The following is a 57048-nucleotide window of genomic DNA, read 5'->3' on the forward strand; positions in this document are numbered from 1 at the left end:
AAGCGGGCGTCGGCGGCGGAGATCGCCAAGCGGCGTGCGAAGGTGCTCGACGCGGTCCGCTCGGTGACCGGCAAGCTGGAGATCGTCAACAGCGGCGGCACCGGATCCATCGAAGTCAGCGTCGCCGACCCGGACGTGACCGAGGTGACCGCCGGATCGGGCCTGTACGTGCCGACGCTGTTCGACCACTACCGATCGTTCACCCCTAGGCCCGCCCTATATTTCGCCACCTCCGTACTGCGGCGGCCCACGCGCAAGATCGCCACCGTCTTCGCGGGCGGCTACATCGCCTCCGGCCCGGCGGGGCCGTCCCGGGTGCCGAAACCCGTGTGGCCCAGCGGACTGAAGCTGCTCGGCACCGAAGGAGCGGGGGAGGTGCAGACACCGCTGGCGGGCGCGGCGGAACTGCGGATCGGCGATCGGGTGTGGTTCCGGCATGCGAAGGCCGGTGAACTGTGCGAGCGGTTCGACACGCTCCATCTCGTCGACGCCGACGGCTCCCGCGTCTCCGTGCCGACCTATCGCGGCGAGGGAGTCTGCTTCGGCTGACCGTCGTCAGCCCAGCCGCAGGAATGCGCCCAGATCGGCCAGCTCTTCCATGGTGGCGGGCAGGTACTCGGTCAGCAGCGGTGAGCGGATGATGATCGCCTTCCACATGGCCCGGCACAGCGCGGCGCGGATCAGCCCGCGCGACAACAGCGACCGCATGCCGTAGGGGGCGTCGGCTGGGCTGGAGGTGGTCATCGAAAGCAGCACCACCGCCGCTTCCCTGCCGCGGAATCGATCCGGCGTGCCCACCAGCACGTCCTCGATCTTGGCGCGGGCCAGCATGGTCCGGATCCGCCCCACCTGCGCGGCGTACGGCGCGACCACGAAGATGTCGTGCGGGTGTACCCTGCGCGTCGTCGCGCCGATCGTCCAGGACATGGCGAGCAGCGCGCGGACCCGGCGCACCACCTCGCGCGCCTCGGCCGGCGAGGTGGTGGCATTGCCGTAGTGGTCGACCAGGACGGTACGCACGCCGGGCTCCTCGCCGTCCAGATGCCTTGCCAGCGTGACGGTTTCATTGGAGCGCAGGCGCCCGTCGTAGTACAGCCGGGAGACGGGTTCGCATACCGCTGGATGCATCCGCCAGGTGCGGTCCAGGAAATAGCCGCGCTCGGCGGACAGGGTCTGGCGCCCCTCGGCCAGCCAGCCGAGTACCGATTCGCCGACCGGAGCCGGATGGGTGCCGCGCGCGGTGGACGGCACGGGATCCCCGAGCAGCAGCAGGTTGCGTGCGCTCGCGGCGACGGCCACGGTGTCGGCCAGCGCGAACCGGCCCGCGTCGGCGATCACGAGCAGATCGAGGCTTTCGCGCGGCACCAGATCCTCGTTCGCGAAATCGGCCGGAGTGCCGCCGAGTACGCAGCCGCTGATCGCGTTGTCCAGGAAACGCGGATAGCGGGCGGCGTCGATCACTGCCCACTCCGGGGCGACGGCCGCCGCGTCCTTCTTGGCGACCAGTTCCGGCAGCACGCCGACCCGCACGATCGCGTCGAGCAGGTTCTCCACGGTCGCGTGGTCGCGCGCGACGATGCCGACCCGCCAGTTGTGCTTGCCGACCAGGCGCTCGAGCACCCGGGCCGTGGTCGAGGTCTTCCCGGTCCCCGACGGTCCCTGCACCGCGACGTAGGAGCGGTCGAGCGCGCGCACGGCTGCGGTGATGGCCGCCGCGTGGTCGCCGTGCACCTCGGGCAACCTGGCGCCGCCATGGAGCCGGGGCGGGCGGCGCGCGAGGATATCGAAGACCGCCTCCCGTGGCGTGTCCGGGAGGGTCATGAGCAACTGCTGCGCCGCCAGTTCGACCGCGAGTTCGGCGTTTTCGTCCCATACCGGCAGATCGGGCGCGATGGCGGTCGGCAGCTCGTCGTAGGGTTCGCAGCCTTCGGGCAGCAGTTCCTCCAGCCGGACGGCGTCGTCGAACTCGGTGTTCACCGAGCAACCCAGCACCGTCGCCCTCGCGGTGGCCCGGTGGCCGACCGTGGTGACCATGCCCGCGGGTGGCGGCTGGTCGTAGAAGGTGTAGACCGTGGTGCCGGGAGTAAGCACACTAGGCCCCGCCGCGCCGGTCGAGCCGGTTCCGATCCGGCCGGTCAGCGTCAGATACCGGCGCATGGCCGGGCGGTCGGAGCGGCGATGCCATTTGGTGTCGACTGTGCCCCAGTCGGCGACGAGAACCCCTGGCGCGTCGGCCCATTCGTCCACCGGGTGGCTCAGCCGGTCGGCGTGTGCCCACCACAGCGGCTGCCGCTCGCGCCGGTGATAGCCGAGCGCGGCGGCCATCAAGGCCGAGGGGTGCAGGGAATCGCCCAGTCCCGCAGCGTATTCCGCCAAGGCAGCCTCCAGCGACGACGGCCGTGACGGCGCCGCGGACTCCGGCTCACCCCGGACGGCCACCCACGAACTGGTTCTTGCCCGCGGTTCGAGGCGCTGCTGCGCGGCCTGGTCGAAGGGAGGCTGTGCATCGTTCGGTTCCGCAGCGTATTCCGCCGCGGCGGCCCGCGGCGACGACTGCCCTGACGGCGGCGCGGGCTTCGCCTCGCCTAGGACCGGCGCCGTTGGCCACGAACTGGCTCCGGTCCGACCTTGGGTGCGGTGCTCGGCTGCGCGGTCCAGCAGCCAATCGCGCAGCCGCAGTACGGTGTGGGCGTCGCTCGCGGCGGGCGAATGCTCCGCATCGGGCCACAGTTGCCGCAGCGTGCTCAGGTCGTAGGACGGCTCCCCGATGATCATCGTGTTGCGGACGACCGGGTACAGGTCGACCAGGACGCCCGCGCGGAGCAATTCGTCCACGAACTCCTCGCCGACGGCGTGCTGCCCGGTGCAGTGCAGCAGTTCAGTGCGCACCGCCGAGGTGTAGTGATAGATGTGCAGGTCCGGATACATCCGCCGCCGCTCGGTCAGGTAGTCGAGCACCTGCTCGAGTGCGCGCCGTTCCGCGGTTGCGGCGCCGCCCGGCTCGTCCGGGTCGGAGGGCCGACGCAGGGCCAGGTGCACAATGTCCGGACCGCCGATCTCGACCGTGCAGGGCATCTGTCCGCCTCCACCGATGGTGAGCGCGAGGTCGCCGGGGGAGGGCGGCGGCAGCGCACCGAGCGCGGTGGGGTTGGTCAGCGCATACCTGGGTTCGCCCGAAACTTCGCGCTGAAGTTGGACTTCCGCCTGGCGACGCAGCGCCGTGACGGTGCGCGGCGGCGCACCCGGCACCGAGACGTCGGCGGCGGCCAGCCGATCGATGGTGCTCACGCCCGCTTCGCGCAGGCGAGCGCGGACCGCCGACGGCATTCCGGCCACGAGCAGCAGGTCGCGCGCGGCCGACAGGGCCGCGGTGCAGGTGCGGCAGCGGCCGCAGGCGAGATAGCGCGGGTCACCCCATTGGATCGGCAGGAGTTCGCCGAGTTTCTCGTCCGCGATTCGCTCCACCCGGTGCCTGCGCGCCCGGTACACCGGAAGCAGCTCGCTCAGCGCCTGGGCCACGCTCTCCTCGCCCACGTGCAGCCGGACGAAAGGCGCGGTCAGCGCGCCCGAACGGTCGAGGGCGGCGGCGCAGGCGGCGAGTTCGAGCGCGGCGCCCACTCGATCCGCCGTCGTGGGCGCGGAGCCGTGCACGGTGTAGCGGACTCGATGCTCCGCGCGTACCAGGAAGTCGCAGGAGCTATGGAATCGGCCGTCGAAGAAGGTCGCGCCGTGGACAACGTGAGCGCCCGCGCGCAGCGCCGCGACGGTGTCGCTGTGTGCGGCCGTCAGGGCCGCGATCCGTGCCGATGCGCGACCGTTCACTCCATCGCTGGGTTCGGCCGGGTCTCCCAGGTTGTCCGGTGGCCGGTCGATCTCCACGACCGCACCGCCGAAGCGGGCACGGTAGTCGGCGAGACGGCGTTGCCGAGCGTCAGCGATTGCGGGTGCGAGTTCGGGCGCCGGTGCGGCGATGCCGGACCCGGCCGGGAGGGTGCCCAGTTCGGTATCGAGGGCGCGCAGCACTGCGAACTCGCAGTGCGCGGCGCGCACGAGATCGACGGCGGTGCAGACGACACGATCACCGAACACGAACAAACGCGGCCCTCCTGTGTCTTCGCGGGACACCCGCTGCCGTGTGCGCTTCGTTACGCACGGACGGCAACACTGTAGCTAGGCGGCTGCCTCGCCTTCGCTCGGCCCGGCGCGGGCTGTGGACGGACTCCGTCCTGCTGCGTCTTCTATGCGTCTACCTCGGCCGACCCTCCCTGGTTCAGGAGCGTGGCTTACGGCGCTCCGGTCGCTTGGCGCCCTCACGCTCCCGGCGCTGGCCGCGGGTGAACGAGCGATGCTGCGGCGGCCCCGAGTCCAGCTGCAACTGGATCAGCACACCACTGATCCTGGTGCGCCGCAATGCCTCCAGCGTCTCCGCTGGCAGCTGCGCGGGCAGCTCCACCAGGCTGTGATCGGGACGGATACTGATATGCCCGAAATCGCTGCGGCGCAGGCCGCCTTCGTTGGCGATCGCGCCGACGATCGCGCCGGGCACCACACGATGCCGCTTGCCGACGCTGATCCGGTAGGTCGCCAGCTCGGTTCCGCTGACCCGATGGTGCGAGCCGCCCCGGTCCTCGTCGAACCGCCGGGTGGGCCGCTCGCGCAGGGGACGATCGCGCTGCGGGCGCTCGACCGGCTCCGGTTCGGGCTCCATGAAGAAGTTGTCCCCGTCGTACGAGCCGACCGCCAGCGCAGCCGCGATATCGGCCAGCGGGATGTTGTGCTCGCGCTCGTAGTCCTCGATCAGTTTGCGGAACAGCGCGAGATTCGACGAGCCGAGATTCTCGGTGATGGCGTCGCCGAACTTGGTGACGCGCTGGGCGTTGACGTCTTCCACACTGGGCAGCTGCATTTCGGTCAGCGGGTGCCGGGTGGCCCGCTCGATCGATTTGAGCAGGTGCCGCTCGCGCGGCGCCACGAACAGCAGCGCCTCGCCGCTGCGACCGGCCCGGCCGGTGCGGCCGATCCGGTGCACGTAGGACTCGGTGTCGTGCGGGATGTCGTAGTTGACCACGTGCGAGATGCGGTCCACGTCCAGCCCGCGGGCGGCGACGTCGGTGGCGACCAGGATGTCCAGCGCACCGGACTTGAGCTGGCCGATGGTGCGCTCGCGTTGGTTCTGCGCGATGTCGCCGTTGATCGCGGCGGCGGAAAAGCCCCTGGCGCGCAGTTTTTCCGCGAGCTCTTCGGTGGCCTGCTTGGTGCGGACGAAGATGATCATCGCCTCGAACGACTCGACCTCGAGCACCCGGGTGAGCGCGTCCAGCTTGCGCTGATGGGAGACCTGCACCCAGCGCTGGGTGATGTTGGTGGCCGTCGAGGTCTTCGCCTTGACCGTGATCTCGACCGGATCGTGCAGGTACTGCTTGGAGATCTTGCGGATCGCGGCGGGCATGGTCGCGGAGAACAGCGCCACCTGCTTGTCCGCGGGTGTGTCGGCGAGGATGCGCTCGACGTCCTCCTGGAAGCCCATCTTGAGCATCTCGTCGGCCTCGTCCAGCACCAGGTACTGCAGCTGCGACAGGTCGAGCGTGCCTTTCTCCAGGTGATCGATCACCCGGCCCGGCGTGCCGACCACGACGTGCGCGCCGCGGCGCAGGCCGGACAGCTGGACGCCGTAGCTCTGGCCGCCGTAGATGGGGAGCACGTTCAGGCCGGGGATGTGCGCGGCATAGCGGCCGAACGCCTCCGCGACCTGGATCGCGAGCTCGCGGGTCGGGGCCAGCACGAGGGCGCGCGGACTCCGGCCGGTGGCCTCCAGTCCCATCAGGATCGGGATGGCGAAGGCGGCGGTCTTGCCGGTGCCGGTCTGCGCGAGACCTACGACGTCGGCGCCGGAGAGCAGTGGGGGAATCGTCGCGGCCTGGATCGGCGAAGGCGATTCGTAACCGACGTCGGCGATGGCCGCGAGGATGCGGCTATCGATACCGAGATCGGCGAAGGACGGGCCGTCGATGTCCCTGTCGTCGTCGCCAGGAACGCTGTCGACCTGATTGGTACTCATTGACCAGCAGTTTACTGCGTCGTGCTGGCCGTCCCGGCCACCGCCCCAATACGGTGAGACCTATGCAACTGCACGACTCGCCCGCACATCAGGACCGGACCCCGGATCAGCTGGACGTGGCGGTCGTCCAGTTCGCCCCCTCGACCGACCCCTCGGCCAACCTCACCGCGCTGCGCGACCACGTGCGCGCGGCCCGCGAGCGTGGGGCACGCGTGGTGGTCGCGCCGGAATACTCGATGTTCGCCGTGACCCGTCTCGACGAGCGGGTCGTCGCCATCGCCGAGCCGCTGACCGGCCCTTTCGTGACCGGCCTCGGCGATATCGCCCGCGAGTCCGGGGTGTTTCTGGTCGCCGGGACGGTGGAGCAGGTCGCCCCCGGCGGCGACCGGATCCGCAACACCCTCGTCGTGCTCGGGCCCGATGGCGCCCTCGTCACGTGTTACCGGAAGGTGCACCTCTACGACGCCTTCGGGTACCTCGAATCCGACGTGGTCGAGCCGGGCGCGATCGAGGCGCCGGCCACCTTCACCGTCGCGGATGTGACCTTCGGCATGCAGACCTGCTTCGATCTGCGCTTCCCGGAAGGCGTGCGCCGGGTCGCCGCCGCGGGCGCGCAGGTGCTGCTGCTGCCCGCGCAGTGGATTCCCGGGCCTGGAAAGGTGGACCAGTGGAGCACGCTGGTGCGTGCGCGCGCCATCGAGAACACCGTGTACGTGGCCGCCGCGGATCAGGCAGCGCCGCGTGGTGCGGGTGCCTCGATGATCGTGGATCCGACCGGCACCGTGCTCGCGGAACTCGGCGACGAGCCGGGTGTGCTGACCGCGGGCATCGACCTCGCGTACCTGAGCAAGATGCGTACCACCAACCCGAGCCTCGCCTTGCGCCGATTCGCGATCACCGAGCGCGGACCGGAGTAGCGTTCGGATCGATGGTCTACACCGATCGGACCTCGGCCGGTCGCGCGCTGGGTGCGCATCTGGAACACCTGCGGGCGTCGAACCCGCTGGTGCTCGGTCTGCCGCGGGGCGGGGTCCCGGTGGCCGCCGCGGTGCGCGAAGTGATCGGCGGTGACCTCGACGTCCTCTTGGTCCGCAAGCTGGGTGTGCCGTGGCAGCCGGAGCTGGCCATGGGCGCCGTCGGTGAGGACGGCGTGCGGGTACTCAACTCGGACGTACTGGCGCACACCGGGGTATCGCCGCAGCAGGTGGCCTCGATCGAGGCTCGGGAGCGCGCCGAACTGGAACGGCGCAAGCGGGTGTTGCGCGGCGACGTCCAGCCGATTCCGCTGGAGGGGCGCACGGTGGTGATCGTCGACGACGGGATGGCGACCGGCGCCACCGTCGCGGCCGCCTGCCGGGTCGCACGCCTGCACCAGCCCGCTCGGGTCGTCGCCGCGGTCCCGGTCGCATCGACGGAGGCGATGCGCCGGGTGGCCGACGAAGCCGACGAGGTGGTCTGTCCATGGGTGCCGCGCTCGCTCGGCGGTGTCGGTGGCGCCTACCGTGACTTCCATCAGCTCGGGGACGCGGAGGTCACCGCGCTGCTGTGCTGAGCGCGCTCAGATCTCGGTGATGCCCTTGCGATGGCGCTGCGCCAGCTCGGCGTAGAAGCCCGGGTTCAACCGCACCCACATCTGGGCTTGGGTGCCCTCGATCGGGCGCTTCACCTCGGCGGGCGATCCCGCGGCGAGCACACCGTCGGGGATCTCGGCGCCGGGCGGCACCAGCGAGTGCGCGGCGATCATGCTGCCCGCCCCGATCTTCGCCAGGTCCAGCACCGTAGTGCCGTTGCCGACGATGGCCTCGGCGCCGACCGCGGCCCCGTGGAACACCACGCTGTGCGCGATGGTGGCGCCGGAACCGATCTCCATCGGCACCTCCGGCGGTACGTGCAGGACCGCGTTGTCCTGGATATTGGCGCGTTCCCGGATGACGATCGGCGCGAGGTCCGCCCGCAGCACCGCGCCGTACCAGATCGAGGCACCCGCCTCGACCCGCACATCGCCGATCAGCGTCGCGGTCGGCGCGATGAACGCCGACGGATCGACCTGGGGCCGTTTGCCTTCGAATTCATAGAGTGGCACTCGTACACCGTAAACGGTCCGAGCATCTCGTCGGGCCGACGACCCGATCGGCCGTGCCGACCCACCACGGGCGCGGTGTCGGCTCGGTCGCCCGTCGGTGCCGACAAGCCACTGCGCTCCGCTACGAACGTTCTATGGCTGCCATCGCATGTCACATCTGCGGCCGGTACATCGTCGGTTCGACAGATCCGTGAAAACGAACTGTGAAGGGAACGCGATTCCGATGACCACCGCTTATTACATCGTTGGTGTCCTGGCCGCCTTGTGGATCGGCTTCTCGGCCTACTCCCTGCTCACCAGGCAGAAGTTCGTCGTGGAGCCCTTGGTGGAGTACGGCGTACCGAAGTCCTGGTGGAACTGGCTCGGCCTGGCCAAAGCCGCCGGGGCGGTAGGCCTTGTGGTCGGCTTCTTCATCCCGGTCGTGGGCGTGGCCGCTGCCATCGGTCTCATTCTCTACTTCGCCGGTGCCGTTGTGACGACCCTGCGTGCTCGCTCCTACAAGACCACTCCGTTCCCGCTGCTGTACATGGCCCCGGCCATCGCCACCCTGGCTCTGCAGGTGGCCAGCTGAATTCGACACTGCGTCAGCAGAAGAGTTTCCGACGGAACTTTGGGCGTTCAGCGCCGGGCGTAGGCCGTTGACGTGCGCGCGGCGGCGCTGACCAGCGGGCGCAGCTGGGCGGCGAAACGGTCCGCGGTCACGGCGACGATGTCGACGTCGGTGCCGGTACGCACCGCGTATCGGCCGTCGGCGACGACGTCGATCCAGCACAGCACGCCGAACGGGCGCGGCTCGCCCGTGCCGCGGCGCGCGGAGACGACGATCTGGCCGATGCCATCGCGCGGTTGCTTCAACAGTTTGCGGATCCGGGCCGGCGTGGACGGACCGGCGACCGGGACGGTCACCAGGTTGCGGCTGTCCTCGCCGACCTGCGCCAAGGGAGCGGTCAGGCGCGGGAGGGTACCGGGGGAGTTCTCCGGCAGCATCGAAACCACCCGCGCGCACAGAGTCTTCGAGCTGCCGACGAACAACCGCACGTCGCCGCCGTGGTCGGGTGTCGCCCCCGGGCGCTGCGCCGCGACCACCGCGACGTTGCCGGTGACGGCGCCGAGAATCCGGACCGGCCGCGAAGCCGTACCGGGTGCCTGCTCGCCGTCCGTCGGTGGGGCCGGAGGCGGCGTCAACGGTCCGCCATCCCGGTGCGGAACGGAGGTCGCCGGTGCCGATTCACGCTGACCGAACACCTCGATCCGCAGGTCCGGCTGCGCGAGAACGCGCAGCGCCGCTTCCAGATCCGCGTCCAGCACCGCATCGCACCACCGCTCGAGCGCGGGTAGTTGCGCGGCACGCTCGCCAGTGTCGCGTGCGGACAGGCGCACGGCGAGGGGATAGGGAATTCGATCGCCGTCGGTGCGCGACCAAGCCAGTGCGAACTGGTCCGGGGTCAGCGTCCAGTTCACTCGTACTCGGCCCATTCGCCCAGCACGGGCGGCGTGGTCGGATCCATCGACCCGATGAGTTCACCTCCGTCGTCGGAGGGCTCCAGGAAGGTCGGGAGGTCGTCCAGATCGAACTCGTCGTCTTCGTCGTCGACGGGGACGGTTCGCGCGCTCGCCGCGTTCGAGGCCGGGCTCGCCCCGGATCGCGGGGCGTCGGCCGCGGCCAGCGCGCCGCCCATCAACCCGCCCACCGCGCCCGCGCCGAGGCCGGTGACCGCATCGCTGCTGTCGTTGTCCTTGCGCCGCTCATCACGCTTGCGTTGGTCCTCGGGCGGCAGCTGGTTACCCGCGCCGGGCACGATGACCGGTTCGCCGATCGCCGAAGCGGTGGCGGTCGTCGGTGCGGGTGCGCTCGCGGTGGGAACGGCGCGGATTCCGGATGCCGCCGGCACCGTCGAGAGCGGCGTCTCGGCGGCGGGTACGACCCGGGGCATGGTCGTCGGTGCGTCGCCCGCGACCGGGGGGCTGGTCGGCATGACTCCCGCGGTTGTCGTCGGGCTGTCGTCGGCGGGGACTCGCGTGGTTGGCGCCTCGCCCGAGGTCGGGCTCGGGTCCGTTGCCCGGCTCGGACCTTGCGGGGTGTGCTCGAGCGACATCGGCTGCGCATCCGGTGAAATCGAGGCGACTCCGGTGATTTTGGCCGCCGGTGCGGCAGCGGACGGGGCAGGTGCCTGGTCGTCCAGCTCGTCGGGGAACGCGGGCACGTCGGTGCCGGTCCGGATGAACACGCCCGCGTAGATGTCGTTCATCGCGCGCACGACATCCTGACGTGCGTGCTCGCTGGTTTTCTGGCCCTCGACATTGCTGGTCGCCCGGTCCGGATCCAGCAGCGCCGCACCTAGATCCGGCGTGCTGCCGGCGGGTTCGGATACCGCGGCCCGCAGCGCCTCCGCGGCGTCGCTCGCCTGCCCGAGGCGTTGCGCGACCACGGCGAAGACGTCGGCGAGGTCTTGGCCGCTCTGCTCGAACACGCGCACCACCGCGTCCGCGCTGTCGGCGGCGGTGCCGCGCCAGCCGTCGGCGATGGCTGCGCGAATCTCGGTGTGCGCCTGGAAGATCGCGTCGGCGAGGCCCGCCGCGGCGTCGCCCCACGCTTGCTGGCCGCCCGCGAGGACGCCGGGGTGCAGCAACTGGACCTTGGCGTGGATCTCCGCATGGGTGAGGTTGTCGAAGACCTCGACGTTGGGGGAGTAGGCGGGGTCGGTGCGCCGGTGCGTGGCCCGCTCCCCGGCGCGCGGCATTTTACGCATGAGCCGCTCCCGTCACGTCGATCCGCTCGACCGCCACGGCGAGCGCCTGGTCGGCGTTCTGGTACGCAGTGGCGGCGGCGCGGAAGGTCTGCGCGAGTTCCCTTGCCGCGGTGGCATATTCGGCGAGCCGGGCGATCGCGCCGTCGGCCTTGCGCTCGAATCCGCCGCGCAGCGCGTCACCCGAGGCGAATCCGCCGAAACCGGGCAGTGACGTGGCCGCGCTCAGGATACGAATCTGCGCCTCGACCCGGTCGGCGAGCTGCTCGTACTGCCGTGCGCACCGTTCGTGTGCGCCGTCGGCGACCAGCAGGCCGTCGATCCACAGCGAGCCGTCGTCGACCGCACGGTTCAGCGCGGCGACGTCGATACCGGGCGCGGCGACCTCGGCAGGTGGCTCTCCGCCGAACCCGTTCTCCTGCGATGGCATCTACACCGTCCCCCTTCCTCATCCGAAGAGCGTGTTCGGTTTACGGATGTCGTGCCAACCCCACGACGACACCCTGTATCCAGTTCGCGATGTCGGCAGTGACCCGCGCGTGCACCGGCTCGTGTAGCAGGTCGTGTCCTGCGTCGGTGTACTCACGCAAATCTACCGATTCATGGCGGCTAGTCCATACCCTGATCGCATCGATCGGCGCGCGCCGGTCATCCACGCCGTGCACCGCGAGCACCGGAAGTTCGTGGGGCAGCGGCGTTCCCGGTGCGTTCGGCGCTCCACCGCCCAGTGCGCGCTTCGGGACGCCGGACAGCACCAGTCCTGCCAATGCCTGCTCCGGCAGGGCGGGCCGCAGTGGATAGTCCCGTTCCAAGACCGCCGAATCCGGCGCTACCTCTCCGGAATCCGGTATTGCGGCGCCGAGCATGGCCAGCGCGGTGACCGCACCGAGCGAGTGACCCATCAGGATCAGTGGCCGGTCCGGCCGCGTCGCCCGGACCAGCTCGACGAACCGCGTCGCGTCGTCCACCAGTTCGACCAGGGTCCCGGGATGCTGTGGGTCGCCTTCGCTCAATCCGTGCCCGGAGGTGTCCAGCCCCCATACTTCGGCCTCAGCCGGCTTCAGGGTGTGGGCGAAGCGGTGATAGTGACCGCTGTGCTGGCCCATTCCGGGCAGCAGAACCACGATGTACCTCGGGTTTTCGATCGGCCACCGCCGATAGTGCATCCGGCCGCGGGTGCCGTCGAAGAATGGCATGCACCGATAGTGCCAAAGATCGTGTCGCGGATGGGACCGCACAATTTTCGGCGAAAGGCAGCTACACTGCGCGGCGACCAGCCCCTTTTTCGAGCAGAGGTGCCCGTTGCGAACTTTCTTCCGTCGAGGCGCCTTGCTCTTGCCCGCCGCCGCGGTAGCCCTCAGCGGTGCGCTCGCGCCGGTCGCCACCGCGGCGCCGTCGGTCGCTTCCTGTGCGCCCGCCGTGGCGGCTACCGCCCTGCCCGCCGGACTGCCGGTGCTCGACTGGTCGGAGAACCTGGGGTACGACGCGCACGGCAATCTGTGGGTTTCCCGGCTGTACCGCAACGAAGTCCAGCGCTACGACGCCGCGGGCAGGCTGACCGTGACCGTCCCGGTGGAATTTCCCGGCGCGGTCCGGCTCGGCCCGGATGGACTGCTCTACGTCGTCTACGGTGACGCGCCGAGCAGCGTCGTTCGCCCCGGCGGGGTGATCCGCTTCGACCCGAGCGCGGCCGCGCCGAAGCCGGAGACCTTCGTCTCCGGCTTCACGATGCCGAACGGCGCGGCGTTCGACCCGGCTGGAAACCTCTATGTCGCGACCCTTTCCGGCGTGGTCATGGTTCGTCCGGACGGAGTTGTCGACACTGCTTGGAGCGAGGCGGTAGCCGGGCTCGCCGCCAACGGCGCCGCCATGCACGACGGCGTGCTGTACGTGACCGCCAACGGTGGCCCGCTGGGCCGGGTCGTCCGCATCCCGCTCGCCGCGCCCGCGGACCGCGGCACTGTCGCCGACCTGTCCTCGCCGCTACCGGGACTGCCGGATTTCGCCGACGACCTCCTGGTCGACCAGGCGGGCGTCCTCTACGTGACGACCCTCGCAGGCCAATTGGTCCGCGTCGATCCCACCACCGGCGCCGCGTGCGCGGTCCTCAACGGCCAGCCGCTGACCGCCGTGGCCGCCATCCCCGGCCGCTCGGATGAACTGCTCGCGAGTACCGAGGGTGGCACGATCCTGCGCATCCGCCTGTCCCACTGACCGATCGGCCCGATCGCGCGAAGGGGGTGCCCGGCCTCGCCGCCACCATTGGCTTTGCAGAGCGGCATCGCCGCAGGCTGATCGACGTCCCTCGAGCGCACACCGCCGGCAGCCCTACCGGAGGTGGCGAGGTGACATCACTCGACGGCGGTTCCCTCGAGCTCGACCATCTGGCCGGGGATCGCCAGCCGTGTGACCCCGAGCATCGTGGTAGCCGGTGTCACCCGGGCAGCGCCCAACCGCGACGCCAGCACGCCGTAGTGCTGGAAGAGCAGATCGACGTCGGTGGTGTAGACGTTGAGCCGGACGAGGTTCGCCAACGACATGCCGGCCTCTGCGAGCACGGCCTCCACGTTGTCGAGGCTCAGCGCCAACTGCGCCGCCATGTCGTCGGCATGCTGGGGCTTGCCGTCGCCGCTCATCGCGGTCTGCCCGGAGCAGTACAGGGTCCGGGTGTGCCCGGAGACGAGCTCGCCCTGGTTGAATCCCAGCTCCACCGACCACGTCACCGGGTTGACTGCCGTTCGTTCCGCTACCACATCAGCTCCATTCGATTCGTTGAAGTACGCACGCCCATCGGCCCGGTAGCCGCCGTCTGTGACGCCGTGGTGGTAAGCCTCCCAGCGAATCACGACATCCTGTGTCGTGTATTCGATAGAGTTTTTCGTATGCGCGCAGACCGGTTGGTGGCGCTGGTGCTGCTGCTGCGCCAGCGCGGTCGGCTGACCGCGGCCGAGTTGGCCGACGAGCTGGAGGTGTCCACTCGCACCGTGTTGCGCGACATCGAGGCGCTGTCCGCGGCCGGTGTCCCGGTCTACGCCGAACGCGGCCGGCGCGGCGGTTTCGCGTTGTTGCCCGGGTTTCGAACCGAGCTCACCGGGCTGAACCACGACGAGGCGCTTGCCTTGCTGGTCGCCGGATCGCGGCGCGGCGCGCGGGCATTCGGCCTCGGCTCGGCGCTTGCTTCGGCGATGCTCAAGGTGGTCGACGCGCTGCCCGAAAGCTATCGGGACACCGCGGCGGACGTGGCCGAGCGATTGCTCATCGACCCGGAGACCGATCTGCTGTCGCGTCGGCTGGACGCCGAGGAGGTGCCCGGCACCATACTGGCCGAGGTCCGGCGCGCGGTATTCGCCGGAAACAAGCTGCGCATCCACTACGCGGCTGTCGACCAGAGCCCGAAGTGGCGCACGGTGGACCCGATCGGCCTGGTCATCGTTCGTGAGCGGGGCTACCTTCTGGCCACGAGATCTGGCGCGGACCGCACCTACCGGCTGTCGCGGGTATTGGCGGCAGAGGAACTTCCCGAACCGGCACAGCGGCCGGACCGGGTTGATCTGGACCTGGCCTGGCAGCAACGCAGCACACGGTTTCGGACCGGCGGCGACCAAATCGCCGTGCTGGTACGGGTGCACCCGGCGCGGCGGGAGGATCTGGTGAGCACCGCACTGGCCGTCCGCACCGAGGAACCCGACGCAAACGGCTGGTTGCGGCTGGAGGTGACCTTCCAAGATTCACGACACGCCGAATGGGCGCTGTGGCAGCTCACCACGGACGCGGAAGCCCTGGCCCCGCAGTCGTTGCGCACTTCCCTGCGCAACCGCGCCGCCGCGATTGCCACCCGCTACGGAGAGTCATCCTGAGAGTTGTCGCCTTCTGCGAGGCCGCCGACGCGATTCGAACCGCTCCATCCCGGTAGGCGCAAGCGCACCGAATGTCGCAACGCAACACGCAGCGCTGCCTGGTGTTCCGGAGTGTCACGAACATCCCGCCCGGCAACACCTAGTTCGCAGCGATGAGTTTCGGTGACTCGCGGGGTCTAACTCATTGAGGCCGTGGCGGTCTCGCGGAGACAGGAGGGACCGATGTCGATGGACCAGGAACCGACGAGGCGGCGGCTGGCGGACCACCCCACCGTCAAACAGATTACCGAGCGAGCGCGGACGACGCCTGATCCGGTACTGACCACCTCCCGCTTGCGCGAGATCTGCCTCGCCGCAGGCGCGGACGATGTGGGCTTCGTTCCCGTCGACGATCCGCGGGTGGCGGAAGAATTCGAGCATGCGCGTGCGATTCTGCCCACGGCCCGCACGTTCGTGGCCTTCTGCGTGCGGATGAATCGCGACAATCTGCGCAGTCCGCTGCGCAGCCTCGCCAATACCGAGTTCAACCACGCCGACGACGAAACCAACGAAGTGTCGCGCCGTATCACCAGGGCGCTGCAAGATGCCGGCTACCGCGCTGTCTACCCCGCACCGGGATATCCGATGGAGGTCGCTCAGTTCCCAGGGCGCATCTGGGTGATCGCCCACAAGGTGGTAGCGCAGGCCGCGGGCTTGGGCGTCATGGGTATACACCGCAACGTCATTCACCCGAAATTCGGCAACTTCATCCTGCTCGGCACAGTTGTCACTGATGCCGTTATAGACGAGCCGAGTACGGCTCTGGAGTTCAACCCGTGTCTCGAGTGCAAACTGTGCGTGTCCGCGTGCCCGGTCGGTGCGATAACGAACGACGGTGGGTTCGATTTTCAGGCGTGCTACACGCACAACTATCGAGAGTTCATGGGCGGCTTCACCGATTGGGCCGAAACCATCGCCGACAGCGCCGACCGCGGCGAGTATCGCGAACGCGTCACCACGGGCGAGTCGTTTTCGATGTGGCAGAGCCTGTCGTTCAAACCCAGCTACAAGGCCGGTTACTGCATGGCCGTGTGCCCGGCTGGCGAGGACGTGATCGGCGCCTTCCTCGATGACCGGAAGGGACACCTCGACGAGGTCGTGCGTCCGTTGCAGAACAAACCTGAACCCGTTTACGTGCTGCCGGGTTCGGCCGCCGAGGAACACGTCACGCGGCGGTTTCCGAACAAGACCCCGAAGCCGGTCACCAATGGCTTCCCGGACGAGGTCAACGCACTACTCGATCAGATCGGCCCCCGGCCGCGCCCGCCTAAGGCATCGGACTGATCGCCTGGTACTCGGTGTCGTCGGTTGCCCTACGGCGGCGCGGGCATGTCGGCCGCGCCTCGGCGAGCGATCAGGCCGAGATCACACGTATTCGGCTACGACCTCGTAGAGAGCCGGGTTGGCGGTGGCGACTTTTCTGGCAGTGTCCACCGATTCCACGACCGCCGGGTTCGCTCCCGCGGCCTCGCAGGCTTCGGCACTGTCCCAGTGCGCGACGTTGACCAGTTGGAATCGGGTGTCCGGCAGGCGCGCCCGGTGCAGGCGTACGTCACGGAAACCGGGGGCCTCGCGCATGATCCGCGCACGTTCGCGCCAGTTTGCGACGAATTCATCGATTTCGTCGGCGGGTATTTCGAAGACGTTGATGAAGGTGACTCCGCTGTCGGTCATCCGGGTCCTGTCTGCTTGCGGTTCGTATTCGTTCATGTGATGTCCAGAAGTCGCGGCCACCTGTCGCATTGCGATTCGAATGGACTGTGCCAGAACGACCCTCGCAACGACGTTGGGTCAGCAGAGCTGTACGGACGCCACAGACACCAGTGTCCGCACCGTGGTGTGATCCCGCGAGGACCTACTGCCCACAGATACGGACACACACTGTCGACTTGATCTCCGTCGTCCACCACCAGGAGACGAACGGTGCCGGACTCGTCGAGGGGTAGTCCAGTGCGCCGAAACCGCTGAGGCGGGTGGTCTCACCCTCCAGCGACCGGTGAACCCGAGGCTGGGCGCCAGTGGTCGGCACGATCCAGTCCCGCTGTCACCGGTCCTCGCTCGTGGTGACCGCGCGTTCGATGCGGTGTGCGATGGCGCGAAGTTGCGCGGCCAATTCCGGTGGCTCGTGTACCCGGAAATCCGCTCCTAGCCCGAGTAGCCGGTGTGCCAGCCATTCCGGCGAGTCGTCCCGGACGGCATCGATGCGGCAGGAGCGCTCATCGATCGCGACTACCTCGCCCGGCCCATCGCCCAGCCGTCCCGCGACGCGGTCGGCCGGGGCATCGATGGTCAGGCGAAGACGGAATGCCGGTGTGCCCCAGTCGGTTCGGCTCCCCACGACGTAAGCGGCGGCGTCGTCGGCAGGTAGGGCGCGCGGGGTGAAGCGCGCGGCGGTGGGCTGCGGACGGGAGATCCGGTCGACGCGATAGACCCGCCAGTCGGCGCGGTCGAGGTCGTAGCCGAGCAGGTACCACCGCCGCCGGGCGGGCACCAAGCCCATGGGCTCGGCATTGCGGCGGGTCTCGGTGCCCGCCTCGTCGCGATAGGCGAAACGCACACGCTCCCGGTTGGTCACGGTCACGGCGAGTGTGGCGAGTACTTCGGGGTCCACCGCGGGGGCGTGGTCGATGGACGGCATAAGGGCAGTGCCCAGCACTCGCACCCTGCGCCGCAATTTCGCGGGCAGCACCTGCTCCAGTTTGGCCAGGGCCCGGACCGAGGCTTCCTCGATACCGGCCACGGCGGACCCGGCCGCGGCGCGCAACCCGATTGCGATGGCGACCGCCTCGTCGTCCTCGACCAGCAGCGGCGGCATGGCCGCCCCCGCCACCAGTCGGTAGCCGCCCGCCGCGCCCAGTGTCGCGGTCACCGGATAGCCCAGTTCGCGCAGGCGGTCGATATCGCGGCGCACCGTGCGGTCGGTGACGCCGAGGCGTTCGGCCAGTTCGCTGCCCGGCCATTCGCGCGGAGTCTGCAGCAGCGACAGGAGGCGGAGCAATCGAGCAGGGGTGTCGTTCATAGGTTCAGGATGGCAAAAATCTAGGACCTGAATGGTCCTAGATACTCCCTACCGTCGTCGTAGTAGTAACGCAGGACCGACCGGCAAGGAGCCGTATCGATGACCACCGACATCCGCCCGTTCCGCATCGCGATCCCGCAGGCCGACCTGGATGACCTGCACGACCGGCTCGCCCGCACCCGCTGGTCGGCCCAGCTGCCGGGGACGGGGTGGGATCGCGGCGTGCCGGTCGACTACCTGCGCGAGCTGGCCGAGTACTGGCGGACCGGATTCGACTGGCGCGCGCGGGAGGCGGCGCTCAACGAGTTCCCGCAGTTCATCACGAATATCGACGGCCTCGACGTGCATTTCCTGCACGTTCGCTCGCCGGAGCCGGACGCCACGCCGCTGATCCTCACCCACGGCTGGCCGAACTCGTTCGTCGAATTCACCGAGACCATCGGCCTGCTGGCCGATCCGCGCGCGCATGGTCTCGACCCGGCGCAGGCCTTCCACGTCGTTGTGCCTTCGGTCCCGGGCTTCGCGTTCTCCGCGGGACCGCGCGAGCCGGGCATGACACCGGGAAAAGTAGCCGAGATGTGGCTGGTGTTGCTGGACCGGCTCGGCTACCGGCGCTTCGGCGCGCAGGGCGGCGATCTCGGCGCCTACGTCGCGCCCGAACTCGCCATCGCCGCACCGGACCGGGTGATCGGCGTGCACCTCGACGGCGGCATCGGGATGCCGAGCGAGGCCGACGTGCCCACCATGACACCTGACGAACGCGCCGAGTGGGACCTCATGCAGACGTGGATGACCGGCGTGAACCATCACCTGCTGCTGCACGACGCTCCGCAGACCTTCGCACATGCCTGGACCGACTCCCCGGTCGGTTTGCTCGCCTGGCTGATGCAGAAGTTCACCGAGTTCGCCCCGCTCGCCGACCGCGTCGAGGACGTGATCAGCCGTGACCACCTGCTGACCAACATCAGCCTGTACTGGTTCACCAACACCGCGGCCGCGTCGTCCTGGCCGATGTACAACGGGCTCGGCGACGGCGGTTTCGCCTGGCCGAAAGGCCAGAAGCTGGTGCCGACCGGTACCTACGGCGGCGGCTCCGCGCTCATGCGGCGGCTCGCCGAACGGGACAACTCCATCGTGCACTGGCCGGAGGGCAACACCGGCAACCACTTCGTGGCGATGGAATGCCCGGACCAGCACGCCGCGGACATCCGAACGTTCTTCGCCCTGCTGCGCTGAGCGCGGAGGAGACGTCGAAGGCTGCGGGCTTCGCCCCACCGCAACTGCGAAGTTCTGTTTCGCGGCTTCGGAGTTGCGGTGCGGGGCAGAGAGCCCCGGTTCCGGCATCTCGGTGACATTCCCCGGGTTATCCTGAATATTCATGCGTTCCGTAACTCATTGTCCGAAATATTTCCGGTACTTATTCGGGTCGGCGAGCCTGATTGATCGGATGCGGTCTGAGGTCTGAATCGGAGTGACCCGATGCTCGCTGGTGAATTGGGCAGGACAATCGCTGGAATGCTGCGTCGGCTGAACCGTGGAATCGACGATGCGAGTGGAATTCTGCGTCGTGATCTGGAGGAAGTAGCCGAAGGAGTTCGCGCGACCAGAGTGTTCGCGGAAACCGACGCGGTGAACTCACGCACACTCGAGGGGGTTGGAGTCGGCAATGAAAAACCCATGCTGGACAACGGAAAGTTCGACGTAACCGAATACCGGTGGCCGGACCCGCCGGAGCGGGTTTCCACGCCGGAGAATGCCCCGCTGCTGATCGCGGACGAATTCGAAAGGATTTTGCAAGAGGGCGGCCATGCGAGGTGGGCGAACTATGACCCCGGAGCATTTCGACATGATCTGCGAACGTTCGAAAGGTGGCTGAGAACAGAGGGTCCGCTTGCTCCGCTGAACCAGCATTACGGTCTGAACTGCTGGGAGATGACCTGCTATGCCGCCGCTAGAGCGGGGGTCCTGGATAAACCCGCCCTCCGTGAGTTGCTCGATCCGCCGAGAGATCCCAATGGAAGATTCGGGAAGGGTGTGCTGGACTCTTGGCTGAACCGAATGGGAGACCGGCTCATTCCGGGCGAGCGGAGTATTTACACAGGAGAGCTGGGTGGCCCGCGGCCGCAACGTGGTGATCTGGTCATGTGGGGCCGAGACGCCCTCCACGTCTCGATGGCCACGGGGCGTATGGGCTCGGATGGATCTCCCGAGGTGTATTCGTTTTGGCCTCCGCCAAAGCATGAAGTGGTGCATGACCCGGCCACCGACACGTATTCCAGAGTGACGGATACGGTTCAGTTGACGACCGTCGACGAGTTGTCGCGGGTCACCTATAACTCCGAACTCATCATTCCGCCCGGGACCGAGATCATATTCGGCCGGGGCCCCTGGTAACCGCGGCGATCGTGGCGCGGCCGGCCCTCTTGGCTACTGCCGCCGCGCCTCGGCTTCGCGTAGGCCATGGAGGTTTACATAGGTTGGCGGGGTGTGCGAGGCGTAAAGCGAGTGTCCGGAGTTCGAGACTTGGCAGGGCTATGGAGTTGCCGGGGCCGGTGCGGGTCCGGCGCCATTCGGACCGGGCGCGGCCGGAGCCGGGGGAGCCGGTGCGGGTGCGGGAGCCGGGAACGGCACCGTGAAGAGGCCGACCGTGGGTGTCATCACACAGTGCGCGAACGGGTAGTCGATGATGCCCCACATCGAGGCCAGCACCGTGCCCGGACCGCTGTCGACCGTCTTGGACAGCGACGGCAAGCGGTATTCGGTCACGTCGTCGAGCGGGGTGATGCCGCTCGCGCCGGTGTTCACGTTGACCCACGCGACGACGAGCCCGGAGGCCAGCGGCGCGCCGGGGTGCGAAGGGGTGGCGCTGAACCGCAGCGCACCGGGCGGGACGTTCAGGTCACGGGCATTGCCGGATCCATCGGTGGTCGCGGCGGCGATGATCGTGGTGATCGGCCCGTTGCTGCCGCAGCCGAAGGTGGGCGCGGCGTAGGCGAAGGGGGTGAAGACGCTGGAGACGTCACGCAGGTTGGCGGCGTCGACCAAGGTGGCGTACCGGGTGAGCGCGGCGACGCCTTCTTGCGCGGCCGGGTCGGATCCGGCGGTCTCGGTCAGGTGGGCCAAGCCCGTGTCCACGGGCGCTGGGGTCTGCTCGGCGGCGGCCGGGACGGCGAAAGTCAGAACCGTGCCGATGCCGAGGGATGCCGCGACCGCCGCGGCGCGTGCGATGGTCCTGCCGTTCACTCGTTCTCCTCGGTACAAATCCTGCCTGGTCCCCGATCTCCGAGCAGCAACGTACCAGGTCCCCGGTTCCTTCGTGCTGGATAGTCGGGGCCCGCCTTCACTGATATCGGCGTGCGGCCGGGCTACGTCCGCTGTGCCTTCCTGCGGCGCCTTCCCTCCGGTCCGGCGTGGGACTGTGGCGGACTCCGTCCGGCTGTGCCCATGGAAGCCACTCGCGGACAGACCCATGCGTCCTCTCGGTGTGATCCAGTCGACAGTGGACGTTTCCCGCAGGGTACGTTTGACTCGGGACGAACGAGACACACAGGGAGCTACGTATGAAACTATCCTTGTCCCCCGACGACGTCGCCTTCCGCGACGAACTGCGAAAGTTCTATCGGACCGAGATCCCGGAGGGCATTCGCGAGCGCGTGCGCACCGGCCGTGAGTTGTCCCGCGAGGACTTCGTCACCGCGCACAAGATCCTCAACGACCACGGCCTGGCGGTGCCGAACTGGCCCGTCGAGTGGGGCGGCAAGGACTGGACGCCGATGCAGCGCCACATCTGGCAGGACGAGATGCAGCTCGCCTCGGTGCCGGAGCCGCTGACCTTCAACGCGCAGATGGTCGGCCCGGTGATCGCCCACTTCGGCTCCCAGCAGCTGAAGGAGCGTTTCCTGCCGCCGACCGCCGCGCTGGACATCTGGTGGTGCCAGGGCTTCTCCGAGCCGGACGCCGGCTCCGACCTGGCCGCGCTGCGCACCACCGCGGTCCGCGACGGTGATTCCTACATCGTGAACGGCCAGAAGATCTGGACCACGCTGGCCCAGTACGCCGACTGGATCTTCTGCCTGGTCCGCACCGACCCCAATGCGCCGAAGAAGCAGTCGGGCATTTCGTTCCTGCTGTTCGACGTGAAATCGCCCGGCGTGACCATCCGTCCGATCAAGCTGATCGACGGCGGGTACGAGGTGAACGAGGTCTTCTTCGAGAACGTCCGGGTGCCCGCCGATCAGCTGGTCGGCCAGGAGAACATGGGCTGGACCTACGCGAAGTTCCTGCTCGGCAACGAACGCACCGGCATCACCGGCGTCGGCCGCACCAAGGTCAAGATCGGCGTCGCGAAGCAGTACGCGGCGCAGGTCAAGTCCGGCAACGGAACGCTGCTGCAGGACCCGGTGTTCGCGGCGCGGGTCGCCGAGCTGGAGAACGAACTGCTCGCGCTGGAGCTCACCCAGCTGCGCGTGGTCTCCAACTCCTCGGACGGCAAACCGAATCCGGCTTCGTCGGTGCTGAAGCTGCGCGGCTCGGAGCTCCAGCAGGCAGCCACCGAGCTGCTGCTGGACATCGCTGGACCCGACGCGATCCCGGTGGAGGCGGACGACATCGCCTCGCCCGGCTGGGCGCAGCGCAGCGGCCCCGGCTACCTGAACTACCGCAAGACAACCATCTACGGAGGCTCCAGCGAGGTGCAGCGCACCATCATCGCCTCCACGATCCTCGGATTGTGAGGCGCCACCATGGATTTCGATCTCACCGATGAACAGGTCATGCTCCGCGACACGGTTCGCGACCTGCTCGCACGCACCTACGACGCCGAATCCCGGCTCAAGATCACTGATTCGGACCTGGGCTGGAGCCGCGACGTGTGGCGTCAGCTCGCCGAACTGGGCGTGCTCGGGCTGAGCTTCGCCGAGGAGGACGGCGGCGTCGGCGCCGGTCCGGTGGAGACCATGGTCGTGCTGGAAGAGGTCGGCCGCAGGCTCGCGCCCGAACCGATCCTGGACGCGGTGCTGGTGCCAGGCGGGCTGATCGCCGAGGCGGGCAGCGCCGAGCAGCGGCAGCGGATTCTGCCGGAGGTCGCCTCGGGCGCGAAACTGCTCGCGTTCGCCCACGCCGAGCCCGGGGTGCGCTGGCCGTCCACCGAACTGGCGACCATAGCCTCGGCACACGGTGACTCGTATGCATTGACCGGTGTCAAGAATCCCGTTCCGCACGGTGACTGCGCCGACGAGCTGGTGGTCAGCGCGGTATTGCCGGACGGCGCGGTGGGGTTGTTCCTGGTCGCGCCGGACGCGGCGGGCGTGGTCCGCAAGTCCTACCGCACGGTGGACGGCCAGCGCGGCGCGCAGCTGGAACTGACCGACGCGCCCGCCGAACGGCTCGGCGAGGGGGACGCGGCCGCAGCGATCGCCTCGGTGCTCACGCATGCGCAGGCGAGCCTCTGCGCGGAGTCGGTCGGCGCGATGGAAGAGGCGCTGCGGCTCACCACCGAGTACCTGAAGCAGCGCAAGCAGTTCGGTGTCACGCTGTCGAAGTTCCAGACGCTCACCCAGCGCGCGGCGAACATGTACGTCTCGCTGGAGCTGGCGCGCAGCATGAGCCTGTACGCCACGGCGTCACTGGTCGACGGCGCCGACGACCCGGTGATCGCCTCGCGGGCGCGGTTGCAGGTCGGCCGCGCGGCGCGCCACATCGGGCAGGAAGCGATCCAGATGCACGGCGGCATCGGCGTCACCGCCGAGTACCCCGTCGGTCACTACGTGGCCCGGCTGACCGCGATCGAGCGCACCCTCGGCGGTGGGCTCGAGCATTTGCGAGTGCTCAGTTCCCGAGTCGGCGACTACGAGCTGCCCGAGCTGTAGAACCGTGCGGTGGTGCGCGTTTCGCGCGCACCACCGCGGGTCACTCGTCTTCGTCTCGCGCCGTGGTGGTTCTGCGCTGCGTGGCGGTCGGCTCGTCGGATGGTTCGGCCGCACGCGTGGTGGCCGGGGGTCGCGTGTCCTCGGGCGGCGCGGCGTGCGCGGGGTCGTCGGCTCGGCCGGAGGGGTCGGCGGAGGTGCTGGTGATGAAACCCGCGAATGGTGTTGCGCGCTGCTGGTTGTACGGCGCGACCTTCCAGGTCGGCGAGGGCGGGATGATCACCTTGGGGGTCGTCGGGCCGGTGGTGTCCTCCTGGACGACCGGCTCGGCATGCTGACCCGCCTTCAGCGGCGGCGGCGGGACATAGGTGTCGTGCTTGCCGACCCCGCACGCGCCGATCAGGACGAGTCCGATGGAAACCGCTCCCGCGGCGATCGCCGGACCGGCGATCTTGGCCCTGCTGCTCTCCATCGGTGACACTCCTCGTGTGTTTGACGTCTTCCCGGCCTGCAGGCCGGGATTCCTGGCTGTTCTACGCGATAGTCAGGGGTTCCTGTTTCACGGACCGGCCGGCGCCGAGGTCTCCGCAGGCTGTCACCGCACGTCCTGCGGCGAGAATGTTCTGGGCCGCGTTCACGTCCGCGTTCGCGCTGTGTCCGCAGCGGGTGCACCGGAATACCGCTTGGCTCTCGCGGCTTGCCGGGTCCACACTGCGGCAGCGCGAACATGTTTGCGAGGTGTATGCGGCTGAGACCTTCACAATCCCAGTACCGGTGTACCGGGCCGCGTAGGTGAGAGCGAGCTCGAACCGATGCCAACCCTTGCCGAGGATGGCGCGGTTCAACGCCGCTTTCCGAGCGACGTTGCGACCGGGTTCGGCGATGCTGCCCTTCGCGCTGGCAGTCATGCCTTTGATAGCGAGATTTTCGAGCACAACCAGGCCGTGGCGGGTGGCCAGCCGGTTGGCGACCTGCCTGGCGAAGTCGCCGCGCCGGTCCGTTTCCCGCCGCTTCAACGTCCGCAGGGCAGCAATGGTCTTGCGCCGGTTGGTGCTGTTTTTCTTCTGCCGTGCGAGCTGCTGCTGCAGCCTGCGGTAACGCTTGCGCTCACCGCGTGTGCTGAATTGCCGGTCATGAATGGTGCCGTCCGAGCAGGCGACGGCGACGGCGACTCCACGATCCACACCGACCGCGCTGGCGCTGGGATGCTGTCTGGGTGTCTGCTTGCCGTCCTCGACCAGGAACGACACGTACCAGTGCGCGCCGTCGCGGGACAGCGTGGCCGACCGGATCGCGCCGCCGAGCGGGCGGGACCAGTGCAACCGCACCCACCCCAGCTTCGGCAGCTTTGCCCTGCCCCATCGGCGGCCCAGCCGCTCGACGGAGATCTTGTTGCCTTCCGGGAACCGGAACGACGGCCGCCAACCCCTCGCAGATCGCCACCGCACCTTCCAGGTGCCCCGTTCTCGGCACGCACGGTCCAGATCCATCAAGGTTTGCTGCAGGCAATGCCCAGGAGCATCGGCCAACCACGGATGCTCGACCTTCGCCGCGGCCAGTTGCCCGGCCTGCTGGCGATAGTTGATCCAGACACCCCGGCGCCGGTACTCCCGGCGCTGCTCCAGCCCGGTATTCCACACCGCGCGACACGTACCGCCGATCAGCTCGGCATACTGCGCCTGAGTCTCGCTCAGAGCCAGGCGATAACGGCGACCGGTCAACACATCCCGAACCCTAACTTGTGGCATCGACAACCACAGACCTGACGCGCTACCCCACCCTGAAGAACAGGGGATGCGCGCTACCTCTCGCATGGAGTGGACTCACCTTACTCATGGCGTGTCGGTGGAGCGAGTCGAGTGATCGCTGTGAATGCGCGGACGACGCATTCAAAAAGCTGATAATTCAGATATCGAATTGGTCTCGTCGGCGTGTCGCGGACACGTGTCGCTATCTTCCGGCGTCCCGGAGTCGTAGCGTGTGTGAGCAAAGTTACGCGTGAGACGCCGGTATCGGGCTGAGAGACACGTTGTGTGAGAACGTGACAGTGGTTCTCTGACCGGCGTCATCGAGGAGTAGATGATGGGAGCTTACTCGACAGCGTCCCGGCGTGGTTCATCCCGCGCCGCGGAAGATGCGGTGTCGGCAACTGCGCAGCATCTGGCGTCGAATCGGCAGGCGCGCACGCTGTCCACGATTCTGTCGCGGACACTTGCCTGGCTGATCTTCATCGGCGGAATAGTCGGGGCGGTGCTCGGCATCGCGGGCCTGCACGTCGAAATCACCGTGGCCGGACTCATTCTCGCGTGCACCGCGGGGCTGGTCCTGCTCAAGCTCCGTGCGGGTGGTGGCGAAGCCGACTGACCCGCCCGGTTCCCGTGCTGGTGCGAAAAATCAGGGTGCGCAACACTTTAGGTGCCTACCGTGATCTGTATGAGGATCGAGATCACCACCGACGCCACCGAGTTCCGCTCGCGCGCCGAGTCGTTCCTGCTGCGTGATCCATGGCGCCACACCGTGATCACCACCAGCATCGCCAATCACGTCACCGGGATCGATGCCTCGGCGGAGCTGTCGCGATTCCTTTCCGTCCACGACGAGGACGCTTCGGTGATCGGCGCCGCCATGCGGGTGGCGGACCGCGACGTGTATCTCGGTGAGCTACCGCCCGACAGCATCGCCGCGGTGGCCAGGGCGCTGGCCGAAGTCGTTCCCGAGAGCGCGGGTGTCGAGGGGATCGTCGGTGACGCGACCGCCTTCGCCCAGCAGTGGTGTGCGCTGCTCGGCACGGGATTTCATCGGTCCTACGTCACCAGGCTGCACCGCCTCGGCGCCCTGCGGATCCCGGACGTCGCCGGAAACCCGCGCCAGGCGGCGGAATCCGACGTCGCGCTGTGCGCGCAATGGATGGCGGCGATGACCCTCGGCTTCCACCCGACCCACGACTTCGCGCACTACGTCTTCGATTAGAAACTCGGTCCCATCGGGGAGAAGTGCTCGCTCAGTTCAGCGGCGCCGAGTTCCACCAGTTCATGAACTCGGCGTCGGTGGCGATGAAGCCGGTGCTGTACATGAGCATGGCCGCTCGGCGCTGGTCGCCGGGGAACGCGGTGACCATGCGTGGGCGCAGGTTGCGGCTGTCGCGCAGGGTGTAGTTCGTGTAGGTGTGGCCGCTGTTGTTGGTGGCGGTGGCGCGATCGTTGGCGGGCAAGGCGTCCAGCACGGCCTGCGCGTCGGCGGGGGAGCCGTAGAGGTAGAAGTCGAAGGCCGCCTTGTTCGGTCCGCCGAAGCAGCTCCACATCAGCACCCAGGCGCCCAGATCGGGGTCCTCGTGATCGGGAGTCACTTCATCCGGCTCGTGGGCGAAGCAGCCCGCCTTGTTGTATCCGGTACCGGCGTGCACCAAGGTGTCAGCCGTGGTCTCGGGCAGCATGTCCGGAAACGCGGCGCTCAGTGCCGCGGCGCGGGCACCGGTCGTGGCGCGATCCGTGGTGGCCGCAGTGGTCGTCGCCGGAACGGTCGTGGTCGGACGGCCGCTGGTCGAGGGCACGGTGTTCTGGGCGCGCACCGTGGTCGTGGGACTGGTGGAACCGGAGGATCCGGTGTCGTCGAGCACCGCCTTGATGACGAGGGCGATCAGGCCGAGCACCAGCAGCATGCCGATCCACCCGCCTACCGAGGCATGCCAGCGGGAACGTCGCACCGGGCCGAGATAGGCGCGTGCCGCCCGCCGACCCGCCGACGAATCGCTCTGGAGGGCAGGGCGATTCGTCGGAGGAGGCGGCTGCCACGATTGCCCTGCCGGCGGGTCCCACTGGGGAGCAGGGTGATTCGTGGGAGGCGGCGGCTGCCGCGACGCGGGCGCCGTCAGTGCCTGCCATGCCGCGGCGGCGAATTCGGTACAGGAGTCGAATCGGTCGGCCGGGTACTTGGCCATGGCCTTGGCCAGCACCGCGTCCAGCGCCACCGGCAGTCCCGGACGTAGCCCGCTGACCGGTGGCGGCGGTGCGCTGAGATGTCCCTGGATCACCGCGACCGGATTGGTGGCGTCGAACGGCAGCGTGCCGGTCAGCAGCCGAAACAGCGTGCAAGCCAGAGAGTACTGATCGGCCCGATGATCCAGCACGGCCCCGGACAACTGCTCCGGCGCCGCGTAGGCCAGGGTGGCGGTGAAGGTGCCGGTCTGGGTGAGCCGTCCGGTGTCGTCCCGGAACCGAGCGATGCCGAAGTCGGTGAGGTAGACGCGCTCTGGCCCGCCATCGGCGCGTTCGAGCAGAATGTTCGCCGGTTTCACGTCGCGGTGCAGCACGCCGCGGCTGTGCGCGAAGTCCAGCGCCTTGGCGGTCTCGGCGATGATCTGCACCGCCCGGTGCGGCGGAAGCGTCCGCGCCTCCACCGCGGCGGCATCGGTGCCATCGATGTACCGCATGCAGATCCACAGCCGTTCGCCCTCGACGCCGCGGTCGAACACCGTGACGATGTTCGGGTGGTCCAGCCGCGCGACGAGATCCGCTTCCCGCTCGAAGCGGGCGCGGATCTCCTTGTCGTGGAACAGCTCCGGGTTCAAGAGCTTCATCGCCGTCAGCCGGGGCAGCCGCGGATGCCGCGCCAGGTACACCGATCCCATCCCGCCGCGGCCGAGCAGGCGTTCGATGGTGTACCCGGCGAAAACCTCACCGGTGTGCAGCATGGGTCAGTTCAGCGGAGCCGAGCGCCACCAGCGCAGCAGCTCGTCGATCGTGGTGAAGCTGAAGCCGTCGGTGTACATCAGGAACTGGGCGCGATCCGGGTCGCCGGTGAACGCGGTGACCATCTTGGCGCCGTTATCGTTGTATTTGTAATTGGTGTAGGACTTTCCGCCATTGGTGTCGGTGGACTTGGCGGCCTGCGAGGGCAGCCCCTTCAGCACCGTCTGCACGTCGGCGGGCGTCTTGTAGGCGTAGATCCGGTAGTACGGATCGTCGTTGTTGCCGCCCTTGAAGCAGCGCCATTGCACGGCCCAGTCGCCGAAGTCCGGCTCGCCCTTGGACGGCGACGGCGGCGAACTCGATGAGGCCAGCCAGCACTCGGCGCCGTTGTAGCCGATCTCCTCGGTCTGGGATGCGGGCACCATCCGCGGGAACTCCGCGCCGACCGCTTCCGGGGTCGGGTCGACGATGTTCGGCTTGACCACCGAAGTAGTCGTCGGGCCTGCGTTGTTCGAGCCCGAATCGGAGACCGCGCCGATGATGCCGAGCGTCACCACGATCAACACGACGACGCCCACCGCGATGCCGATGATCAGACCGGTGTTCTTCTTGCCCGGCGGTCCGGCCGGGGGATGCATGCGCGCGCCGTGCGGCGGAGCGGCGAAGCCGGAGAACCCGGATTGCTGGGTGTAGGGATTGGTGGCTGTGGGCTGCGGCGCCGGGCCGGTGTGCGGAGTGGGGTTCACCAGCGTCGCGGGTGGCGGAGTCATCGGCGACGCCGTCGCGGCAAGCGAATTCGGTCCGCTGGTGTGCGGGCCGTTCACCTGGTAGCCGGGGCCGCTCACCTGGGACCCGTGCGCCACCGGGTGCGGCGTGCCGGTCGTCGGGATCTGCGGCCCGGTGGCCGGGCGCGGACCCATGGTCGGCTGCGGTGGACCCGTGACCGGCCGTGGACCGCCGACCACCGGCATCGACGGCACGCTCGGACTGGTCAGCGCCTGCTTGGCGGCCGCGGCGAACTCCGCGCAGCTGCCGTACCGGTCGTCGGGACGCTTGGCCATCGCTCTGGCGAGCACGTTGTCGAGCGCGTAGGGCAGTCCGGGCCGGACGCTGCTCAACGCGGGTGGCGCACCTTGCAAGTGCCCCTGGATGACCGCGGCCGGGTTGGTCGCCGAGAACGGGCCGGTGCCGGTGAACAGCCAGAACAGCGAGCAGGCCAGCGAATACTGGTCGGAGCGGTGGTCGAGCGCGGCGCCGGTGAGCTGTTCGGGTGAGGCGTAGGCGAGGGTCGCGGTGAAGGTGCCGGTCTGAGTGAGGTGACCGGTGTCGTCGCGCAGTCGCGCGATACCGAAGTCGGTGAGGTACACCCGCTCACCGCGCCCGGCGCTGGAGCGGGCCAGCAGGATGTTGGCGGGTTTCACGTCGCGGTGCAGCACGCCGTTGCCGTGCGCGTAGTCCAGCGCGTCGGCGGTCTCCTTGATGATCTGGACCGCGCGTTCTGGTGGCAGCGACAGCGGTTGCACCGAGGCGGCGTCGATGCCGTCGATGTACTGCATCGAAATCCACAGTTGCTCGTCCTCGAGCCCGCGGTCGTAGACCGTGACGATGTTCGGGTGATCGAGCTGGGCGACCAGATCCGCCTCCCGTTCGAACCGCGCCCGCACCTCCTTGTCGAAGAACATCTCCCGATTCAGCAGCTTCAGCGCGGTCATCCGCGGCAGCCGCGGATGTTTCGCCAGGTATACCGATCCCATGCCACCGCGGCCGAGTTGCCGCTCGATGACATAGCCGGCGAAAACGTCACCGCTGGCCAGCATGACTGCTCCACTTCCCGCCGCTCGCCGGGACCCACCGGCGAACAGGCGTACAGCATCAGAACGCGGTCCGAGATGGGCCGGACCACGGAAAACATCGAAACCTTAGCAGTAGTCGCGCGGCCGCCCGTCGCTCGTCGAGCGTGGCGACACACCGGCGGCGAACGGCGGCCCGGCCCGCTCGGCGGCGGGCGCGGCTCCGGTGGTTGCTGGTGCGGCCGCACGGCTGACCCGGGGCGCATGGGGAGATTGGGCAGCTCGATCATTCCGGGGTGAACGGGTCGGCGCGGCGGCGGGAAACTCGGGCGCGGTGGCGCGGGCGGCCGAGGCGGTTGCTGCGGCGTCGATTGGTGTGGCGCGGAGTGCCGTGGTGCGGTGTGCTGTGTTGGCGCGTTTCCATCGGCGTGGATACCGAGGTGCGGCGCGATGGGCTGCCCGGCGAGGGCGTGCTCGGCCGCGGCCGCGAATTCGGCGCAACTGGCGAACCGATCCGCGGGCCGCTTGGCCATAGCGTGGGCCAGCACCGGATCCAGCGCGGGCGGCAGGCCGGGACGCACCCGGCTCAGCACCGCGATCGGTGCGTACAGGTGACTGTTCACCACCGCCGCCGGGTGCGCGCCCGAGTACGGCGGTGCGCCGATGAGCATCCAGAACAGCATGCAGGCCAGCGAGTATTGATCGGCCCGGTCGTCCAGCGGCCGGCCGATCAGCTGTTCCGGCGCGCCGAACGCGAGCGTCGCGGTGATCGTGCCGGACGAGCGGATCGTGGTGTCGGCGCCGCGGATGCCCGCGATGCCGAAATCGGTGAGCAGCACCCGCTCCGGCTGCCCGATCGGCGCCTTGGCCAGCAGGATGTCGGCCGGTTTCACGTCGCGGTGCAGCACCTGGTTGGCGTGCGCGAAATCGAGTGCGGCGGCGGTGTCGGCGACGATCCGCACCGCGCGGGCGGGCGCGAGCACGTCGACGTCCGCGCAGGAGGCGTCCGCGCCGGGCACGTACTGCATAGAGATCCACAGCTGCTGGTCCTCGGCTCCTCGATCGAACACCGTGACGATGTTCGGATGATCCAGCCGCGCGACCAGATCGGCCTCGCGTTCGAAGCGGCGGCGGATCTCGGCGTCGGCGTACAGTTCGCGCTTCAGCAGCTTCAGGGCGGTCAGCCGCGGCAGCCGGGGATGCTGGGCCAGGTACACGGTGCCCATGCTGCCGTGGCCGAGCACACGTTCGATGACGTAGCCCGCGAAGACATCGCCGGTCTGCAACACCGTTACACACCCCCTTGTCGAGTCGAGCGCGCGGATACTAACCATGTATCTCGCCGGGCCGTCGGGATGCAACAGTCGCGGCGCGACTTCCGCTGTCGGTGGCACTGGTTACGCTGACCGCATGCGCATTGGAGCACATGTCCGGCTCGACAGCGACCCCATCGGCTTCGGCGAGAAACTGGGCGCCGATGTCATCCAGATGTTCGTGGTCGACCCCCAGAGCTGGGACAAACCCGCCCCGCACCCGCGGACCGAGGAGATCCTCGCCAGCCCGATCGAGGTCGTGGTGCACTCCTCCTATCAGATCAACGTGGCGAGCCTGAACAACCGGCTGCGCATGCCCTCGCGCAATGCGGTGGCGCAGCAGGCGAAGGCGGCCGCCGATCTCGGTGCGTTCGGCCTGGTGGTGCACGGCGGACACGTGCGCTCCGACGCCGAGCTGGAGACCGGAATCGACAACTGGCGCAAGCTGTTCGAGCGCCAGCAGGACAAGGGTGGTTTCGCGGTGCCGATCCTGATCGAGAACACCGCGGGCGGCAACCACGCCATGGCCAGGCACTTCGATTCCATCGCCCGGCTGTGGGACGCGGTCGGCGACTACGGCGCGGGGTTCTGCCTGGACACCTGCCACGCCTGGGCCGGCGGCGAGGAACTGATCGGCGTCGTCGACCGGATCAAGGCGATCACCGGCCGGATCGACCTGGTGCACTTGAACTCCTCCCGCGACGAGTTCAATTCCGGCGCCGACCGCCACGCCAACTTCGCCGACGGCACCATCGATCCACAGTTGCTGGCCGAAGTGTGCAAAATGGCGGGCGCTCCGGTGGTCCTGGAAACCCCTGCCGAGGGCGTCGCGGAGGATCTGGCCTACTTGCGCGAACACTGTGCTTGATTCGCAGCGCCTGCGGCGCTGCGTTCTCGCGGCCCCGGGAACTTTCGCGTCCGAGCGGGCGAGACTCGCGCCTGCGGCCCATGCGCTTCGTCCACTCGGACGCGAGACGGGCCGCGAACGGTGCCCGTAAGACTCGTACCCGGTGGGGCAGTGTCGGCTTCGTCCGTTAGTGGTTGTCCGGCAGTGATCGGCTGAGCTGTGCTGGCGAGACTTGCCTCCGGCTGGGATGGATCGGCTTGGGGCGCTCGGTGTTCGTTTGTGATCAGCGCGACGAAAACCCTGGTCGGCGGGGTGGTTTCGGTGATGTGCTCGGGTGAGCAGTAACCGATCTCGACAGCGAAGGTGATCTCATGACGGTCGCACCCGCCACCCCATCCACCGCATTCGTGACCAGGCTCGGCGCCCGCATCGGCGCGCGCGTCGACAATGTCCGGCTCGGCGGCGACCTGGACCCGGCCACGGTCGACGTGATCCATCGCGCCCTGCTGGAGCACAAGGTCATCTTCTTCCGTGGGCAGGACCACCTCACCGAGGACGGGCAGTACGAGTTCGCCCAGCTGCTCGGCACGCCGACCACCCCGCACCCGACCGTCACCTCGCACGGCGTGAAGAGCCTGGCCATCGATTCCGAGCACGGCCGCGCCAACAGCTGGCACACCGACGTCACCTTCGTCGACCGCATCCCGAAGGCGTCCATCCTGCGCGCGGTGCACCTGCCGAGCTACGGCGGCGCCACCACCTGGGCTTCCACCGTGGCGGCCTACGAATCGCTGCCGGAGCCGTTGCAGCGCTTGGCGGAGTCCCTGCGCGCGGTGCACACCAATGTCTACGACTACGCGGCCCGCGCCGGTGAGTCGGCGCGGCCGAACGCCGCCGTCTACCGCGCCGAGTTCGAGTCCACGTACTACGAGACCGAACACCCGGTCGTGCGGGTACACCCCGAGACCGGGGAGCGGGCGCTGCTGCTCGGCCACTTCGTCAAGCATTTCGTCGGGCTGTCCAGCACCGAATCGCACGCGCTGTTCCGGCTGTTCCAGGACCGGGTCACCCGTCTGGAGAACACCGCCCGCTGGAACTGGGCCCCCGGTGACGTCGCCATCTGGGATAACCGCGCCACCCAGCACTACGCCATCGACGACTACGACGACCAGCCGCGCAAGCTGACCCGCATCACGCTGGCCGGCGACGTCCCGGTCGGCGTCGACGGCGTGGCGAGCACCAGCATCGCGGGCAACGCCGAGCACTACTCGATCATCGAGGACACGCAGCTGCTCGCGTCGTGAGCGAGTGAATCAAAGGCACAGCGCGCACTCGCGCACGACGGAGCCGAGCGACGGCGAGGCAGAGTCCTGAGCGGGAACCCCGCATGGTGGTGGCGGTGGATTTCCATCGCCGCGGTTGAGGGGCCATGCGGTGTCCGTGGGAGGCGCGAGGTCACGCCACGCCGTCGCTGAGGGCGCGGCCAGCGCCGAGGCCGATGGTGGCATGGTCCACACTGGTTGCCATGAGTATTAGGCCGCTGGACGGGGTGCGCGTCCTGGAACTCGGCAACTACATCGCCGCGCCGACCGCGGGGCGCATCCTCGGCGATTTCGGCGCCGAGGTGATCAAGGTGGAGCGCCCGAAGGTGGGCGACGAGCTGCGCAACTGGCGGCTCTACGGCGGTGACACCTCGATGCTCTACCGGACGATCAATCGCAACAAGAAGTCCATCACGCTGGATCTACGCACCGAAGCGGGGCGCGGCGTGGCGCTGGACCTGATCCGGCGCTGCGATGTGCTGCTGGAGAACTTCCGGCCCGGCATGCTGGAGAAGTGGGGCCTGGGCCCGGAGGTGCTGAACGAGGCGAATCCGGACCTGGTGATCACCCGGATCTCCGCGTACGGGCAGACCGGGCCGATGTCGGCGCGGCCCGGGTTCGCCGCGGTGGCCGAGGCGGTCGGCGGCCTGCGTGAGCTGGTCGGCGACCCGGATCGGCCGCCGGTGCGCACCGGCGTCTCGATCGGCGATTCCATCGCGGGAATCTATGCCGCGTTCGGGACCGTGATGGCGCTGTTCCAGCGCGAGCGCCGCCCCGACGCGGATGGACCGTCTCCCTTGCGGGAGCGGGTGATCGACGTGGCGCTCAACGAGGCGATCCTGTCGGTGATGGAGTCGCTGGTGCCGGACTACCTGGCCTACGGCATCCAGCGCGAACGCGTGGGTGGCCGGATGGAGGGCATCGCGCCGAGCAACGCCTACCCGTGCGCCGACGGAACCAGCATCATCATCGGCGGTAACGGCGATGCCATCTTCCAGCGCTACATGACGGTCATCGACCACCCCGATCTGGCCTCCGACCCGGAACTCCAGGACAACGCGGGCCGCTGGCGCCACCGCGAGCGCCTCGACGCGGCCATCGGCGAGTGGACGATCCGCCACACCCGCGCCGAAGCGCTGAAAATCCTGGAAGCCGCGGCCATTCCGTGCGGTCCGATCTACACGGCGGCCGACATCGTGGCCGACGAACAGTACCGAGCGCGCAACATGATCCAGCCGTTCGCCGTGGATGTGGGTGCGCCGGAACCGAAGACGGTCGGCTTCCCCGGCATCGTCCCGGTGATCGGCGAACAGTCCCTGCCGATCCGCACCATCGGCCCCGATCTCGGCGAGCACACCCGCGAGGTGCTGTCCGGGTTGCTCGGTATGAGCGACGCCGAGATAGACGCGTTGGAGAAGTGATGAGCGAGCGAGCAATCAACACAGCCACCCTGGTGGTCATGGCGGAGCCGAGCCCTGGCGAGGCGCAGGCATGAGCGCGCAGCCGTACGACCGCAGGCGGCCCCGGGGACGGGGCATATGGGAACTGCGTTCGCCGAGCAACAGCAGGCCTACGGTGCAGCCGAACCCGACCGGGGCGGGCGAAAAACCCTGGGGTGGCGTGATGTGCGGCCGTCGCCAGGCACGGGAGCAACGATGAGCGCGCCGTTGCTTCGCGACGTCACGCTGCGCGACGGATTGCAGCTGACCGGCAAGCTGCTGCCGGTGCAGCGCAAGGTGGACGTCGTCCGCCGCCTGCTCGCGCTTGGGGTGCCCGCGCTCGAAATCGGCTCGATGGCGCGCCCGGACCTGGTCCCGCCGATGGCGAACACGATGGAGTTGGTCGCCGCGCTGACGCCCGAGGAGCTGCGCCACTGCTGGGTATGGGTGGCCACCCCGCGGCATGTCGAGAAAGCCGCGGCGGCGGGCGTGCGCAACTTCCAATACTGCTTCTCGGTCTCGGACGCGCACAACCGGGCGAACATCGGGCGCGACACCGAGGCCAGCATCGCCGCCATGCCGGACGCGGTGCGGGTGGCCCGCGAGGTCGGCGGGTCGATCCAGCTGTGCCTGGCGACGTCCTTCACCTGCCCGTTCGACGGTCCGGTCGACCCGGAGCGAGTACTCGCCATCGCCTCCGATCCGCGCACCGAGGGCGCGGAGGACATCGTCCTCGCCGACACGCTCGGACAGGCGCATCCGGGAGAGGTGGCCGCGCTCGTCGCCGCGGTACGGGACCGGACACCCCCGCGGCGCATCGTCTTTCACGGCCACGACACCTGGGGGATGGGCGTGGCCAATACCCTCGCCGCCATCACCGCGGGCGCGGACATGGTCGACGGAGCGCTCGGCGGACTCGGCGGTTGCCCCTTCGCGCCGGGCGCGAGCGGCAACACTTCCTCCGAGGACATCCTGTTCGCGACCAGGCCATCATGGTTCACCCCGGCCACGCTGGCCGAGCTGGCGGGGATGTCGGAGGAACTGCTCGCCGAACTCGGTGAACCCAACCGCTCCCGCGCCGTCGAAGGCGCCCGCTCGAAAGCCTCTGCCTTCGAATGGGTCGTCGACAGGGAGCGTGCTGGTCGGCGGCCCCGGCAATAGGTGCGGAAAGACCGGCCAGGTCAGAAGCTGAGGCCCATCGGCTGGGCGCCGTTCGGGCACACGACACCGATGACGCGAACGCCGAGCGGCTCGATCAGCGCATTGACCGGCAGGGAGTGCCCGGTGGGGCATACCGCCGTCCCGTTCACCAGCTGCGGCACGGAGGTCGAGTTCACGCACGTCATCCCCGTGCAGAAGACCCCGGACGGAATCGCCGCCGACGCCGGAGCGGCCGCGAGCACGGCAGCACAGACCGCACCCGCGACCGCCGTCCCGATGGATGCGACACGCTTCATTCCCTGACCCCTCTCGCCATATTGGGCAACTTGTGAGCAAACGGTGCGTCGGTGTCAAAGTACCTGCGGCTATCCATTCAACTCATCCGACTCGCCGGGGTCGCCGGACGGGATCAGACCCAACGGAGGCCCGAGTCAGGTGAGAGTGCTCACCACATGTGCCGCGGCCTCCGCGATAAGGGCCTCGTCGTAGGCGGCATCCCGGTCCGGCTTGCTGGACATGATCGCGATGACCAGTGGTGGGGAACCCGGAGGCCACACGATGGCGATGTCGTTCACCGTGCCGTAGTCACCGGTCCCCGTTTTGTCGGCGACGGTCCAGCCCTGCGGGATCCCAGCCCGGATTCGTCGAGCGCCCGCCCGGGTAGCATTGCGCTCCAACAGATCTCGGAGGAAGGCGCGCTTCTCGTCCGGCAGGGCGTCGCCCAGCACGATCTTGTGATAGTCGGTGCCCAATGCCCGGGGAGACGACGTGTCTCGCGGGTCGCCGGGAGTGGCCTCGGTGATCAGCGGCTCGATCCGGTCCATCCGGGTCACCGTGTCGCCGAGGCCGCGGACATACGTGGTCAGCTCGGCCGGGCCGCCGAGATCACGGAGCAGGAGATTGCCTGCGGTGCCGTCGCTGTAGCGGATCGCGGCGTCACACAGCTGACCGATCGTCATCCCCGTGGCCACATGCCGCGGTGTGATGGCTGCGTTCTTCGTGAGGTCGGCTTCGGTGTAGGGGACGACAGTATCCAAGTGTGACAATGGATTACGCTGCAGGACCGCCGCGGCCGCCAGTCCCTTGAACGTCGAACAGAACGCGAATCGTTCGTCCGCTCGGTAGGCGACGGTGACGCTCGTGCCGGTGGCGAGGGCATACACCCCCAGGCGCGCGCCGAACTTCCGCTCCAACTCGGCCAGGCGGACGTCGGAGTCGTTCACCGTCGCGGGCGCGGGTGTCGTTGTGCCAGACCCGCCGATCGCGTCGGATGGGGGCGCGGACGTCGTGCGGCTCGCGCATCCGACCAGCGGGAGAAGTAATGCCGCACCGAGCAGCGTGCGGCGAGCGATGGGCGGGGAAGTCACCGTCCCGCCTTACCTGAGCGCTTCGACGGCGGCGCGGGTGGCTTCGGCGACAAGCGGGTTATCGGCTTGTGCGTTCTGCTCGAATTTCGTCGTCAGGACCGCGATGACAAGCGGGGCGCGTCCGGGCGGCCACGCGATGGCAACGTCGAGGGCTCCGCCGTAGGCGGGGCTGCCGGTCTTGTCGCCGACGGTCCAGCCTGCGGGCAGCCCGGCACGGATACGTTTGTCCCCGGTGGTATTGGCGATGAGCCACGACTTCAATCTCTCCCGTTCGGGCTCGCCGAGAACATTGCCGAGGACCAGGGCGCGGTAGTCGGCGGCGAGTGCCGCGGGTGTGGTGGTGTCCCGCTCGTCGCCGGGGATGGCGGTGTTCAGTTCGGTTTCCCAGCGGTCCAGGCGCGAGATGTCGTCGCCGATGGAACGCAGGAACGCGGTGAAACCCGCCGGGCCGCCCAAAAGCTTCAGCACCTGGTTGCCCGCGGTGTTGTCCGACACGGTGATCGTGGCGTCGCACAGCTCGGCAACGGTCATGCCGGTGTCGACGTGCTTTTCGGTCACCGGCGAATACTCGACGAGATCGGCGCGCGAGTAGTGGATCACCTGATCGAAGTAACCCGTCGACAGTGGATGGTCGCGCAGGAGCGCACCGCACGCGAGACCCTTGAAGGTGGAAGCCATCGGGAACCTCTCACCGTCCCGATGGACAACCGTGCGGCCGGAGGCGGTGTCGATCGCGTACACACCCAGGCGCGCAGCGTGGTTCGTCTCCATCTCGTTGAAAGACGGGGTCGCGGCGGCAGGCGTGGTGCTCGGCTTCGCCGGCGCATCGCCGCCGGACCCGCACGCGGCGGTGACGGCGGTCAGCGCGGCCACCGCCGCGGCGGTGAGAAGTCGGCGACGACGGAGCGGGGGAGCGAATGGTGCGAAGGTCACCGCTGCACCACACCATCGACACCGCGGCACGCGCCAATACCAGACTCCGGCGCGGACGAGTTGATTTCGATATCGCCGCAGGTTCGCCCGCGCGGTTCTGTTCCGGCGCGGACCGCGGCCGGGCGACGAAATCACCGTCCGGAACGCCACTGGTTCAATGACCGCATGGACCTGATCCGCCACCTTCGCTTCTTCGTCTCCGTCGCGGACGAGGGGCACTTCGGCAGGGCGGCGGCCGCGCTCGACATGACCCAGCCACCCCTGTCCCAGGGGCTGCGGCGGCTCGAACGGCACCTGGGCGTCGACCTCATCCACCGCACCCGCCAAGGGGCCGTGCTCACCTCGGCCGGTCTCCAGCTGCTGCCCCGCGCTCGACTGCTCGTCGACGACGCCGAGCGCCTGCTCGCCGAGTCGCACCGCATCGCGCACGCCCACGGTGCCGTGCACTGGGGCGCCACCGCGGCACTGCCCGACCGGGTGGTCACGGCCTGCGTGGGTGCGCTGCGGACCGTGGTCGCCCCGGACGCCGCGGTATCGACGACGGTGGGCGCGACCGTCGACCTCGTCGCCGACGTGCGCGCCGGCCTCTGCGACGTCGCGGTGATCGAGCATCCGGCCCTCGTCGACGGCGTCGAGGCACGCCCGGTCGTCAAGGTGCCGCGGTGGCTCGTCGTGCCGTCGGAGCACCGCAGCGCTGGCGCTGAACGCCCCACCTTTCCCATGCTGGCGGGACTGAATTTCGCCCATCCGCCGCGCGCCACCAACCCGCCCGCCTTCGACACCGTGCTGGACCTGCTGCGCGAGCGAGGCCTGGACGCATCGACCGTGCCGGCGTCCGATGACCGCGCGGTCTTCGCCGCGGTGGCCGCCGGAACGAGCTTCGGGCTCACGGCGACTCCTCCGTCAGCCACGCCGGGTGTGACGTGGCTGCGCATAGCGCCGCAGGCGGTCGCCTTGCGGGTGCGCGTCGTGCACCGTCCGGGAGCCGACACCCGAGCGGATGCGGTGGACCGGGTGCTGTACCGGGAGCGCCTCCAATGAAAAAGGCGTCGCGTAGCGACTCGTTGGCGGGTTGCCGGGTGACGGAGGGTCGCACCGCCGAGGAGAGAATCCGCGCCGTCTTCGCCGATGCGGGATGTACCGGCTGGCTGCACGCCCGCCGCTGCGACGGCTCCGCGGCCGAAATCTCCATCGGAGGCCGCGAGCGGGTGGTCGTCGCGTCGGTGTACAAGCTGCCGCTGTTCGTCGCGTTCTGCCGCTACGTCGACTCGGGGCGCATCGATCCCACGGCCCGGCTCACGGTGACCCCGTCGGACTGCACACCCGGCCCGACCGGCATCGCCGTCATGCGCGACCCGGTGACCATGAGCCTGCGCGACCTGGCGACTTCGATGATGACCGTCTCCGACAACGCGGCGGCCGATGTCCTGCTCGGCGCGACCGGTCTCGGCGCGGTCGAGGAATTGCTGGACCACCTCGGTCTCACCCGGACCCGGATCGTGGGCGGCACCGCGGACATGCAACGCAGCCTGGTCCGCGACACCGACACCCACACCACCGCCGAGGCGTTCGCGGTCCTTGCGGAGAACGACGACGCATGGTCGGTGTCGGCATACGACCCCTCCTACGCGAGCGCGACGACACCAGAGGAGATGACCCGGTTCCTCCGCGCACTGTGGAGCGGCACGGTGCTGTCTCCCGAACAGACCGAGTTCGTCCGCAGCGTCATGCGCTGCCAGGTCTGGCCGCATCGCATCGCCGCGGCTTTCCCGCACCGCAGCGTGTCGGTCGCGGGCAAGACCGGAACCATCGGCGTGATCCGCAACGAGGTCGCGGTGGTGGAGTTCCCCGGCGAGTATCCCGTCGCGGTAGCGGTCTTCACCCGCGCGGCGCGCGCGGACCCGCACCTGCCCGTCGTCGACGCCGCCATCGCCGAGACCGCCCGCATCGCCGTCACCGAACTCCGCAGGCCCTTGCCGCAGGAGTGACCGCCCAGCGGCATGCGCCTCCCAGGTGGGCGAAAACACAGGGTTTTCCCTGATGGCATGTGGCCGGGATCCCGGTAAGACTGGACGGCATGACTTCGCAAGCCTTGGGCGACACCGCCGGCACGGCGGTCACGACCGATGTCGCGGCCCGCGCTATCGAACTGACGAAGGTCTACGGATCGGGTGATACCCAGGTCAGGGCCTTGGACGGGGTGTCGGCCGAGTTCGCGAAGGGAGAGTTCACCGCGATCATGGGCCCGTCCGGATCGGGGAAGTCGACCCTGATGCACTGCCTGGCCGGGCTCGACAGCGCCAGTTCCGGCACCGTACGCATCGGTGACACCGACCTCACCACCCTGTCCGACAAGCAGATGACGCGCCTGCGCCGGGACCGGATCGGCTTCGTCTTCCAGGCGTTCAACCTCGTGCCGACGCTCACGGCACTGGAGAACATCACGCTGCCGCTGGACATCGCCGGGCGCAAACCCGACCAGGACTGGTTGGAGACGGTGCTGAAGCGGCTCGGCCTGACCGATCGGCTCACCCACCGGCCGAGTGAGCTGTCCGGCGGACAGCAGCAGCGCGTGGCCTGCGCGCGTGCGCTTGCGGGCAAACCGGAGATCGTCTTCGGCGACGAGCCGACCGGCAACCTGGACTCCCGCGCCTCGGAGGAGGTGCTGTCGATCCTGCGCGCCGCGGTGGACGAGTTCGGGCAGACGGTCGTCATCGTCACGCACGAGCCGCACGCGGCCGGGTTCGCCGACCGGGTGGTGTTCCTGGCCGACGGGCGCATCGTCGACGAGATGCGCGATCCGACCGCCGACACCGTGCTGGACCGGATGAAGGCGTTGGAGCAGGCGTGACCGAGCAGTCGCGGGAAAACCGGCGGTGGGTGTGATGGCCGGAAGTCCAATGCGCAAGGTGGCGCTGCGCAACCTCGCCGCGCACAAGGTCCGGCTCGCCCTGACCCTGTTGTCGGTGGTGCTCGGCACCGCTTTCATCGCGGGCTCGTTCGTGTTCACCGACACGCTACAGCGCACCTTCGACGGGATCTTCGCCAACGAGGCCAAGGGCATCGACGTCCGGGTGAGCCCGAAAGAGCGCCAGGCGCAGGGTGTTCCGAACAACGTGGTGGACGAGCTGGCCAAATATCCCGGCGTCCGCACGGTGGCCCCGAGCGTGAACGGGCCGGTAGTACTGCTGGATCCGGTGGGCAAGAAGGCCGTTCAGACCGGGGGAGCGCCCACTTTCGGTAGGTCCTACCTGCCGCCGGAGAAGGCTGTCGCGGAGCCGGAGAAGTTCATCCAGGGTGTCCCGCCCGCGCGCCCGGGCGAGATCGCCCTCAACACCGGCGGAGCCGAGCGGGCCGGGCTGAAGATCGGCGACCGGACCAAGATCCTGATTCCGTCGCAGCACGATCCCATCGACGTCACCCTCACCGGGATCTACGAAGTCCCGTCGGACACCGGCGGTTTCATCGGCGTGCTGTTCGACGACACCCAGGCGCGCAAGCTGTTCACCGACGGCCTGCACGTCGCCTACGTGGACCTGGCCGCCGCCGGCATTCCCGGCGACGATTTGCGCGACAACTTGGGCAGGGACCTGCCCGGCTACAAGGTGCAGAACGGTGACCAGGTCCGAGCCGACCTGAAGAAGGAAGTCTCCAACGCGCTCAACTTCATCAACTACTTCCTGCTCGCGTTCGGTGCGATCGCGCTGATCGTCGGTACGTTCATCATCTACAACACCTTCTCGATGATCGTCGCGCAGCGCTTGCGTGAACTGGCGTTGCTGCGCGCGGTCGGCGCGAGCCGCCAGCAGGTCGGCCGGTCGGTGGTGGCCGAGGCATTCGTCATCGGGTTGATCGGCAGTGCGATCGGGCTGGCGGGCGGCGTCGGCCTGGCGTTCGGATTGTCGGCGGTGTTGAACGCCTTCGACTTGGGGCTGCCGACCGGATCCATGGCGGTGCTGCCACGCACCATCCTGGTCGGGCTGTTCGTCGGTCTCGTGGTGACCATGGTCAGCGCGTATGCGCCCGCGCGCCGCGCCGCGCGGATTCCACCCGTGCAGGCTATGCGCGAGGAGTTCGCGTCCACCGGTGAGTCGCAGCGCGTGCGCACCATCATCGGGATGGTGCTCGCCGTGCTCGGGGTCGCGTTCGTCGTGCTGGGTGCGCAACGCACCGGTGGCACCGCGGCCGCGACGGTCGGCGTCGGCGCGCTCGGCCTGATCTTCGCGGTGCTGCTCGCCGGACCCGCGCTGTCGCGGCCGGTGGTAGCCGCGCTGGGCGTGCTGGTACGGCCGTTCGGGCCGATCGGCCACATGGCGCGCAACAACGCGGCGCGCAACCCCCGGCGCACCGCCGCGACGGCGTTCGCGCTCACGCTCGGGCTGATGCTGGTCTCGGCGATCGGCATGCTGGGCGCGTCGGCCAAGGAGAGCGTCGGCGTGCTGATCGACAAGGGGGTGCGGGCCGATTACGCGCTCGCGGGTCCGCAGTTGCTCGGGGTGCCGTTCGGCGCGGCCGACGCGGCCCGCACGAAAGTGCCCGGGGTGGCCGAGGCGGTCGGGCTCCGCGGCGCCGGTTTCAAGATCGGCAACGAGCAGGTGTTCGCCGCGTCCGCGGATGGGCCCCTGGACAGCGTGCTGAACTACGAAATCGTGCGCGGCAGCAACACTCTCGGCGACCGCGACCTGCTCGTGTCGGACGACGAGGCCGGCAAGCGGGGCTGGAAGGTGGGCGAACCGGTGAGCCTGACCAGCTTCGATGGCAAGAAGGTCTCGCTCACGGTGACCGGCGTGTACAAGAACACTCCGCTGCTCGGTCCCATGGTGGTGTCGCAAGCCGTCTACAACGAGGTGGTTCCGCTCAACTTCCGGACCAACTTCCTGGTGCTGATCAAGGCGAAGCCGGGCGCGAACATCACCGAGATGCGCACCGATCTGGAGAAGGCGACCGAGCAATTCGTCGTGGTGCAGGTGCAGGACCGCGAGGAGTATAAGGGCGCACAGGGCAGGCAGATCAACACACTGCTGGCCATCCTCTACGGCCTGCTCGCGCTGGCGGTGGTGATCGCGATCCTGGGCATCGTGAACACTCTCGCGCTGTCGGTCGTGGAGCGGCGCAGGGAGATCGGCATGCTGCGCGCGGTCGGCACGCAGCGCATGCAGGTGCGCAGGACGATCTATCTCGAGTCGATGCTGATCGCGGTATTCGGCGCGATCGTCGGCATGCTGCTCGGCCTCGGCCTCGGCGTCGGTTTCCTGCGCACCCTGCGCGACCTCGGTCTGGACCAGATCGCCATCCCGTGGACGCAACTGGTGCTCGTCCTGATCAGCTCGGCCGTCGTCGGGGTGCTGGCCGCGCTCTGGCCCGCGGTGCGCGCCGCACGCACACCCCCGCTCGCGGCGATCGCCGATCTCTGAAAGCCCGTGCGGCGCATGGTGGTTGTGCGCCGCACGGGCTCCTGCTCAGTGGGCAATGCGGACCAGGACCCCGGGGATCCACGCGTTGCCCGTCGTGTTCGCCACCCCCGTGCGAGGATGGCAGGCACGGCGCCAGGAATTCGGTGTGACAGTGGGTTTCGCCGAGCGCAAGGTGCAGGTGGCGCCCATCCATCGGGAAGAAATGCATGGTGGATAGCGGAGACTTCGACATGGTGATAGTCGGCTATGCCCGGTTGTTCGGTGACCTACTCGAACCCGACGTGGTGGCCGAGCTGCGCAAGCTCGGGCAATCGCCGGACAACACATGGGGCGCGTTGTTCATTTACGACCGCAATCCGGATGGCAGCCGGACCAAGTGGACGTTGTTTACCGCCGACTTCCCGTATGCGGAGATGCTGGCGTCCCGCGTCGGGCAAATAGAACTGTCCACACAGCTTCTCCGTGAGCGCTTTCCCTGGTATCAGCGCGGGTGGGTCATCGATGACGACGATGACACGCACGATGGTTCGGAGTAACCACCGGCTCAGGCTCGTGTCGCTGATCGGTCGGGCTCGCTGTGGTACCCCCTTCGCGACGATTGATCAGTTTTGAAGAAGCCCCGCCGCGACAGCTTCCATAGCATGAGGAACGTCCTCATCGAGCTTGGCAGGGAGAAACCCCATGAAGAACGCGCAGAAATCCGCCGACGAAACCATCGCGAAGAACAAGTCCTCCGTCGGATTCACCGACGAAGAACGAGCCGCGATGAAAGAGCACGCCCAGGAGCTGAAGACGGCCGCGCGCCGCGGCTCGCGCGCGTCCAAGGCGGACGGGGAGAAAGACGTGCTCGCGAAGATCGCCGAGATGCCGGAATCGGATCGCGCCATGGCCGAACGGATCCATGCCGTCGTCACAGCCAGCGCACCGGACCTGACGCCGAAACTCTGGTACGGCATGCCCGCCTACGCCAAGGACGGCAAGGTCGTCTGCTTCTTCCAAACCGCGGCGAAGTTCAAGTCGCGGTACGCGACGTTCGGCTTCAACGACATCGCCAACCTCGACGAAGGCACCATGTGGCCGACCGCTTTCGCGCTGACGAAGCTGACCGCCGCCGAGGAGGCGAGGATCGGTGAGCTGGTGAAGAAAGCGGTGAGCTGAGGACCGGGCAAGCCACCGGAGTTCGCTCTCGGCCAGCGGGCCTCAGCACACCACAATGCCGCTGATGAGGAGCTCAGCGAGCATCCACGACGGTTGCCAGTTGGAACGCCGTGAGCGCTGCTGGGCGATCGAGCAGCCTCGCACCAAGGCTGAGCGTCGCCGCAACGGTAGATCGAGTCGCTACTCGAGCCAGCGGTGTGATGCACACGGCGGCGCAGGCGTGGAAGAAGACCGGGGATGCCGTCCTGTTCAACAGCATGGGCTTGAGCGGCAAAGTCCGGAAGTCGGTTGCCGCGGGGTGGGAGGGGACTACGGCGGATGCGGTTCCGGCCGCGACTCAGCGGTTTACCAATGACATGTCCGATATCCACAACGTGATGCAGAGCGTGACGATGCGGATCGAGAGCGCCGCGTACGGAGCGGAGGTCACGAAGGTCCAAGTGCCTCTGGTGCCGCCGATATTGCCGATTCCGATTCCGAAGGGGGCGGAGAATCCGGCGCAGGCTGTGGCGCAGAAGTCGGCGGAGCAGGAAGCGCATGAGGCGGCAATCCGGGCTATGCGGAACTACTACATGCCCACTTACGAGCCTGCGGGACAGGCAGTTCCGGGTTTCACGGCACCGGCTGGAACATCTGACGCCCCGGGCGCGACCGGCCCGGGGCTGTCTGGCTCGGTACCTAGCGGTGCCCATACAGGCACGTCGACCGATGGACGACCGGGTGGTGCGCCCAGCCAGCAGACTGCGCACGATGGTGAACCTGGGCAGCCGTCCGCCGCCGAGACAGAGAACAGCGTGGTACCTGCGTCGCTCACGGAGCAGCCAGGTGGTAAACCATCGACTACGCCTGCCGGGTTCGACCCAGGCCAGGGCGAGCGTGATAGATGAGGTGGGAGTTCACGCCGGATGAGTTACACGCGCCGCTACGGCGACTTCCATATCGACCCGTGCAGCACCGACCAGTTTCGCCAGAAGCTTGTCCGCCTGATGGAGATCGGAGACCGGTCGCACACTGGAACTGAGCGTGATCTATATGTGAGGCGACACGAAAATGTCAGTAGGTAGGCGACATAAAAATGTCAGTGGATTGGGCCTTCCTACTGCTGGGTACGTGATCGAATTCCTTCCGACAAGTGATCGATGGTTCGCCGTGTTGTGGTGCGGGCCAGCGTTTCTGGGAGGCCCTGGCGGTGGTGGACGCGAGCGGGCGAGTGCTGCGGCAGGCGGCCATGGACCGGTTGACTCAGCTCGATGCTGCGGGGGAGTTGTCGAGCGATCATGTTCGGTTGACCTCGGAGACCTTGGGTGTTGCCGAGCGCACGGTGTGGCGGTGGCTGTCGGCACGCAGGACGAAAACAACTCCAGCGCAGCGTGTTCGGTTCCGCATTGATGACCGGCTGCGGGTACGGCTTGCCTATTGGCGTGGCAACGCGGCGGCCCTGCATCGTGAGCTGGTCGCGGCGGCTGCTGCAGGTGGCGCACCGGCACCGGATCTGAGGACGGTGCAGCGGGCGATCCAGCGGGACCTGACCGCGGGAGAGCTGGCCGGGCTGCGCTCTGGTGAGCGGGCCCGACGGAGGTTCGACGTGTTTCTGAAACGTCCGCCGTCGTTCCGTAATGCGGCGTGGGAGGGCGATCATGTCGAGGCCGCGGTGCAGGTCGAGGTTGATGGCCGGTTGGTGAAGCCGTGGGTGACGTGGTTCGTCGATGCCACACACAACGTGATCCTCGGTGTCGCGGTGACGCCGCAGACCCCGAGCCGAGAAAGCATCCTCGCGGCGCTGCGCGCGTCGATCTCGCGCAGCGAACCGTACGGACCAGCGGGCGGGCTGCCCTCGGTGGTGCGTGTCGATCAGGGTAAGGATTTCCTGTCGCGCACCGTGGGGAGGCGATGGGCGCATTCGCGGTCCGGGTGGTCGATTTGCCTGGTTACACCCCGCATTTGAAGGGCACAGTGGAGACGGTCAACGGTGCGGTCGATCGGATGCTGTTCGCGGGTCTGCCGCGCTACACCCACCGCCAGACCCAGGCCAGCGGGGCACTGGTCGATCCGGACCAGCCCGCGCTAACCTTCGCTGCATTCGTCGCCGAGCTGCTGGCGTGGGTGGACTGGTGGAACCAGGCCCATGTCATCGACGAACTCGACGGCCGGGCGCCGTTGGACTCATGGCTGGCCGATCCGACGCCGATCCATGATGCCGACGAGGCGAAGCTGTGGATGTTTACTCTCGAGGACGACCGCCGCCGCCGCAAGATCACCACCAAGGGTGTCGGGTTCGGGCGGGGCCGCTACTACGTTGCGGATTGGATGGTGGGGCGGGTCGGGACCGTGGTGCGGCTGCGGTACATGCCGCACCACGACCACGAGGTCGAGGTGTTCGACGCCCGTACCGGCGCGCATCTGGGCCGCGCCGAGCTGGCCGACAGGGCTTCGGCCGCGACCAAGGCCGCAGTGCGCCGCACCCGCGACCAGAAGGCGAAGCGGCTGCGCGCGGACCTCTCGGCGGCCGAGCGTGCCCGTCGCATCCGCTATGCCGCGACGACGACACCGGTCCCGGCGAAGCGGCTGGATGCGATGACTACCGCGGAGGCCGAACGCGAACACCTCGCCGAGCAGGACGCGGACCTGGCGCGGTGGGCGCGGCCGGATCTGATTCCTCTGCCGCCACCGGCGCCGGATTGGGTGATGCCGATCGATCTGGACGAAGTACAGCGCCGTAGCGGCGGAGGAAGCAGGAATCCATCGTGACTCGACCATCGAATCCGGGCGTGAACATCGATGCTGCGGCCGATCACTTTCTCGGCCTGGCCGGCGCGCACACCGTGGCCACCGACGCGCTGCTGCTCATGAAGGACAACCTTTCCGATGTCATCGATGCGAAGGCGATGATGTGCGTGCACGGTGATGCCGGGGTCGGCAAGACGCTGTCGGTCAACGCCACGCTGCGCGAGCTGGCACCGGACACGGTGTGCCGGGTGCAGTTCCGGGCCCGGCCAACCCCACGCGATATCCGGCACACGTTGTTCGATGCGCTGGCGATCGGTGGTGCGCCACCGCGTAAGCCGATCGAGTTCGATCGGGTTCTGAAAGATGTTCTGTCCGAGCGTTTCCGGGTACTGGTGTGTGATGAGGCGCAGTGGATGTCGCGGGAGTGCTTCGAGTATTGGCGGCATCTGTGGGACGACCGACGCACCGACATCGCGATCGTGTTCGTCGGCGGCGGGGACTGCTATCAGGTGCTGCGTCGCGAACCCATGCTGTCCTCGCGGGTGTATGTGTGGCAGGAGTTCCGGCGCATGACCCCCGATCAGGTGCTGCGGGTGATCCCGGCCTTCCATCCGGTGTGGGAGAACACCGATCCCCAGACCATCGCCTTCGCCGACTCTCACGCCGGGCACGGCAATTTCCGCGCCTGGGCCAAGATCACCTCTCATACCGTGCGCGCCTTGGCCCGGCTCGACCGCGAGCAGGTCGACGACGAGGTGATGGGCTGGGTGTTCTCCAAACTTTCCGGCCTGTCGGGATGAATCCCTACCGCTGGCACGGCGGCCTCGCCGAGGAGGTGGCCATCGAGTCTCCAGGTCTTCGGCCGATCACCATCCTGCGCGACGTGGACGACGACGCCACACTCACCCACGCTCTGCTCGACGCGCACAACCCGCCGGGCGGGGTGATCACCGTGCACCCGACCCCGGCCACGATCTCCGGACTCGCGCTCGCCGCCGATGTCCTGGCCGCGTTGGGATGCGCGATCGAGCGGATCACGCCGGAGAGGGTGGCCGCGGTGGGACCGGCGTCCCGGGCCGTGCTCGCTTGGGTCTACGCCCTGCGCGTCCAGCACCTGGTGGTGCTGCGTGCGCACACTCTTACTCCCGATCAGCTGGCCTGGCTGCTGCGTGTGCGCCGCTCTAGCAGTGTGCATCTGGTCCTGGTCTGGCACAGCCTGGATCCTCTTCGGGGCCGGGTCCTGCTCGACGAGTTGCCTCACCATCTCGTGGTGGATCCGGGCGGCGTCCTCTCCGATATCAGCACCCACACGCCCGCGTCGGCCGCCGTGGGCGTCGACCTGGCGCAGGTGCCCGCCACCGATGTGCGCACCTTCCGCGCCGATGCGGCCGCCGCACTGGAGCCCGCAGAGTTCGCGCGTGTCGATGCTGTCTACGCGCAGGCGATCGAGACCACCTGTGCGTGGATCGCGGCGCACACTGGCCACCCCTGCAAGCGCGCACACGCTGCTGGTGGCTCCGGGAGGTGGCTCGGCGACGAGGATGCCGCCCTCGCCGAAGCGATGCTGGAAGCCCTGCACACCCGCCACGCGCATCTGCGCAAGCTCTACGCCCACCGCCCCGAGGTCGGGATGAGGAGCTGGCACGAAACCCTCGGCCTGTATCGGCTGCTGGGCGGGCTCGTCGCCGACAGCCCCGGCCGCTACACGACCATCACACGGCTGCGCGGCGCCCAAGCCGCATTCGAACTGCACGGCCTGCGACTGGCGCTGCCGCCGAACCTGGCCTACTGCGTCGGGCCCGGCCTGAGCACCACCCCGGTCGACTGCCCGCTCGTCCACCGCATCCGCGCGCACACCGCTAATCCGGTCCACGCCGCAGCGGTCGCGGTCGCGCTGTTCACCGGCGCGACCATACGAGAACTCAAGACGATCCCGTGCCTGGCCTTCGCCATCGACACCCTGATCTGCATCGACCCGGTCGACCGTGACGACCCGACCCGGCTGAGCGTGTGGCCGATCCCTGCGGCGGCTCGGCCACTGCTGGAAGCGGCGTTGCTGTTCCAGCAGACCGCCCCCGACCCCAGTGCGGGACTGTTCGACGGCGCGATCGGCGTCCAGGGCCAGATCCTGCGTGACACGATCACCACAGCCGGATTGATCACCCCGGCGCGGCACCCCTGGCACCACGGCTGGCTGTGGCAGACCGGGATGCTGTGGCGCGGCCCTCGACCACAACCACGTAGATACCGGCCGTCACCGCGGTGGCCCAATCCACCGACATTCCAACGCCCCCACGAGACCGGGCTGGTGCCGATCGAGGAGCGGGTCCCACTGTCACGGCTATAGCGGCCCGTGCTGGGTCGAAGACGATCGTTTCCGACCCACTGCCGGTGCGCCGCAGCGGGTTTGTGAAACCGCAGCTCGCCGAAACCGCGAATGTGACTCACGGCGGAAAGTGGCGGTGTTCTCGCACCGCCAGGTGGGGGATCGAGGCCAGGTTCCAGGCTTCACGCTCGGCGACGAGCTGGGTGGGCGATCAACACGGTGTGCTCGATGGCGGCCTGATAGCCCTCCCGGTGCGGTCGGCGATCAGCAGCCAGAACGATTTCGCGGGGTAGTGGCGGCTGGTCTGCCAGGTGTAACCCGGCAGCTGGCGGCGGAGGTGAGCCCAGCACCCCGGCGGCGATGCCGTTGCCCCACAGGTTCTTCTGCACATCGGTATTGCCGGTGTGGCTGGGGCACCGGGGTGCGGGTCCGCGCCACCCTGTTCTGAGTCCCCTCACCCTGCGCTGAACCCGAACGCTACTGATCATCAGGCTTTTGTCGCGGCGACTACGGCCGCCTTGAGGGCGGCCGGGTTGGCGCCCACGACCTCGCTCACCTTCTCTCCAGCCCGGAAGATCATGAATGTCGGCATCGCTCGAACGCCGAATTCTGCGGAAACCTCTGCGAGTTCGTCGACATCGACCTTGACGAAGTTAGCGTCCTCGTGCTCCTTGGAAAGCTTTTCGACAAAAGGCGCCATCTGTCTGCACGGCCCGCACCAGGTCGCGAAGAAGTCAACGACGGTGACCTTGTCTTCCTTGATGAGCTCCTGGAATTCCTTGGAGGACTTTACTTCTGCAACCATGCCTGCATCTCCGAATTGGACTGAGTGCCAAGGTGATACATCGAACATGCACAGCTTAGAGGTCTGTGGGTGGCCTGGCGGGTCGTTCGCGTCGGAGTGGGCACGGGGGTCCAGGGACTAACCCCAACCGGACTGGTTCGCGCCGCGGCGCCCATGTCGAGAATCGTACAGCCCAAATAGACAGTGCTCATGATGTTCCGCCGGTTCGAGCGATGGCCGTATCAAGCAAACAGCGACCCGGCCGCGACGCGGCGGGATCGCTGATCGAGCGGTCGAATTTTTGGTGCGGGGGTTCAGGGTTGGCCGATGGCCGCGGTGTTCGCGGTGGCGCGGTGCTGGGGGTCAGCGTCGCGTAGAGGGGTGACCATCACTGCCAGCGATGGTTGCATGCCTGATAGTGTCCAGTCGCAGTCCAAGATCAACCGCGGAACCTGCTGCCCCGCAACGGGGTTGCCGAGCGATTGGAAGACCGGTCATGGTTCACACTTTGCCCCCATTGCCGTACGGCTACTTCGCTCTCGAACCGTACATCGACGCCGCAACGATGCAGATCCATCACAGCAAGCACCATCAGGCCTACGTCGACCGTCTCAACGACGCCATCAGTCTCCACCCCGAACTGGCTGCGCTGTCGGTCGAAGAGCTCGTGGCCAAGGTGGGCAAGAACGTGCTGCCCGCGAGTATCGAAACCGCTGTCCGCAACTACGGTGGCGGTCACGCCAACCACTCGCTGTTCTGGACGATATTGGCCCCGCTCGGCTCAAGTAACTCCGGACCGACGGGCAGTCTCCGCCACGCACTCGCGGACGAGTTCGGTTCGTTCGACGACCGCTTCAAGAATGCGTTCTACGACGCGGCGTCGCGCTTCGGAAGCGGCTGGGCCTGGCTGAGCATAACCCCGGCCCGCACGCTCGTCGTCGAGAGCACCGCCAACGAGGACAGCCCGCTCAGCGCCGGCAACACTCCCATCCTGTGCCTGGACGTGTGGGAGCACGCCTACTACCTGAAGTACACCCGTCGCCGTGAGTACATCATCCAGTTCTGGAACGTCGTCAACTGGGACCAGGTCAGCGAGAACTACGAGAAGGCAATGGCCTGAGCAACGAGGGGATGAAGCACTGGCGGAATCGTTCCGGCGAATCGTCAGGGTATCCGACGCTAGAGCCAATCGCCGCGGACGACAGAATGTTGTCCGCGGCGATTCCTTTCGACCACGTCGATGCCATCGCCGTCCCCCGAAGGGCCGATGGTGGGCTAGTTCTTGCGTTCGAGGCCGCCACTCGGCTTCGGTTCGTGGCCGAGCCGACGAATGGATCGCAAACACCGCGTAGGTGCCCGCGCTTATCGTGAGCGGATACCCCGCCCTCGAGCCGACTCGTCGGTCTGGACCGCCGAGGTCCGGGAAGCCGGTTCGAGGGCCCGAGTATCCGCTCAGCTGAGCACCGACAAGTCGAGTCGGCGACGGCCTCAGCTCACTAGACGGTCCGGCGGTAGATGCCGAACCCGGCGATCAACGTGAACGTACGCCGTCGGTCCGCGGCCCATTCCCGTAGCTGCCCACAAAAGTTGCTCTGGTGTGGTGTCTCATCAACGTTCGTTCATGAGACAGTCTGGGTGGCAGCAAGTATCCGCAGGTGGCGGTTGTAACGGTTGCCGTGTACGCATCAATGTCACTCTGTCGGGGGTTTGCGATACGTTGCCGGGCGTGAGAATCGGCTACGGACGTGTATCCACCACCGACCAGAACCCGCAAGCCCAACACGACGCGCTGACCGCGGCCGGCTGCGAGCAAATCTTCCTCGACAAGGCTTCCGGGAAGCTCGCCGCCCGACCCGAGTTGGACAAGGCGCTGCTGGTGGCCAACCGACCCGGGGACCAGTTGGTGGTCACCAAGCTCGACCGGCTCAGCCGCACCCTCGAGCATCTGATCGTGCTGTCCCGCGAACTCGAACGCCGCGGAGTGGATCTCGTCGTGCTGGATCAGGGCATCGACACATCAACCGCGGTCGGGCGGATGTTCTTCCAGATCCTCGGTTCCATCGCCGAATTCGAACACGCACTGATGTCAGAACGCACCCGCGACGGACTGGCCGCCGCCCGAGCCCGCGGCCGTACCGGCGGCCAGAAACCGAAACTCGGTCCCCGCCAGGTCGCCCTCGCCCAGCAGATGTACGACGAACTCGACGAGCGCGGCAAACGCCGCTACACCGTCGCCCAGATCGCCGCCGAATTCGGGGTCACTCGCCCCACCATCTACCGGCACCTCGATCGACCCGTAAAGGTGGCGCAGTGACCCGACCCGAGTTGGTAAGCAAGCGCACTCGGGAAGCGGTGCGCGACCAAATGAGCGGCACCGTACTCCGCGAAATCGACGAGATGTGGCAAGACGAACTCTTCGCTCCGCCAGAGGTAGATCCTGAGCCAGTCGGCGGTGAGCGGGTGACACGCTTCCAGGGCTACCTGCAGCAGGTGGACTGGACCGATCCGGGGCACGTCGCCCGCGCACTACGCGTTTTCGAAGTCGCACTACGACATCTCTTCCACCACCCCTGGAATCCTGACTGGGACCCATCCGAAACCATCGAGCGACTCCGTCGGCTCTTCGCGCGCGACGGCTACACCTTCGACCACGAAGGCCGGATCTCCGGCGGGCCGTCGATCGTGCTGAAGCGCGAGGACCTCGGCGACCTCCGCGACGCGACGGTGATCTTCGAACACCTGGACCGCATCGATCACGCCGTAGCCCGAGACGACCCCGCGCTCGCGATCGGCTCCGCCAAAGAACTCGTAGAAAGTACCGCCAAACTCGTACTACGGGAGCGAGGCGTGCCTTTCGACAGTGGCTATGACCTACCGAAGCTAGCCCGCATGGCGGAAGAAGCACTGCTGGTCCACCCTTCTCAGGCAAAGCCCGGACCGGACGGATCCTCGACTATCCGGAAGGTACTCGGGGCGGCAGTCACCATCACAAGCGGAATCGCCGAGCTACGAAACGACTACGGCACCGGCCATGGACGCGATACAGCCACCTCGGGCTTGGGTCCCCGTCACGCGCGGCTTGCCGTGAACGGCGCTCGGCTGTGGTGTCAGTTCATGCTCGACACGCTCCCCGATCCGAAAGCCCCCTGGCGACAGACCGAACCGGCCGGCCCTGCAGATGCTCCCAACGATCAGCGCGTCAAGGAGAACTCATCGGAGCCGATCTCGTAGCAAATCCTTGCATGCTCACCGGTGAGGGTCGCTTGCCGGCGGTCCGGAGATTGCGAGGCCATGCAGCGAGCTCAGGCCAGCCTCTCCGGCACTGCCGCGGGGCGCTGCTCGGCTCGTCCCCGGATGGGGGCAGGCAGGAGGTCAGCGACAGAAGCCGCCGACCGCACCGGCGGAAACTCCTCTTTCCGCAGGTCGTCAAACGAACTGGACGCTGCCCAGCTACTGACATCCGGTGTCGCCCACCACTGACATCTGGTGTCGTATTCGCAGGTCAGCGCGCTGACATTTTCACGTCGTCTCTCACTATATCCGCCTTGAGCACATTGCTGACGATCTCATCCAGCGCTACGTGCGGGATGAGATCGGCGCCAGCCTATTCAGCCGATGGGACGGTGGACTTCTCCGGTTGCGACGCCCGCCGTGGACGCATCCTCCTCGTGAACTCCAAGGCAGGTTCTTGCTGACGCATATCCCGCCTTGCCCGATCCGGGAGCGCGAGCTCAACGCACTCCTGCCCATCGAGCTTCGACTGCTCTTGAACCACTTGGCTCGGGATAGGTCGATGTTCATGCGACGTACCCCTTCATTCTCTGCCGGAGAGCCTTCTGCTCGTGAGTCGACTCAGGCAGGGCGGGTGAACTCGCCGTCCGCTACGCCAGCGGCGAAGGCGTCCCACTCGCCGGGTGTGAACATCAGCGCGGGACCAGTCGGGTTCTTCGAGTCACGGACACCGACCATGCCGCCGTCAAGCCACGCAACCTCTACGCACTCTTGTCCTCCGCCGCTGTGGCTGCTCTTGAACCATTGCGCTGCGGATAGCTCGACGTTCACGTTCATACTCCCTTGCTGCTTCGTGCAATCTCGCGCAATAGGTCTCGACTCGGCCGGTCTTCCAGCGCAGCGCGCAGGAGGATCCTGTATGCGTCACGGTATCTGTCTACATCACCGGCGTCCTCGAAGTACATCGCGCCGGTGAACGCCTCGGCATAGACCAAAGTTGGTTCGAGCGGCACGCCCTTGCTGTTCAGGCCGAAGTTCAGGATGACGAAGGGGCCGGTGGACCATCCAACCGGCAGTCCGGCCCTGAACGGGAGCACCCGGATATCGATGTTCGGCCTCGTGCTCAGATCGGCGAGGTGGCGATTCTGGGCTGCCATCACCTTCGCCGAGCCCACCACTGTCCGCAACGCTGATTCGTGCAGGATCGCCGTCAGCTTGGCCGGGTTTGTTCTGCGGGTGATCACCCCTTGCCGGCGCAACCGAAGCTCTACCCGCCTATCGAGTTCTTCCCCGGTGTCGTCTGGGGAAGAACAGCCGATCGAGAGTGCGCGCGTAGTCGGCGGTTTGAAGGATGCCGGGAATGGCGGACGGCTGGAACAACATCATCTCGCGGGCCCCGCGAGAACCGTTCACGATCGCGGAAGCACATGCCGCTATGCAACGGCATCGCGAACACCGGTGTGCACGTAAGCGCGCTGCCTGGGATGTGCTGGTGGCAGCCGGGCATATCGTGCCGGATTCACATCGGCGAAATGGGGGTCTGTGAAATTCACACCCGATGCCGCCTTGCCGCTGTTCCCGGACGCCGCGCATCTGCTGCGCGCATTCTGCGGTGAACCGATGCCGACGGCTTGGCAGGAGATGGCAGAGGCCGCCGCCGCCATGGTTCCCGTCCATCACAAACGCCGAGACACGTTGCGTCGATTCGCTATATCCGAGTCGTGTGCGCTCAACGAGCTCTATGCCGCGGTACGCACCTTCGCCAGTGCGGAGATCGAGCTCGCCACTCTGGCCACAACGATCGATAACGTCGTGGCCGAGATCCTGAAGGCTCGCCGGATCGCCACGAAGTCCGGCATACGGAGACGGTCGGCCTGGTGGTGTCCCGCTTGGCCGAACTCTGGCTCAATGACCTCGACAGCGACCGGGACGAGGACTCCTGGTGGCTGAAGCGGATCGGCTACGCCTACGACTGCCTGATGACCGATCTGACCATGGGTCGACGGCTGCCACCGGATATGTGAGGTTGAGCTGTCCGGCCGCGGACGTCCAGGAATCGACTGCGGACGATCGACATCGAGCGCCTTGGTGTACGCGGTTCGCGTCGTCGTCGCGCGATGGCGGGACGTCCATTCCCGCGACTTCAACGTTGCGTCGATTGCCTTGTTCTCGGTGTCCGCCGACACTCGCATTGCGTTGAGAGTGTCGGCGGGGCACCGGAATTGGCTGCTCGTCGCCGGTGTGCCCTTACTTACTTACTTACTCGCGACGCGTGCGAGCTCCTCGGGGTAACGGGCACCGGCAACGGCTTCGGCCGGAGCAGCCGCCTCGATGCGGATCAGATCCTCGTCGCTCAACTCGATGTCGGCGGCGGCGACGTTTTCCTCCAGATAGGTGCGGCGTTTGGTGCCGGGAATCGGCACCACGTCGGCGCCGCGGCTATGTACCCACGCCAACGCCAATTGTCCTGCGGTGATGCCCTTTTCTTCGGCCAGGCTTCGGAGCTCGGCGACGATGGCGAGATTGCGTTCGAGGTTGCCGTCGGCGAAGCGGGGCAGTCGGTGGCGCATGTCGTCGGCGGGCAGATCGGCGGTGGAGGTGATGGCGCCGGTGAGGAACCCACGGCCAAGAGGAGAGAACGGCACGATACCGATGCCCAGCTCGCGGCAGGCCGGCAGGACCTCGGCTTCGATGCCGCGGGTCCACAGCGACCATTCGCTCTGCAGCGCGGTCACCGGATGCACGGCGTGGGCGCGGCGAATGGTCTCCGCCGACGCCTCGGAGATGCCGAGGTAGCGCACCTTGCCTGCGGCCACCAACTCCGACAGCGCGCCCCAGGTTTCCTCGATCGGCACGTCCGGATCGACGCGATGCTGGTAGT

General features: G+C 67.9%; 54 protein-coding genes (2 of these 54 running past the window's edge). 31 read left to right on the forward strand and 23 right to left on the reverse strand.

Annotated features, from left to right (window positions below):
* Positions 1–549: the 3' end of an alanine racemase gene (locus tag AB0M45_RS16005; RefSeq protein ID WP_364328677.1), read on the forward strand. It extends 630 nt beyond the left edge of the window; the window shows 549 of its 1179 coding nt (coding positions 631–1179); its start codon lies off the left edge, out of view; its stop codon occupies positions 547–549.
* Positions 550–555: 6 nt separating this feature from the next.
* Here the strand turns inward: AB0M45_RS16005 and AB0M45_RS16010 are convergent, their stop codons facing one another.
* Together AB0M45_RS16010 and AB0M45_RS16015 are read right to left on the reverse strand one after the other, a co-directional pair.
* Positions 556–4089, reverse strand: coding sequence for an AAA domain-containing protein (locus AB0M45_RS16010; RefSeq protein WP_364329021.1), 3534 nt, complete (start codon positions 4087–4089; stop codon positions 556–558).
* Positions 4090–4270: 181 nt separating this feature from the next.
* Positions 4271–6058 carry a DEAD/DEAH box helicase gene (locus tag AB0M45_RS16015; protein WP_364328680.1) on the reverse strand — a complete coding sequence of 596 codons (1788 nt, stop codon included), beginning with the start codon at positions 6056–6058 and terminating at the stop codon, positions 4271–4273.
* Positions 6059–6120: 62 nt separating this feature from the next.
* Between AB0M45_RS16015 and AB0M45_RS16020 the strand changes: the two genes are divergently transcribed.
* Positions 6121–6975, forward strand: coding sequence for a carbon-nitrogen hydrolase family protein (locus tag AB0M45_RS16020; protein ID WP_364328683.1), 855 nt, complete (start codon positions 6121–6123; stop codon positions 6973–6975).
* Between the two features lie 11 nt (positions 6976–6986).
* Positions 6987–7610 carry a phosphoribosyltransferase family protein gene (locus AB0M45_RS16025; RefSeq protein WP_364328685.1) on the forward strand — a complete coding sequence of 208 codons (624 nt, stop codon included), beginning with the start codon at positions 6987–6989 and terminating at the stop codon, positions 7608–7610.
* A gap of 6 nt (positions 7611–7616) precedes the next feature.
* On the opposite strand, the gene AB0M45_RS16030 is transcribed toward AB0M45_RS16025, so the two are convergent.
* Positions 7617–8141, reverse strand: a complete 525-nt coding sequence (locus AB0M45_RS16030) for a gamma carbonic anhydrase family protein (protein ID WP_364328688.1) — start codon at positions 8139–8141, stop codon at positions 7617–7619.
* A gap of 223 nt (positions 8142–8364) precedes the next feature.
* Between AB0M45_RS16030 and AB0M45_RS16035 the strand changes: the two genes are divergently transcribed.
* The gene (locus tag AB0M45_RS16035) at positions 8365–8712 is read left to right on the forward strand and encodes a DoxX family protein (protein ID WP_364328691.1); all 348 of its coding nucleotides are present in this window, start codon (positions 8365–8367) and stop codon (positions 8710–8712) included.
* Between the two features lie 47 nt (positions 8713–8759).
* On the opposite strand, the gene AB0M45_RS16040 is transcribed toward AB0M45_RS16035, so the two are convergent.
* Genes AB0M45_RS16040 through AB0M45_RS16055 form a run of 4 tightly spaced genes read right to left on the reverse strand, consistent with a single transcriptional unit; the run spans position 8760 to position 12084 of the window.
* A complete protein-coding gene (locus tag AB0M45_RS16040) occupies positions 8760–9617 on the reverse strand; it encodes an ESX secretion-associated protein EspG (protein WP_364328694.1) in 858 nt (285 codons plus the stop codon).
* Complete coding sequence (locus tag AB0M45_RS16045) at positions 9599–10891, reverse strand: hypothetical protein (protein ID WP_364328697.1); 1293 nt, start codon at positions 10889–10891, stop codon at positions 9599–9601. The genes AB0M45_RS16040 and AB0M45_RS16045 overlap by 19 nt, the downstream gene beginning before the upstream one ends.
* Positions 10884–11318, reverse strand: coding sequence for a hypothetical protein (locus AB0M45_RS16050; protein WP_364328700.1), 435 nt, complete (start codon positions 11316–11318; stop codon positions 10884–10886). Before AB0M45_RS16050 ends, AB0M45_RS16045 begins: the two co-directional genes overlap by 8 nt.
* A gap of 40 nt (positions 11319–11358) precedes the next feature.
* The gene (locus AB0M45_RS16055) at positions 11359–12084 is read right to left on the reverse strand and encodes an alpha/beta hydrolase (RefSeq protein WP_364328703.1); all 726 of its coding nucleotides are present in this window, start codon (positions 12082–12084) and stop codon (positions 11359–11361) included.
* 106 nt (positions 12085–12190) lie between these two features.
* On the opposite strand from AB0M45_RS16055, the gene AB0M45_RS16060 reads away from it, so the two are divergent.
* Entirely contained in the window at positions 12191–13102 is a 912-nt protein-coding gene (locus AB0M45_RS16060) for a hypothetical protein (protein WP_364328706.1), read from the forward strand.
* Positions 13103–13239: 137 nt separating this feature from the next.
* Here AB0M45_RS16060 and AB0M45_RS16065 read toward each other — a convergent pair whose 3' ends face one another.
* Entirely contained in the window at positions 13240–13641 is a 402-nt protein-coding gene (locus tag AB0M45_RS16065; RefSeq protein WP_364328709.1) for a RidA family protein, read from the reverse strand.
* Positions 13642–13770: 129 nt separating this feature from the next.
* Between AB0M45_RS16065 and AB0M45_RS16070 the strand changes: the two genes are divergently transcribed.
* The gene (locus AB0M45_RS16070; protein ID WP_364328712.1) at positions 13771–14745 is read left to right on the forward strand and encodes a WYL domain-containing protein; all 975 of its coding nucleotides are present in this window, start codon (positions 13771–13773) and stop codon (positions 14743–14745) included.
* A 228-nt stretch (positions 14746–14973) separates the two neighbouring features.
* Positions 14974–16068: a 4Fe-4S binding protein gene (locus AB0M45_RS16075; RefSeq protein ID WP_364329024.1), complete on the forward strand. Its 1095-nt coding sequence runs from the start codon at positions 14974–14976 to the stop codon at positions 16066–16068.
* An 81-nt stretch (positions 16069–16149) separates the two neighbouring features.
* Here AB0M45_RS16075 and AB0M45_RS16080 read toward each other — a convergent pair whose 3' ends face one another.
* Both AB0M45_RS16080 and AB0M45_RS16085 read right to left on the reverse strand, forming a co-directional pair.
* Positions 16150–16458 (reverse strand): antibiotic biosynthesis monooxygenase family protein, encoded by a 309-nt coding sequence (locus tag AB0M45_RS16080; RefSeq protein ID WP_364328715.1) that lies wholly within the window; start codon positions 16456–16458, stop codon positions 16150–16152.
* Between the two features lie 370 nt (positions 16459–16828).
* Positions 16829–17803: a YafY family protein gene (locus tag AB0M45_RS16085; protein ID WP_364328718.1), complete on the reverse strand. Its 975-nt coding sequence runs from the start codon at positions 17801–17803 to the stop codon at positions 16829–16831.
* Between the two features lie 99 nt (positions 17804–17902).
* Between AB0M45_RS16085 and AB0M45_RS16090 the strand changes: the two genes are divergently transcribed.
* Complete coding sequence (locus AB0M45_RS16090; RefSeq protein WP_364328721.1) at positions 17903–19039, forward strand: epoxide hydrolase; 1137 nt, start codon at positions 17903–17905, stop codon at positions 19037–19039.
* A 279-nt stretch (positions 19040–19318) separates the two neighbouring features.
* Positions 19319–20197 (forward strand): hypothetical protein, encoded by an 879-nt coding sequence (locus AB0M45_RS16095; RefSeq protein WP_364328724.1) that lies wholly within the window; start codon positions 19319–19321, stop codon positions 20195–20197.
* Between the two features lie 138 nt (positions 20198–20335).
* On the opposite strand, the gene AB0M45_RS16100 is transcribed toward AB0M45_RS16095, so the two are convergent.
* Positions 20336–21046, reverse strand: a complete 711-nt coding sequence (locus tag AB0M45_RS16100) for a hypothetical protein (protein WP_364328727.1) — start codon at positions 21044–21046, stop codon at positions 20336–20338.
* A gap of 317 nt (positions 21047–21363) precedes the next feature.
* Between AB0M45_RS16100 and AB0M45_RS16105 the strand changes: the two genes are divergently transcribed.
* Together AB0M45_RS16105 and AB0M45_RS16110 are read left to right on the forward strand one after the other, a co-directional pair.
* On the forward strand, positions 21364–22536 hold the full coding sequence (locus tag AB0M45_RS16105; RefSeq protein ID WP_364328730.1) for an acyl-CoA dehydrogenase family protein: 1173 nt from the start codon (positions 21364–21366) through the stop codon (positions 22534–22536).
* Positions 22537–22545: 9 nt separating this feature from the next.
* A complete protein-coding gene (locus AB0M45_RS16110; protein WP_364328733.1) occupies positions 22546–23670 on the forward strand; it encodes an acyl-CoA dehydrogenase family protein in 1125 nt (374 codons plus the stop codon).
* Positions 23671–23710: 40 nt separating this feature from the next.
* Here AB0M45_RS16110 and AB0M45_RS16115 read toward each other — a convergent pair whose 3' ends face one another.
* Together AB0M45_RS16115 and AB0M45_RS16120 are read right to left on the reverse strand one after the other, a co-directional pair.
* A complete protein-coding gene (locus AB0M45_RS16115) occupies positions 23711–24139 on the reverse strand; it encodes a hypothetical protein (protein ID WP_364328736.1) in 429 nt (142 codons plus the stop codon).
* A 61-nt stretch (positions 24140–24200) separates the two neighbouring features.
* Complete coding sequence (locus AB0M45_RS16120) at positions 24201–25391, reverse strand: transposase (RefSeq protein WP_364328739.1); 1191 nt, start codon at positions 25389–25391, stop codon at positions 24201–24203.
* A gap of 415 nt (positions 25392–25806) precedes the next feature.
* Between AB0M45_RS16120 and AB0M45_RS16125 the strand changes: the two genes are divergently transcribed.
* Together AB0M45_RS16125 and AB0M45_RS16130 are read left to right on the forward strand one after the other, a co-directional pair.
* Positions 25807–26031 carry a hypothetical protein gene (locus AB0M45_RS16125; protein ID WP_364328742.1) on the forward strand — a complete coding sequence of 75 codons (225 nt, stop codon included), beginning with the start codon at positions 25807–25809 and terminating at the stop codon, positions 26029–26031.
* 69 nt (positions 26032–26100) lie between these two features.
* Complete coding sequence (locus AB0M45_RS16130) at positions 26101–26637, forward strand: hypothetical protein (protein WP_364328745.1); 537 nt, start codon at positions 26101–26103, stop codon at positions 26635–26637.
* Between the two features lie 31 nt (positions 26638–26668).
* On the opposite strand, the gene AB0M45_RS16135 is transcribed toward AB0M45_RS16130, so the two are convergent.
* The 3 genes from AB0M45_RS16135 to AB0M45_RS16145 are packed head-to-tail and all read right to left on the reverse strand — an operon-like array spanning position 26669 to position 31539.
* Entirely contained in the window at positions 26669–28357 is a 1689-nt protein-coding gene (locus tag AB0M45_RS16135; protein ID WP_364328748.1) for a serine/threonine-protein kinase, read from the reverse strand.
* Positions 28358–28360: 3 nt separating this feature from the next.
* On the reverse strand, positions 28361–30172 hold the full coding sequence (locus tag AB0M45_RS16140) for a protein kinase (protein ID WP_364328751.1): 1812 nt from the start codon (positions 30170–30172) through the stop codon (positions 28361–28363).
* Entirely contained in the window at positions 30064–31539 is a 1476-nt protein-coding gene (locus tag AB0M45_RS16145) for a serine/threonine-protein kinase (RefSeq protein ID WP_364328754.1), read from the reverse strand. Before AB0M45_RS16145 ends, AB0M45_RS16140 begins: the two co-directional genes overlap by 109 nt.
* A gap of 16 nt (positions 31540–31555) precedes the next feature.
* On the opposite strand from AB0M45_RS16145, the gene AB0M45_RS16150 reads away from it, so the two are divergent.
* The 4 genes from AB0M45_RS16150 to AB0M45_RS16165 all read left to right on the forward strand — a co-directional run bounded on the left by AB0M45_RS16150 (position 31556) and on the right by AB0M45_RS16165 (position 36227).
* Positions 31556–32326 (forward strand): deoxyribonuclease IV, encoded by a 771-nt coding sequence (locus AB0M45_RS16150; RefSeq protein WP_364328757.1) that lies wholly within the window; start codon positions 31556–31558, stop codon positions 32324–32326.
* A gap of 350 nt (positions 32327–32676) precedes the next feature.
* Positions 32677–33609 carry a TauD/TfdA family dioxygenase gene (locus AB0M45_RS16155; protein WP_364328760.1) on the forward strand — a complete coding sequence of 311 codons (933 nt, stop codon included), beginning with the start codon at positions 32677–32679 and terminating at the stop codon, positions 33607–33609.
* A gap of 221 nt (positions 33610–33830) precedes the next feature.
* On the forward strand, positions 33831–35048 hold the full coding sequence (locus AB0M45_RS16160) for a CoA transferase (RefSeq protein WP_364328763.1): 1218 nt from the start codon (positions 33831–33833) through the stop codon (positions 35046–35048).
* A gap of 234 nt (positions 35049–35282) precedes the next feature.
* Positions 35283–36227 (forward strand): hydroxymethylglutaryl-CoA lyase, encoded by a 945-nt coding sequence (locus AB0M45_RS16165; RefSeq protein ID WP_364328766.1) that lies wholly within the window; start codon positions 35283–35285, stop codon positions 36225–36227.
* A 20-nt stretch (positions 36228–36247) separates the two neighbouring features.
* Here AB0M45_RS16165 and AB0M45_RS16170 read toward each other — a convergent pair whose 3' ends face one another.
* The 3 genes from AB0M45_RS16170 to bla (AB0M45_RS16180) form a co-directional block, all read right to left on the reverse strand.
* The gene (locus AB0M45_RS16170; RefSeq protein WP_364328769.1) at positions 36248–36523 is read right to left on the reverse strand and encodes a hypothetical protein; all 276 of its coding nucleotides are present in this window, start codon (positions 36521–36523) and stop codon (positions 36248–36250) included.
* Positions 36524–36658: 135 nt separating this feature from the next.
* Positions 36659–37594: a class A beta-lactamase gene (bla, locus tag AB0M45_RS16175; RefSeq protein WP_364328772.1), complete on the reverse strand. Its 936-nt coding sequence runs from the start codon at positions 37592–37594 to the stop codon at positions 36659–36661.
* A 9-nt stretch (positions 37595–37603) separates the two neighbouring features.
* Positions 37604–38527, reverse strand: coding sequence for a class A beta-lactamase (bla, locus tag AB0M45_RS16180; protein WP_364328775.1), 924 nt, complete (start codon positions 38525–38527; stop codon positions 37604–37606).
* A gap of 165 nt (positions 38528–38692) precedes the next feature.
* Between bla (AB0M45_RS16180) and AB0M45_RS16185 the strand changes: the two genes are divergently transcribed.
* The 10 genes from AB0M45_RS16185 to AB0M45_RS16230 all read left to right on the forward strand — a co-directional run bounded on the left by AB0M45_RS16185 (position 38693) and on the right by AB0M45_RS16230 (position 50173).
* Positions 38693–39568: a LysR family transcriptional regulator gene (locus tag AB0M45_RS16185; RefSeq protein WP_364328778.1), complete on the forward strand. Its 876-nt coding sequence runs from the start codon at positions 38693–38695 to the stop codon at positions 39566–39568.
* Between the two features lie 38 nt (positions 39569–39606).
* On the forward strand, positions 39607–40515 hold the full coding sequence (locus AB0M45_RS16190) for a serine hydrolase (RefSeq protein ID WP_364328781.1): 909 nt from the start codon (positions 39607–39609) through the stop codon (positions 40513–40515).
* Between the two features lie 89 nt (positions 40516–40604).
* Entirely contained in the window at positions 40605–41378 is a 774-nt protein-coding gene (locus AB0M45_RS16195) for an ABC transporter ATP-binding protein (protein ID WP_364328784.1), read from the forward strand.
* 34 nt (positions 41379–41412) lie between these two features.
* Complete coding sequence (locus tag AB0M45_RS16200) at positions 41413–43941, forward strand: FtsX-like permease family protein (protein ID WP_364328787.1); 2529 nt, start codon at positions 41413–41415, stop codon at positions 43939–43941.
* A gap of 206 nt (positions 43942–44147) precedes the next feature.
* Positions 44148–44477: a hypothetical protein gene (locus AB0M45_RS16205; RefSeq protein WP_364328790.1), complete on the forward strand. Its 330-nt coding sequence runs from the start codon at positions 44148–44150 to the stop codon at positions 44475–44477.
* Positions 44478–44622: 145 nt separating this feature from the next.
* On the forward strand, positions 44623–45099 hold the full coding sequence (locus tag AB0M45_RS16210; protein WP_364328792.1) for a DUF1801 domain-containing protein: 477 nt from the start codon (positions 44623–44625) through the stop codon (positions 45097–45099).
* Between the two features lie 1132 nt (positions 45100–46231).
* The gene (locus AB0M45_RS16215) at positions 46232–47044 is read left to right on the forward strand and encodes a hypothetical protein (RefSeq protein ID WP_364328795.1); all 813 of its coding nucleotides are present in this window, start codon (positions 46232–46234) and stop codon (positions 47042–47044) included.
* Complete coding sequence (locus AB0M45_RS16220; RefSeq protein ID WP_364328798.1) at positions 46990–47847, forward strand: Mu transposase C-terminal domain-containing protein; 858 nt, start codon at positions 46990–46992, stop codon at positions 47845–47847. The genes AB0M45_RS16215 and AB0M45_RS16220 overlap by 55 nt, the downstream gene beginning before the upstream one ends.
* Complete coding sequence (locus AB0M45_RS16225) at positions 47844–48626, forward strand: ATP-binding protein (RefSeq protein ID WP_364328801.1); 783 nt, start codon at positions 47844–47846, stop codon at positions 48624–48626. Before AB0M45_RS16220 ends, AB0M45_RS16225 begins: the two co-directional genes overlap by 4 nt.
* A complete protein-coding gene (locus AB0M45_RS16230; protein ID WP_364328804.1) occupies positions 48623–50173 on the forward strand; it encodes a hypothetical protein in 1551 nt (516 codons plus the stop codon). Before AB0M45_RS16225 ends, AB0M45_RS16230 begins: the two co-directional genes overlap by 4 nt.
* Positions 50174–50639: 466 nt before the next feature.
* Here AB0M45_RS16230 and trxA read toward each other — a convergent pair whose 3' ends face one another.
* Positions 50640–50957: a thioredoxin gene (gene trxA / locus AB0M45_RS16235; RefSeq protein ID WP_364328807.1), complete on the reverse strand. Its 318-nt coding sequence runs from the start codon at positions 50955–50957 to the stop codon at positions 50640–50642.
* 475 nt (positions 50958–51432) lie between these two features.
* Between trxA and AB0M45_RS16240 the strand changes: the two genes are divergently transcribed.
* From AB0M45_RS16240 to AB0M45_RS16250, 3 genes are all read left to right on the forward strand, one after another.
* The gene (locus AB0M45_RS16240) at positions 51433–52056 is read left to right on the forward strand and encodes a superoxide dismutase (RefSeq protein WP_364328810.1); all 624 of its coding nucleotides are present in this window, start codon (positions 51433–51435) and stop codon (positions 52054–52056) included.
* Between the two features lie 606 nt (positions 52057–52662).
* Positions 52663–53250 (forward strand): recombinase family protein, encoded by a 588-nt coding sequence (locus AB0M45_RS16245; protein WP_364328813.1) that lies wholly within the window; start codon positions 52663–52665, stop codon positions 53248–53250.
* The gene (locus AB0M45_RS16250; protein ID WP_364328816.1) at positions 53247–54167 is read left to right on the forward strand and encodes an abortive infection family protein; all 921 of its coding nucleotides are present in this window, start codon (positions 53247–53249) and stop codon (positions 54165–54167) included. Before AB0M45_RS16245 ends, AB0M45_RS16250 begins: the two co-directional genes overlap by 4 nt.
* A 621-nt stretch (positions 54168–54788) precedes the next feature.
* Here the strand turns inward: AB0M45_RS16250 and AB0M45_RS16255 are convergent.
* Both AB0M45_RS16255 and AB0M45_RS16260 read right to left on the reverse strand, forming a co-directional pair.
* Complete coding sequence (locus AB0M45_RS16255; protein ID WP_364328819.1) at positions 54789–54998, reverse strand: DUF397 domain-containing protein; 210 nt, start codon at positions 54996–54998, stop codon at positions 54789–54791.
* 2 nt (positions 54999–55000) lie between these two features.
* A complete protein-coding gene (locus tag AB0M45_RS16260) occupies positions 55001–55486 on the reverse strand; it encodes a DUF5753 domain-containing protein (protein ID WP_364329027.1) in 486 nt (161 codons plus the stop codon).
* Positions 55487–56044: 558 nt separating this feature from the next.
* Here AB0M45_RS16260 and AB0M45_RS16265 point away from each other — a divergent pair.
* Entirely contained in the window at positions 56045–56191 is a 147-nt protein-coding gene (locus tag AB0M45_RS16265) for a hypothetical protein (protein ID WP_364328822.1), read from the forward strand.
* A gap of 231 nt (positions 56192–56422) precedes the next feature.
* Here the strand turns inward: AB0M45_RS16265 and AB0M45_RS16270 are convergent, their stop codons facing one another.
* Positions 56423–57048 carry the 3' portion of an aldo/keto reductase gene (locus tag AB0M45_RS16270; RefSeq protein WP_364328825.1) on the reverse strand. The gene runs 358 nt beyond the window's last position, so only the last 626 of its 984 coding nucleotides appear in the window; the start codon falls outside the window, past its right edge — the gene reads right to left on this strand; its stop codon occupies positions 56423–56425.

This window comes from Nocardia sp. NPDC051787 (genome assembly GCF_040681325.1).
In the GTDB taxonomy this organism is placed as follows: Bacteria; Actinomycetota; Actinomycetes; order Mycobacteriales; family Mycobacteriaceae; genus Nocardia.

Coding starts and splice junctions, on each gene's coding strand:
- AB0M45_RS16015 (WP_364328680.1), bottom strand. CDS start 6,058: ATGAGTACCAATCAGGTCGACAGCGTTCCTGGCGACGACGACAGGGAC.
- AB0M45_RS16020 (WP_364328683.1), top strand. CDS start 6,121: ATGCAACTGCACGACTCGCCCGCACATCAGGACCGGACCCCGGATCAG.
- AB0M45_RS16025 (WP_364328685.1), top strand. CDS start 6,987: ATGGTCTACACCGATCGGACCTCGGCCGGTCGCGCGCTGGGTGCGCAT.
- AB0M45_RS16035 (WP_364328691.1), top strand. CDS start 8,365: ATGACCACCGCTTATTACATCGTTGGTGTCCTGGCCGCCTTGTGGATC.
- AB0M45_RS16040 (WP_364328694.1), bottom strand. CDS start 9,617: ATGGGCCGAGTACGAGTGAACTGGACGCTGACCCCGGACCAGTTCGCA.
- AB0M45_RS16045 (WP_364328697.1), bottom strand. CDS start 10,891: ATGCGTAAAATGCCGCGCGCCGGGGAGCGGGCCACGCACCGGCGCACC.
- AB0M45_RS16050 (WP_364328700.1), bottom strand. CDS start 11,318: ATGCCATCGCAGGAGAACGGGTTCGGCGGAGAGCCACCTGCCGAGGTC.
- AB0M45_RS16055 (WP_364328703.1), bottom strand. CDS start 12,084: ATGCCATTCTTCGACGGCACCCGCGGCCGGATGCACTATCGGCGGTGG.
- AB0M45_RS16070 (WP_364328712.1), top strand. CDS start 13,771: ATGCGCGCAGACCGGTTGGTGGCGCTGGTGCTGCTGCTGCGCCAGCGC.
- AB0M45_RS16075 (WP_364329024.1), top strand. CDS start 14,974: ATGGACCAGGAACCGACGAGGCGGCGGCTGGCGGACCACCCCACCGTC.
- AB0M45_RS16080 (WP_364328715.1), bottom strand. CDS start 16,458: ATGACCGACAGCGGAGTCACCTTCATCAACGTCTTCGAAATACCCGCC.
- AB0M45_RS16085 (WP_364328718.1), bottom strand. CDS start 17,803: ATGAACGACACCCCTGCTCGATTGCTCCGCCTCCTGTCGCTGCTGCAG.
- AB0M45_RS16090 (WP_364328721.1), top strand. CDS start 17,903: ATGACCACCGACATCCGCCCGTTCCGCATCGCGATCCCGCAGGCCGAC.
- AB0M45_RS16095 (WP_364328724.1), top strand. CDS start 19,319: ATGCTGCGTCGGCTGAACCGTGGAATCGACGATGCGAGTGGAATTCTG.
- AB0M45_RS16105 (WP_364328730.1), top strand. CDS start 21,364: ATGAAACTATCCTTGTCCCCCGACGACGTCGCCTTCCGCGACGAACTG.
- AB0M45_RS16110 (WP_364328733.1), top strand. CDS start 22,546: ATGGATTTCGATCTCACCGATGAACAGGTCATGCTCCGCGACACGGTT.
- AB0M45_RS16115 (WP_364328736.1), bottom strand. CDS start 24,139: ATGGAGAGCAGCAGGGCCAAGATCGCCGGTCCGGCGATCGCCGCGGGA.
- AB0M45_RS16130 (WP_364328745.1), top strand. CDS start 26,101: ATGAGGATCGAGATCACCACCGACGCCACCGAGTTCCGCTCGCGCGCC.
- AB0M45_RS16135 (WP_364328748.1), bottom strand. CDS start 28,357: ATGCTGCACACCGGTGAGGTTTTCGCCGGGTACACCATCGAACGCCTG.
- AB0M45_RS16140 (WP_364328751.1), bottom strand. CDS start 30,172: ATGCTGGCCAGCGGTGACGTTTTCGCCGGCTATGTCATCGAGCGGCAA.
- AB0M45_RS16150 (WP_364328757.1), top strand. CDS start 31,556: ATGCGCATTGGAGCACATGTCCGGCTCGACAGCGACCCCATCGGCTTC.
- AB0M45_RS16155 (WP_364328760.1), top strand. CDS start 32,677: ATGACGGTCGCACCCGCCACCCCATCCACCGCATTCGTGACCAGGCTC.
- AB0M45_RS16160 (WP_364328763.1), top strand. CDS start 33,831: ATGAGTATTAGGCCGCTGGACGGGGTGCGCGTCCTGGAACTCGGCAAC.
- AB0M45_RS16165 (WP_364328766.1), top strand. CDS start 35,283: ATGAGCGCGCCGTTGCTTCGCGACGTCACGCTGCGCGACGGATTGCAG.
- AB0M45_RS16170 (WP_364328769.1), bottom strand. CDS start 36,523: ATGAAGCGTGTCGCATCCATCGGGACGGCGGTCGCGGGTGCGGTCTGT.
- AB0M45_RS16185 (WP_364328778.1), top strand. CDS start 38,693: ATGGACCTGATCCGCCACCTTCGCTTCTTCGTCTCCGTCGCGGACGAG.
- AB0M45_RS16195 (WP_364328784.1), top strand. CDS start 40,605: ATGACTTCGCAAGCCTTGGGCGACACCGCCGGCACGGCGGTCACGACC.
- AB0M45_RS16200 (WP_364328787.1), top strand. CDS start 41,413: ATGGCCGGAAGTCCAATGCGCAAGGTGGCGCTGCGCAACCTCGCCGCG.
- AB0M45_RS16205 (WP_364328790.1), top strand. CDS start 44,148: ATGGTGGATAGCGGAGACTTCGACATGGTGATAGTCGGCTATGCCCGG.
- AB0M45_RS16210 (WP_364328792.1), top strand. CDS start 44,623: ATGAAGAACGCGCAGAAATCCGCCGACGAAACCATCGCGAAGAACAAG.
- AB0M45_RS16220 (WP_364328798.1), top strand. CDS start 46,990: ATGGGCGCATTCGCGGTCCGGGTGGTCGATTTGCCTGGTTACACCCCG.
- AB0M45_RS16230 (WP_364328804.1), top strand. CDS start 48,623: ATGAATCCCTACCGCTGGCACGGCGGCCTCGCCGAGGAGGTGGCCATC.
- trxA (WP_364328807.1), bottom strand. CDS start 50,957: ATGGTTGCAGAAGTAAAGTCCTCCAAGGAATTCCAGGAGCTCATCAAG.
- AB0M45_RS16240 (WP_364328810.1), top strand. CDS start 51,433: ATGGTTCACACTTTGCCCCCATTGCCGTACGGCTACTTCGCTCTCGAA.